Source organism: Allobosea sp. P4_H5, assembly GCF_056400825.1.
Window position 1 is genome coordinate 1 of sequence record NZ_JBFUKM010000021.1, and the last position, 43733, is coordinate 43733.

Genomic DNA, 43733 nt, shown 5'->3' on the forward strand with positions numbered 1-43733 from the left:
CTTCTTCGGGTCGGTGACGACGGGGGTGAGCAGATGCGGAATGCCGTCATAGACCGAGAGCTCGAGCATCTTGGGATCGACCATGATCAAGCGGCACTCCTCCGGCTTCAGCCGGTAGAGGATCGACAGGATCATGGTGTTGATCGCGACCGACTTGCCCGAGCCGGTGGTGCCGGCGACGAGCAGATGCGGCATGCGGGCAAGGTCGGCGATCACCGGCTCGCCGCCGATGGTCTTGCCGAGGCACAGCGCCAGCTTGTGCTTGGTGCCCTCGAAATCCTGGCTCGCCAGCAGTTCGCGCAGGAAGACGGTCTCGCGCTTGGCGTTGGGCAGTTCGATGCCGATCGCGTTCTTGCCCTGCACCACCGCAACGCGCGCCGACACCGCGCTCATCGAGCGCGCAATGTCGTCGGCCAACGAGATCACGCGGGAGCTCTTGGTCCCAGGAGCAGGCTCAAGCTCGTACAACGTCACAACCGGGCCGGGGCGAACCTGGCTGATCTCGCCGCGCACGCCGAAATCCTCGAGCACGCCTTCCAGCAAGGTGGCGTTCTGCTCGAGAGCGTCGGTGGAGACGGTATTCGCCGGGACCTTCTTGGGTTCGGCGAGATAGGTCAGCGGCGGCAGCTCGAAGCCCTCGCAGTCAAGCAGCGAGGGTTGCGCCTCGCGCGACAGGCGCTTGCCCGGCTTGGGCGCCCGCACCGGCGCGGCGACGCGCGGCGCATTGAGATCGCGCACGTCCTGCGCCTCGAAGGGCTCGTCATCGTCATCGTAAGCCGGCCGGGCGCTCGGCGCGGCCTTTGCGGCAGCGGGGCGCACGAGCTCAGGGGCGACGACAGGGGACCGGTAGGCCTCCGGATCGCCGGTGAAGTTCGGTTCGCGGCGGACCCGGCCGGTCTGGGCCGGAACGGGCATCGCGCCCGCGCTGGCTGAGGCCGGTTGCGGCGGGCGCGGCAGGCGGCGCAGGATCGCGGCCTTCAGTGCTATGGCGCCATGGGCGACCCAGCCGATCAGGATGACCGAGAACCCGGGCTCGTCGTCGCGACGCTCCTCGCCATCGGCGAAGGGCGCATCGTCGTCCTGGTCGAGTTCGGGATCCTCGTCGGTGACGAAGCCGAAGCCGGCAGCGGCGGTGACGGAGAGGATGGCGATGCCGGCGAAGACGAAGGCGACGAGGCTGCCGAGCGCGGTGCCGCCGAGGCCGACGATGTTGCGGGTGCCTTGCAGCAGCGCGTCGCCGATCACGCCGCCCATGCCGGTCGGCAACGGCCAGCGCGGCGTCGCCGGCAGGGCGCTCGCGACCGCGGCGCTCGAGACGATGCCGACGACCCAGAGCACGAGCTTGAGGGCGCTGCGATCGAAGAGGTGGAAGCGAATCAGCCGGAGCGACCAGAGCAGCGGCGGCAACAGCAGCGCGATGACGCCAAGGCCGAGCAGCTGCATGGCGAGATCGGCGATCATCGCGCCGGGCCGGCCGAGCAGGTTGTGCACGGTGCCGCGCGTGGCGTTGTTGAGGCTGGGATCGTCGACCGACCAGGTGGCGAGGGCGACGGCGACAGCCACCATCAGCGCGAGCATCGCCATGCCGCCGATCTCGGCGGCGCGGCGCGACAGGAACTCGCGCACCGGATCGGGCAGGCGGTCGATCAGCGATGAGGAGCGTCGGATCGTGCGCATCGGGCCGTGTCTGCGGGCATCAGGAAGGCGGCGAAGGCCACCTGTCGAACCGGCAGGTTAGGAAGGTCCGGTTAAGGCCCGCTTAACCTTGCACTGCCGCCGCGGACTGTCAGCAGTCCGAGGAACGATTGGGCTGGCCAAGGCATTTTTCCGAGCAGCAACCGCAAGGAGGGCGAGATGGCCGATGGCGACGACAGGATCGCAAGAATTGCCCGGATCTGGCGCGGCCGCACCGCACCGGAAAAGGCCGATGCCTATGCCGAGTACCTGCTGGAGGTCGGCGTCCGGCCGCTGGCGAAGAAGGCGCTCGGCGCGCAGATGTTCCGCGAGGATCGGGAGACCGAGAGCGAGTTCGTGACGATCTCCTATTGGGAGAGCGTCGAGGCGATGTCGCGCTTCGCCGGGCCCGATCCGCGCAGGATCCATCACCTCGAACGCGATGCCGAATTCCTGATCGAACTGCCGGAAGCGGTGCAGATACTGGAGATCGTGTTGGGCCGCGCCGAGAGCCGCGACTGAGCGACCCAACGAAAAACCCCGGCGGTGTCCCGCCGGGGCGATGATGCGCGAGGAGTAAACCCCTGGTTCAGTCGTGATATGCGCGCTCGCCATGCTCGGCGATGTCGAGGCCCTCGCGCTCCTGGTCGGCGGGGACACGCAGCCCGATGATCACATCGACGACCTTGTAGAGGATTGCCGAGCCGACGCCGCTGAAGACGAGCGTGAACAGCACCGCCTTGAGCTGGGCCATGAAGGCCGTGCCGAACTCGTAGGTCGCGGCGACCAGCTCGCCGGGCTTGGTCGAATAGTCGGGGATGCCGGCGCCGCCGAGCGCCTGGTTGACCAGGATGCCCGTGGCCAGCGCGCCGATGATACCGCCGATGCAGTGGATGCCGAACACGTCGAGCGAGTCGTCGTAGCCGAGCGCATTCTTCACGGTCGAGCAGAAGACGAAGCAGACCGCGCCGGCGACAAGGCCGAGCAAGATCGAGCCCATCGGGCCGGCAAAGCCCGCGGCCGGGGTGACGGCGACGAGGCCGGCGACCGCGCCCGAGACCATGCCGAGCATGGAGGGCTTGCCCTTGACCGCCCATTCGACGAACAGCCAGGCGACCGCCGCCGCAGCAGTGGCGACGAAGGTGTTGATCATGGCGAGCGCGGCGGTGCCGTTGGCTTCGAGATTGGAGCCGGCGTTGAAGCCGAACCAGCCGACCCAGAGGAGAGCGGCGCCGATCAGCGTCATGGTCAGCGAATGCGGGGCCATCAGCTCCTTGCCGAAGCCGATGCGCTTGCCAATCAGGACGCAGCCGACGAGGCCCGCGATACCGGCATTGATGTGCACCACGGTGCCGCCGGCGAAGTCGAGCGCGCCCCATTTGAACAGCATGCCGGCATCGGCATTGACCGCGTCGAGCGCCGCCTGAGCCGCGGCCTTGCCGTCCGTGCCGGCCTCGGCCAGCGCCTTGGCGGCATTGCCGACCGCATCAGGCCCACCCCAGTACCAGACCATGTGGGCCATCGGGAAATAGATGAAGCTGACCCAGAGCACGATGAAGAGCAGCAGCGCCGAGAACTTCATGCGCTCGGCGAAGGCGCCGACGATGAGGGCCGGCGTGATGCAGGCGAAGGTCATCTGGAAGGCGATGTAGACATATTCCGGGATGACGACGCCGTTGGAGAAGGTCGCAGCGGTCGAGTTGCCGTCGACGCCGCGCAGGAAGGCCTTGGAGAAGCCGCCGACGAAGTCGTTGAGGCCGCCGCCATTGGTGAAGGCGAGCGAGTAGCCGAAGATGATCCACATCAGGCTGACGATGCAGACGATGGCGAAGACCTGGGTCAGCACCGAGAGCATGTTCTTGGACCGGACGAGGCCGCCATAGAACAGGGCCAGGCCGGGCACGGTCATGAGCAGGACGAGGATCGTCGAGCTCATCATGAAGGCGGTGTCGCCCTTGTTGGGCACGGGGGCGGGCGGTGCGGCCGGGGTTTGCGCCAGCGCGGCGCCGGCCATCGCGGCGAAGGCCAGCCCGACCAGCCCGGCCCGGTTAAGGGTCTTGTTGTTCATCGAAAAGCTCCTGGGATGGTCGGGGATCAGAGGGCGTCGCCGTCGGTCTCGCCGGTGCGGATGCGCACGGCCTTCTCGATCGACGAGACGAAGATCTTGCCGTCGCCGATCTGGCCAGTACGGGCGGCGGCGGTGATGGCCTCGATCACCTTGCCGACGAGATCGTCGGTGACCGCGACCTCGATCTTGATCTTCGGCAGGAAGCTCACGGCGTATTCGGCGCCGCGATAGATTTCGGTATGGCCCTTCTGGCGGCCATAGCCCTTCACTTCGGTCACGGTCAGCCCGTGCACGCCGATGGCGGTGAGCGCGTCGCGCACCTCCTCCAGCTTGAACGGCTTGATGACGGCCATCACGATCTTCATGGCTGGGTTATCCCCCGCTTGTGCGCCGCCGGACCGCGGTCCAAACGACGTCGTTGCGCCTCTCGCGCCCTTTCGAGCCAGGCGCGTCGGAGGAGACCTTTCAAGGCCCGTGCCAACCGGCGGATGTGGCGCATGAGCGGGCAATGCCGCGATTCCGCCATGATCAGGCGGCTTTCAGCGCGCTGAACTGATCAATAATTAGGCAGATGCCGTGAAAGCAGGCGGCGGTCGCTCAGGCGCGATCGGGACGCGGCCGGATCAGGCCTTCCTGGGCGACCGAGGCGACGAGATGTCCCTGTCGGTCGAAGATCAGCCCGCGCGAGAAGCCGCGCGCGCCCGAGGCCGAAGGGCTGTCCTGGGCGTAGAGCAGCCAGTCGTCGGCCTGGAAGGGGCGGTGGAACCACATGGCATGGTCGAGGCTGGCGCTCTGGACACGCCGGTCGAAGACGCTGGTGCCGTGGGCGATCAGGCTGGAATCGAGCAGCATCAGGTCGGAGGCATAGGCGAGCACGCTCTGGTGCAGCGCCGGTTCATCGGGCAGTTTCTGCGACGCCCTGACCCAGACATTGAATTTCGGCTCCCGCGGCCCATCCGCCGCGTAGCGGCTCATCTCGACGGGGCGGATCTCGATCGGCCGCTCGCGCCGGTAATAGGCGCGCACCGCCTCGGGCATATGCGGCAGCACGTCGCGTTCCATGCCGTCACGACCGGGAAGCTCCTCCGGCATCGGCACGGCGGGCATCGGCATCTGATGATCGTAGCCGGGTTCGGCGATCTGGAAGGAGACCGACATGGCGAAGATCGCCGCGTCCTTCTGCAGTGCCAGCACGCGCCGTGTCGAGAAGGAGCCGCCATCACGCAGGCGTTCGACCTCGTAGACGATCGGGATCGCCGGATCGCCCGGCAACATGAAATAAGCGTGCAGTGAATGCGGTTGCCGCTCCTCGACGGTCTTGCAGGCGGCATAAAGCGCCTGGCCGATCACCTGGCCGCCAAAGACGCGGGTCCAGCCATTGTCGGGGCTGCGACCCTGGAACCGGTTGTGTCCGAGCGGTTCGAGATCGAAGATCGAGAGCAGGGTGTTGGCGGCTGATGTCATCGGCAGGAACCGGCACGGCCCGGGCTTGCAGCCCCGGCCGGCTATGGGCAAGACGAGAAAGCATCAGCAACGAGCGACTCGGCCGCGTCAAGCGGCGCGATGCGAGGAAGGCGACAGTGCAGAGACCCGAGAATGCGAGCCAACGCATCGTCATCGCCGGCGGCGGCGTCGCCGGGCTGACGCTGGCGGTCGCGCTGAAGCAGGCGCTGGGCGAGAGCTTTGACGTGATCGTCGCCGATCCGACGCTGGCAGGCCCGCCGCGCGCCGACGATCGCGCCTATGCGGTCGCGGCGGCGGCACGCAACATGCTGGAGGCGCTCGGCATCTGGCGTCTGGCGGAAGCCACCGCGACGGCGATGACCGAGATGGTCATCACCGACAGCCGCACGCCGGATCTGGTGCGGCCGGTCTTCCTGACCTTCGACGGCGAGATCGAACCCGGCCAGCCCTTCGCCCATATGGTCGAGAATGGCGCGCTGATGGCGGCACTGCTTCAGGTCGCGCGCGCCAATGGCGTCGAATTGCGGCCCGAGGGCGTCCGTTCCGGGACGGTGGACGATGACGGGCTGATTGGAGTCGTCTTCACCGGTGGCGAAACCCTTGATGCCGCTATACTGGTCGCGGCCGACGGTGCCCGCTCGAAACTGCGCGAGCAGGCCGGCATCGGCTGGGTTGGCTGGTCCTATCCGCAATCGGGTATCGTCGCGACGATCGGCCATGAGCGGCCGCATGACGGGCGGGCGGTCGAGCACTTCCTGCCGTCGGGTCCTTTCGCCATCCTGCCTTTGGCCGATGGCGGCAAGCTCGGCCATCGCTCGTCGATCGTCTGGACCGAGCGGAGCGAGAATGTCCCGGCCTTGCTGGCGCTGGACGAGAGCGACCTCCTGCTCGAGGTCGAGCGCCGTTTCGGCCTCGAGCTCGGCGAGATCGCCGTTGAGAGCCGGCCGGGCGCCTATCCGCTTTCTTTCGGCGTGGCGCGCCGTTTCGTCGGCGACAGGCTGGCGCTGCTCGGCGACGCCGCCCATGTCATCCACCCGATCGCCGGCCAGGGCCTCAATCTCGGGCTGAAGGACGTCGCGGCCCTGGCGGAGGCGATCGTCGATGCGGCCCGGCTCGGCCTCGATGTCGGCGGTTCCGAGGTGCTCGAAGCCTATGAGAAGGGCCGGCGCTTCGACACGGTCGCGATGGGTGTCGTCACCGACGGCCTCAACCGATTGTTCTCGAACGATTCGACTCCGTTACGATTGGCGCGCGACCTCGGCCTCGGCCTGGTCGAGCGCATGCCGCGGCTGAAGCGCTTTTTCATCCGTGAGGCGGCCGGACTGGCCGGGCCGACGCCGCGGCTGCTCAAGGGCGAGATGCTGTAGGACCCAGGAATCCTTCTCCCCTCGGGGGAGAAGGTGTCTGCGAAGCAGACGGATGAGGGCGGTATGACTGGGTAAGACGCGGGCAGGTAGCGCTTGTCCTTCCCTCATCCGTCAGCGCTTCGCGCTGCCACCTTCTCCCCCGAGGGGAGAAGGGAGGGTACTACCGGCACTACCCCTCCAGCTGGCGCGCCTCTTCCGGCAGCATGATCGGGATGCCGTCGCGGATCGGATAGGCGAGCTTGGCGGCGCGGCTGATCAGCTCCTGGCGTGCGGCGTCGTATTCCAGCGTCGCCTTGCTGACCGGGCAGACGAGGATCTCCAGCAGCTTCGGGTCGATCCGGGTCGCGGCCGTGCCGTCCTCTTCGGGATTCATCGTCACAGTCTCTCCTCAGGTCGCCGCGCACTGCTCGGGCCGCGGCGACCAATGTCCTGATAGCCGGCCTCAGCGGCGCGGCAGATCGGCCAGCATTCCGGCCGCCACCATCAGCTTTGGCAGGGAGAGGCCCGACATGGCAATGGCCGAGACGGTGGCGCGAGTGCGCTCGGCATCGGCGCCGCGCTCCGCCAGCCAGTCCTTCAGCGCGTCCGGGCCGGAGTTGCCGGTCGCGATCTCCTGCGTCAGCCCGGCATGGCCATCGGTCAGGGTCTCGACCGCGCGCTGGCGGGCGAGGCGCTCGTAATCGTCGGTCGCCGGGACGGCTGCGGCAGCTGATCTTAGCGTCGAGAAGCCGAAGACCGAATCGGTGCCGAAATGAATCCGGGCGACCTCGACGATATCGCGCTTGGTCCGGCTGGCGATGTCGACGATGTCGGTCGCCTCGGCAAGCCAGGGCAGGCTGGCGACGCGGATCGCCAGCGCTTCCGGCACGCCCTCGGCCGTCAGTGCGGCGATGCGAGCATTGCGCGCCTGGGCGGCCGCTTCGGGCAGCAATTCGCCGAGTGCGCGCTCCAGCGCCGCAACGCCCTTGGCATAATGCGCCACGGTCTGCTCGATTGCGCCGGGCTTGGCGACGCCGCGGCGGAGGAACCAGCGCATCCGGTCGACGACCAGCTCCTGCGCGGCGGCATAGAGCCCGGTCTGGGTCTTGCCCGGCAGCTTGGCGTCGAGCGCGTCGATGGCGCCGTTCAGCGTGATCAGGTCAAAGGCATCGCGGGCGACGGCATAGGCCGCCGCGATCGCCGGTGCCTCGGCGCGGGTCTGGTCGGCCAGCATCGAGACGATGGCCGGGCCACCGCGGTTGATGATGGCGTTGGCGAGCTGGGTCGCGACGATCTCGCGGCGCAGCCTGTGGCCGGCGATCTCCTTGCCATAGCCCTCGCGCAGGGGCTGGGGGAAATAGCGGACGAGCTCGCTCTTCAGATAGGGGTCGTCGGGAATCGCCGATTCGAGCAGCGCGTCGTGCAGGGCGAGCTTGGCATAGGCGATAAGCACGGCGAGCTCAGGCCGGGTCAGGCCCTCGCCGCGCTTCTCGCGCTCGATCAGCACGGCGTCCGAGGGCAGGTACTCGACGCCGCGGTCGAGTCGGCCGTCCTCCTCCAGCCGAACCATCAGCCGGCGCAGATGCGGGCTCGCCTGGATGCCCTGCGCCTCGGTCAGCGAGAGCGCCAGCGTCTGCAGGTAGTTGTTGCGCAGGACGAGCAGGCCGACCTCGTCGGTCATCTCAGCGAGCAAAGCGTTGCGCTTCTTCTCGGGCAGGCGGCCGTCGCGAACGGGGTCGGCCAGCGCGATCTTGATGTTGACCTCGACGTCGGAGGTGTTGACGCCGGCCGAGTTGTCGATCGCGTCGGTGTTGAGGCGCACGCCGTTGCGGGCCGCCTCGATACGGCCGCGCTGGGTGCTGCCCAGATTAGCGCCCTCGCCGATCACCTTGGCCCGCAGGTCGGAGCCGGTGATGCGGATCGTGTCATTGGCGCGGTCGCCGACCTGGGCGTCGCTCTCGTCGCTGGCGCGGACATAGGTACCGATGCCGCCGAACCAGAGCAGGTCAACCGGCGCCTTCAGGATCGCGGTCATCAATTCGGCCGGGGTGACCTGCGCCTTGTCGAAGCCGATAGCCTGCCGGATCTCGGGCGAGAGCGCGATGCTCTTGGCCTGACGCGAGAAGATGCCGCCGCCCTTCGAGATCAGCGACTTGTCGTAATCGGCCCAGGACGAGCGCGGCAAAGCGAAGATGCKCTGGCGCTCGGCCAGACTCTTGGCTGAATCCGGGTCGGGATCGAGGAAGATGTCGCGATGATCGAAGGCGGCGACGAGCCTGATCGCCGGCGAGAGCAGCATGCCGTTGCCGAAGACGTCGCCGGACATGTCGCCGACGCCGGCCACGGTGAAGGGGGTGGTCTGGATGTCGACGTCGATCTCGCGGAAATGGCGCTTCACCGCTTCCCAGGCGCCGCGGGCGGTGATGCCCATGCCCTTGTGATCGTAACCCTGCGAGCCGCCGGAGGCGAAGGCGTCGCCGAGCCAGTGATGCTTCTCGGCCGAGAGCGCATTGGCGGTGTCGGAGAAGGTCGCCGTGCCCTTGTCGGCGGCGACGACGAGATAGGGATCGTCGCCGTCATGACGGACAGTGTCGGGCGGTGGCAGGATCTTCTCGCCGTCGAGATTGTCGGTGAGCTCAAGCAGGGTGCGAATGAAGATGCGGTAGCTCTCGGTGCCTTCGGCTAGCCAGGCGGCGCGATCGGAGGCCGGCGGCAATTGCTTGGGCACGAAGCCGCCCTTGGCACCGACCGGAACGATGACAGCGTTCTTGACCTGCTGGGCCTTGACCAGCCCGAGCACCTCGGTGCGGAAATCCTGCGGCCGGTCCGACCAGCGCAGGCCACCGCGCGCGACCTTGCCGAAACGCATATGAATGCCCTCGACGCGCGGAGAATAGACGAAGATCTCGTAGAGCGGCCGCGGCAGCGGCATGCCGTCGACCTGGCCGGAGGCGAGCTTGAACGAGATCGTACTGCGCGGATGCCCGTCGGGGCCGATCTGGAAGAAGTTGGTGCGCAGCGTCGCGTCGATCAGGTTGACGAAGCGGCGCAGGATGCGGTCTTCGTCGAGGCTGGTGACGTCGGCGAGCGCGGCTTCGATGCGCTCGCGCTCGGCCTTCATCTGCTCGGCGCGCTTCTTGTCGGAGAGGTGCGGGTCGAACTTGGCGACGAAGAGCTTCACCAATCCGGTGGCGATGCCGGAATGGCGGGTCAGCGCGTCGGCGATGTAGTCCTGCGCATAGGGCGCGCCGACCTGACGCAGATAGCGGCCGAGCGCGCGCAGCAGCGCCGCCTCACGCCAGGCGAGGCCGGCGGCGAGGACGAGCTGGTCGAAGCGGTCGGATTCGGTGAGGCCGCGGAACTGCGCCATCAGCGCCGCCTCGATCGTCGGATCGAGGTTCTCGATGTCGATCTCGCCGCCGCTGGCGCGCTCCAGCGTCATGTCGTGCAACCAGACGCGGCTGTCGGCGCTGCCCCCGCCGTTCTGCTGCGGGGTGATGTTGAAGGTGCGCTCGTTGACGACGCGGAAGCCCATGTTCTCCAGCATCGGCACGCGCTCGGAGAGCGAGATCGCGGCGCCGCGCGAGAACAGCTTGAGGTTGGCTCTGGTCGGCCCGTCGCCGTCGCGGCGGTAGAGATTGACGGCGCGCGGGCGCTCATCCGACAGCTTCTGCAGCATGTCGATGTCGACCAGCGCGTCCTCTGCGGAATAACGCTCGCGATAGGCGGCGCCGAAGGCTTCGGCATAGCGCTCGGCGAGGGAACGGGCGGCGGGGCCGGCCTTCTCAGCGTCGAGCGCGTCCTTGAGGCCGTCGCTCCAGGTGCGGACGATCGCGGCGATGCCGGCTTCCAGCGTGTTGCGGTCGACCTTGGGCGTGCGGCCCTCGTCGCGGCCGATGATGTAGTGGGTGCGGGCGAGCGGGCCTTCCGGATAGGCCGGATAGCCGGCCGAGACGCGGCCCTGGTAGACACGGGCGAGGAATTCGCCGACGCGGCGGCGCACCGTGGTGTCGTAGCGGTCCTTCGGGATGAAGACGAGCGCCGAGACGAAGCGATCGAATTCGTCGGCACGGGCGAGCGCGCGAATACGCGGCCGCTCGGTCAATTGCATGATGTCGAGGGCGAAGCGCTCCAGCGTCTCGACGTCGATCTGGAAAAGCTCGTCGCGCGGGAAGGCGTCGAGCACGTTGTAGAGGGCGCGGCCGGAATAGCTCGACGGGTCGAAGCCGGTGCTCTTGAGCACGCGCGCGACCTTGAGACGCAGATAGGGAATGGCGCGAGCGCTGCCGGTATAGGCGTTCGAAGTGAGCAGGCCGACGATGCGCAATTCGCCGTCGAGCCGGCCGTCGGGCGTGAACAATTTCACACCGACATAGTCGAGATGGACGCGGCGATGGACGCGGCTCTTGACGTTGGCCTTGGTGATGATCAGCGCCTGGGGCTTGGCCAGGAAGGCGCGGATCTCCGGCGTCATCACCACCAGCTCGCGATTCTTGCGCAGGACCCGGACATCCGGGTCGCGCAGGATGCCGAGGCCGGAGGAATCGACGGGGTCGGCGGCGGTGTCGCCACCGGCGAAGCGATAGGCGCGCACGCCGAGCAGGGTGAAATTGTCGCTGGCGATCCATTCGAGGAAGTTCAGGGCCTCGGCGACCTCGTCCTCCGGCAGCGGCGGCGGATTGGCGCGATAGGACTGGATCACCTCGGTGATTCGCCCGCGCATCGCGGCCCAGTCGTCGACGGCTAGGCCGACATCGACATAGACGCGGGCAAGGCCGGCGGCGAGCCGCTCGCGGGCCTCGGCGGTGTCGATCCGGTCGAGATGGATATGGATCAGGCTCTCGCGGCGCGTGCCCTCGACCGCACGGCCCGAGGCCTCGCCGGCCAGCGACTGGAAGGTGCCATCGTCCTTGCGCACCACGGCGAGGATGGGATGGGCGACGAGGCGGGGCTCGTAGCCCTGCTCGGCGAGCTCGGCGAGGGTCGAATCGAGCAGGAACGGCTTGTTGTCGTTGACGACCTCGAGGATGGTGATCTGGCGCTCGCGCCCATCCTCCTTCACGGCCTCGTCGCGGAAGCGCAGATTGGGCTCGCCGGGCTTGCGGTTGCCGGTCAGGTGGGCGTAGGCGGCGTCGGCGGCCCGAGCCAGGAACTCCGGCGGCAGCGCGACGAGATCCTCGGCGACGGTTCGGCCATAGAGCAGCTTGGGGAAGTCTGCGGGCATCGCCGAACCGAGCTCATGGGCAGCTGCCTCGATCGCGGTGACGGCTGCAGCCGTGGCATTCGCTTCGCGCTTGGCCATAGTCTTCTTCCCCCTGCTATTTTGCCGAAGCGATGACATAGCTCACCGGCGGCTGCAACTTTCGTCGCATCGCAGCAGCCAGATTGCACCAATATGGCGCGGACACGGCAGCTTGTGCCCGATCCGCGCGGATATCAGCGTAAGGAATGCAGAGATGACGAAGAAGCATGACAAAGCGATGGTGGGTGAGCAGCCTGCGAAGCAGGACGCGCCGCCCGCCGTGATGGCGCTCTCTCTGCCGCGAGCTGAGCTTTCCGAGCCGATGCAGGCCTATTTCGCCAAATGCGAGGAGAAGCTCGGCTATGTCCCGAACGTCCTTGCCGCCTATTCCCATGACGACGCCAAGCTCCAGGCCTTCGCCACCTTCTACAATGATCTGATGCTGGCGCCGTCCGGCCTGTCGAAGCTGGAGCGCGAAATGATCGCGGTCGCGGTCTCCAGCGTGAACCGCTGCTATTACTGCCTGACGGCGCATGGCCAGGCGGTGCGCCAGCTCTCCGGTGATCCCGTGCTCGGCGAGATGATGGTGATGAACTATCGCGCCGCGCAGCTCTCGCCGCGCCATCGCGCCATGCTCGACTTCTCGGTGAAGCTGACGGAAGAGCCACACAAGATCGAGGAGGAGGATCGGCAGGCCCTGCGAGACGCTGGCTTCGGCGAGCGCGACATCTGGGACATCGGGGCGGTCGCCGCCTTCTTCAACATGTCGAACCGGATCGCCTCGGCTGTCGATATGCGGCCCAATCCCGAATATCACGGCGCGTCGCGGTAAGGATCCCGGCCAAAAGAAAACGGCCGGCGGAAACCGCCAGCCGTGAGTTGGCTTCGACTCGTTGGCCCGGCCCGCCGCAGCGCCGGAGGGGCTGGGGGGCTGACGTGTCCGGAACCGGACAGGCCGGGCCGCCGAAGCAACGAATCGGAGTTGAGCCCCGCAACGGGGCGCTCGCTTGGCGCAAGCGCGGCAAAATCATGGCAATCGCCCTGGTGCCGGAGAAGGGTGGCGGGCCTGTCATCAATCTGTCTTGCGGCACCCTTGCCAGCGCTGGAGGGCGGGCGCATCATCCCTTGCCGGGTAACGGCAGGCGATGAACAGGAGGCGCGATGAGTGAAAGCGAAACTCCGCCAGGTCAGCGAGTGGGCGCTGTCGTCGCCTTTCCGGCAGCTACCGCGCCCTCCTCTGTGACCTTCGATCGCCGTGAGCTGAACGAGCTGCTCAACCTTTATGGCCGCATGGTCGCGGCCGGTGAGTGGCGCGATTACGCCATTGATTTCCTGCGCAACAAGGCACAATTCTCGGTTTTTCGCCGCACGGCCGAGGTCCCACTCTACCGGATCGTCAAGGACCCGTCGCTGGCGCGGCGACAGGGTACCTATTCGGTGGTGACCGCGACCGGGCTGATCCTGAAGCGCGGCGCCGAACTGAGCCGAGTGCTCAAGGTGCTCGACAAGCGGTTGAGCGTGGTGAGCTGAGACCGCCACACATTGGCTGGCCCAAAAAGAAAAACCCCGGCCTTGCGGCCGGGGTTTCGTGTTTTCAGGCTGTTGCCCTGATCACTCCTGCTTGGAGCCGAAGAGCGAGAGCAGCATCTGGAACATGTTGACGAAGTTCAGGTAGAGCGACAGGGCGCCGTTCACCGAGAGCTTCGCGGCCGACTCGGAGTCCATGTCCGAGTACAGGTACATTTCCTTCAGGCGCTGCGTATCCCAGGCGGTCAGGCCGGCGAAGACCAGCACGCCGATCACCGAGATGGCGAAGGAGAGCGCGCTCGAGGCCAGGAAGATGTTGACCACCGAGGCGATCACCAGGCCGATCAGGCCCATGATCAGAAACGAGCCGATGCCCGACAGCGACTTCTTCGTGGTGTAGCCGAACAGGCTGAGGCCGGCGAAGGAGGCCGCGGTGATGAAGAACACCTTGGCGATTGATTCACCGGTGAAGACCACGAAGATCGACGACAGCGAGATGCCCATCACCGCCGCGAAGGCGAAGAACATGGCGCGCGCGGTCGACGAGCTCATGCTCTCGGCCTTGAACGAGAAGAAGAAGATGAAGGCCAGCGGCGCCAGCATCACCACCCACTTCAGCGGGCTGAGGTACAGCGCCTGGCCGAGCGGCGTCAGCGCGGTGACCTTGCCCGAAGGCGAGTAGCCGGCAATCGCCAGCATCGAGATGCCGATCGCCATCAGGCCGGTGATGGCCAGGCCGATGCTCATGTTGTTGTAGACGCCGAGCATGAACGAGCGCAGGCCCTGGTCCATCTCGACGGCGCTGGTCTGCTGGGCGCGGCCGGTGCCCCAGACCTGAGCGTTGCGATCGAAATCGCTCATGGAGAGAGTTCCCCTTGAAACTTTGCCTGGCGGACATCGCCCTTGCGACACCCACCGCCGCGCACCAACGTGGCGACATCACGAAATATGAGGGGGATCGCGCAGGCTTACAAGGGGGCCGAATGGTTAGCGGGGCGCTCGGCATAGAAATTCGTCGCCCAGTCGATGCAACATTACGCTCTGTTCATGTTTATGTCCGACCGGCTTGAGTCAGACCTCATAAATTCCTCAGATGAGAAGCGGGCGCTTTCGACAGTATCTGCAGCGTTCCGATCAATCCGAACACGACGGTGACCACGACGGCTGCAGTCGCAGCGATAATAGCGCCTGTCGGGTCAGGGACGAAATCTATCTTCATCACTTGCGTGACGACCCCCCAGCCCGCGACGGCACCTGCCAGGAGCCCGAACAGGGCAGACACGACACCGATGCCTGCGTATTCGAGGATGTACGACGAAAGTATGAAACGGCGAGTCGCGCCGAGCGTCTTCAGGATCATCGCGTCATAGAGCCGCGCCCTCTGTCCGGCCGCCAGAGCGCCCGCGAGGACCAGCAGGCTCGCGGTGATGGCAAGGCCCGAGGCACCGCGAATCGCGCCGGCGAGCTGGCTGACGATGGTGTTGACCGCCTCCAGCGCGTCCTTAACCCGGACCGCCGTCACGGCCGGGAAGGCGATGGCGAGCTGGCGCATCAGCGCGGCGTCGCTGGCCACAGGCGCCGCGCCCTTGTCGGTGACGGTGGCGAGGTTGGTGTGCGGCGCGCCGGCGAAGGTGTTGGGCGAGAACACCATGACGAAGTTGATACCGAGCGAGCGCCATTCGATGTCACGGAAATTGGCGATGCGCGCGGTGATGTTGCGGCCGAGCACGTTGACGGTCAGCTTGTCGCCGAGCTTGAGGCCGAGCCCTTCGACGGCACGGGCGTCGAAGGAAACCAGCGGCTCGCCGCGATAGTTGTCCGGCCACCACTCGCCCGAGGCGAGCCTGGAGGCCTCGGGCACGGCGGCGGAATAGGTGATGCCACGGTCGCCCTCAAGCACCCAGGCCATCTGCTCGCTCGCCTTGATCTGCTCGGCGGGGACGTCGTTCACGCTGACGATGCGCCCGCGCATCATCGGCACGCGCTCGACATGGGCGTTGGGGCGTTGCTCGGCGAGGAAGCGGTCGAAAGCGGCGGCCTGGGCGTTGGGGATGTCGAGGAAGAAGAAGCTCGGTGCCTTCTGCGGCAGCGATTGAGTCAATTGCCTGGTCAGGCTGACGTCGATGAAGGCGAGCGTCGAGAGCAGGGCGACGCCAAGCCCGAGCGAGAGCACCAAGGAGGGGGTCAGCGCGCCGGGGCGATAGATATTGGCGAGCGCCAGGCGTAGCGCCGGCTGCCGGGGGCGCCCGGCGCGGCGGGCCAGCGCCATCAGCCCCCAGGCGATCAGCCGCAATAGCAGGAAGATACCGGTGGCGGCGCCGATATAGATCAGCGCGATGCGCCGGTCATAGGCGAAGACGAGCGCGACGCCGACGAGGCCGGCAAGCGCGGCCAGGAAAATCGCCCGATAGAACCAGCGCGGCTGGCGCCGATCGGGTTCGATCTGGTCGCGGAACAGCGCCGAGACAGGAACGTCATGGGCGCGACCGAGCGGGATGATGGCGAAGACCAGCGCGGTCAGCAGCCCGTAGAGCGCAGCGATGGCGAGCTCGATCGGGGCGAGCGTCGGCTCGAAGGGCAGCGGCAGGACGTCGGCGAGCATATAGCCAAGCGCAAAAGGCGCGGCGGCGCCGAGCGCGAGCCCGATCGCGATGCCGAAGCCGGCGACGAGCATGACCTCGGTCAGATGGATGGCGACGACCCGGCCGCCGGTCGCGCCGATCGCCTTCAGCGTGGCAAAGTCGAGCCGCTTGGCCTCGACGAAGCGGCGCACCGCATTGGCGACGCCGACGCCACCGACGAGGAGCGCGGTCAGTCCGACCAGGGTCAGGAACTGGGTGAAGCGCTCGATATTGCGTTGGAAATTCGGGGCGGCGTTGGCGCGCGAGCGGACTTCCCAGCCCGCATTCGGCTGTTCGCGGGCGGCGTTGGCCAGGAGGGCATCGAGCGCGGCGTCGGTATTGGCGCCATCGGGCAAGATGACCCGAGCGGTCCAGCGCACCAGGCTGCCGGGCTGCAGCAGCTCGGACGCCCGCAGCGCGTCCTGCGAGAGGATCAGGCGCGGGCCGAAGCCGACGCCGGCGGCGATCTTGTCCGGCTCGGAGGTCAGGCTGGCGCGGAGTTGCACCCGCGCCGAGCCGATCAGCACGGTGTCGCCGGGCTTGAGATCGAGCCGGCCGAACAGGACGGGATCGGCGATGCCGCCATAGGCGCCGTCGCGCAAGGCAAGCAGATCGGCCGCCGGCTGGGCGGGATCGGTGCGTAGTTCGCCGATGCTGGGATAGGAGCCGTCGACGGCCTTGAGCTCGACCAGGGCTGCGCCCTTCTCGCCGGCATTGGCCATGCTGCGCAGGGTCGCGATGGTCGAGACGCGGCCATGGCGGGCGAGGAAGGCGTGTTCCTCGGCGGTCGGCTCGCGATGGATCAGGCTGAAGGCGGCATCGCCACCGAGGATGCGCCGGCCTTCGCGGCCGAGGCCTTCGCTCAGGCCGCGCGAGGCCGAGGACACGGCGGCGATCGCCATGACGCCGAGCGCCAGGCAGGCGATGAAGACGCCGAAGCCACGCAGGCCGCCGCGCAGATCGCGCCAGGCGAGGCGCAAGGCGAGCTTCAGGCCGACGGGGCGGCGCGAGGAGCTCGAAGGGGCGGGCGACGGTTTGACGGGGGCGTGCATCTCAGATCGCCAGCGCCTCGGTGCCGGCTTCGGTCTCGATCCGCCCGGCACGCAGGCGGACGGTGCGGTCGCAGCTGCCGGCGAGCGAGAGATCATGGGTGACCAGCACGAGAGTGGCGCCGCGCTCGCGCCGGAGCGCGAAGATCAGGTCGACGATCGAGCGGCCGGTGCTCTCGTCGAGATTGCCGGTCGGCTCGTCGGCGACGAGGATTGCCGGGTCGGGAGCGACGGCGCGGGCGATGGCGACGCGCTGCTGCTCGCCGCCGGAAAGCTGGGCCGGGTAGTGGTCCATGCGCTCGCCAAGGCCGACATTGCGCAGTTCGGCTGCGGCGCGCTCGAAAGCGTCGTCCGCGCCGGCAAGCTCCAGCGGCAGCGCGACGTTCTCGCGCGCCGTCATGGTCGGGACGAGATGGAAGGACTGGAAGACGATGCCGATATGGCGGCCGCGGAAGAGGGCGAGCGCGTCCTCACCGAGCGCGCCGAGATCCTGGCCAGCGACCTTCACCAGCCCGGAATCGGGCCGCTCCAGCCCGGCCATGGTCATCAGCAGCGTCGACTTGCCGGAGCCGGAGGGGCCGACGAGGCCGGTGGCCTGTCCCTGGGGAATCGCCAGCGAGACGCCCTTGAGGATATGGACGCGGGCGGCGCCGCGCCCCAGACTGAGCTCGACATCGCTCAGTTCAATCACCGCCGGGGTTCCTTCGCTCACCGCCATGTTTCCGCTTTCATCCCATCCGATGTCGCCGCTTCGACTGCCATTTCGAACCGAAGGGATCCGAACCGCCATGCGTCGCGCCGCCAACCGATATGGGCGCTTACTGTCACGAATCCAGCTGTCGCCACGCATTTGGGCGGTGATGCTGCTCGTCTTCGCCAGCCTGGGTTCTTTTTCGATGAACAGCTCCACCTTCGCCCAGACCAAGCCTCTCAAATTGGTCGCGCTCGGCGACAGTTTGAGCGCCGGCTATAATCTGCCCGGCAGCGCCGCCTTCCCGACGGTGCTGGAGAAGATGCTGCGCGACAAGGGGATTTCGGTCGAGATCGCCAATGCCGGCGTCTCCGGCGATACCTCGCAGGGCGGGCTGGAGCGGCTCGACTGGTCGGTGCCCGACGGGACCGATGGCGTCATCCTCGAGCTCGGCGCCAATGACGCCCTGCGCGGGGTCGATCCGGCGCTGACGGAACGATCGCTTGACGCAATCGTGACCGGGCTGAAGGCGCGGGGCATCCCGGTCCTGCTCGCCGGCATGTATGCGCCGCGCAGCAACGGCCCCGATTACGTCGCCCGCTTCGACGCGATCTATCCGAAACTCGCCGAAAAACACGGGCTCATCCTCTATCCCTTCTTTCTGGACGGGATCGCCGGGGACCGGGTATTGAACCAGCCCGACATGCTGCATCCGACGGCTGAGGGCGTGCGCGTCATCGTGCAGCGCATCCTGCCAACGGTGGAGCGGTTCCTCGCCTCCCTGCGCCTGCGCTCCTGAGCCAGGGCGCATCCTGCCATCACCCTCGTCATGCGCGGCGCGCTTCCGGTGCGTCCGCCTCCGGAGCCTTTCGCCATGGACCACCGCCGTCTCGGCCGCACCGATCTCAAGGTCTCGGCGATCTGCCTGGGCACGATGACCTTCGGCCAGCAGAACACGCAGGCCGAGGGCCATGCGCAGATGGACTACGCGCTCGACCAGGGCGTGAATTTTTTCGACACGGCCGAGCTCTATTCGATTCCGCCCAAGCCCGAGACGCAAGGAGCGACCGAGACGATCATCGGCAGCTGGTTCAAGGCACGTGGCAATCGCGACAAGGTGATCCTGGCGTCCAAGATCGTCGGCCGATCGAGCAATGACTGGTTCCGCGACGACAAGGGCCCGACCCGGGTCAACCGCAGGCAGGTCGAGGAAGCCGTCGACAAGAGCCTGAGGCGGCTGCAGACCGACTATATCGATCTCAACCAGATCCATTTCCCCGACCGGCCGATGCAATGGGGCTCGAACCCGACGCGCTTCAACCAGGCCGCGTTCACGAAAGCCGAGGACGAGACACCGTTCGCGGAGCAACTCGACGCCTTCGCTGGTATCGTCAAGGCCGGCAAGATCCGTCATATCGGCCTCTCCAATGAGAGCGCCTGGGGCACGATGAGCTTCCTCGCCGCGGCGAAGGATAGCGATCGGCCCCGTATCCAGTCGATCCAGAACGCCTATAACCTCCTGAACCGCACCTTCGAGACGGCTCTGGCCGAGATCGCCATGCGCGAAGAGGTCGGGCTGCTGCCCTATTCGCCGCTAGGCCAGGGTTATCTCACCGGCAAGTATCTGGATGGCGCCCGGCCCGCCGGGGCGCGCTCGACGCTGTTCGATCGTGGCCAGCGCTACGAGACCGCCGGCGCGGAAGAGGCGATCAAGGCCTATGTCGGTCTCGCCCGCGAGGCCGGGCTCGACCCGGCCCAGATGGCACTGGCCTTCGTGACCTCGCGCTGCTTCGTCACTTCGAACATCATCGGCGCGACCAGCATGGAGCAGCTCAGGACGGCGATCGGCTCCGCTTCGGTGACGATCTCACCGGAGCTGGAAGCGAAGATCGACGCGATCCATCAGCGGTTCGGCAACCCCTGTCCATGACGAGAAAGCAGAGCCGACTTGTGAACGRCCGCTGACGATGCGAGGCTGCCGTCTCGCCAGAGTCACAAATGCTTGGCACTGATTCGTCATGCCTAGGCTGTTCACCGCGCTAGAGATTCCCGCCGAGGTCGCCTCGGTCCTGACGCTGCATCGCGGCGGATTGGTCGGCGCCCGCTGGATCGAGGCCGCCGACTACCACATCACCTTGCGCTTCCTCGGTGATGTCGACCGGCGCATGGCCCATGACGTCGACAGCTTCCTCAACGATATCGGCGGCGAGCCGCTGACGATCACGCTCGACCAGCTCGGCAGCTTCGGCGGCGATCGGCCGCGCGCGGTGTTCGCCCGTGTCCAGCCCTCGCCGAAGCTCAATGAGCTGCAGGCAGAGCTGGAGCGATTGATGCGGCGGCTCGGCCTGCCGGCCGAATCACGCAAGTTCACGCCGCATGTGACGCTGGCGCGCTTGCGGGACGTCTCGCCGGTTGATGTCGCGCACTACCTCGCCCTGCATCCGATCGTGCGGCCGATCAGCTTCACGGTGCGGCGCCTGGCGCTGATGTCGTCGCGCGATTCGATCGGCGGCGGCCCCTATGTGCTGGAGGCGGCCTATCCGCTCGGCCTGCACTATCCGAACCGCCCACTCGGCGCGCTTTCGCAGCGGAGGTAACATTGGGACATGACCGCCCGAAGCGCCTGAGCCCGGAGGCCCGTAAGGAGGCATTGTCGGTCCTGACCGGCTGGACGCTGGTCGAAGGCCGCGAGGCGATGAGCAAGCGCTTCGTCTTCCGTGACTTCAACGAGGCCTTTGGTTGGATGAGCCGGGTGGCGCTGTTCGCCGAGAAGCTCGACCATCACCCGGAATGGTCGAACGTCTACAAGACCGTCGTGGTGACGCTGTCGACCCATGATGCCGGCGGCCTGACCGAGCTCGACGTCAGGCTGGCGCGCGCCATGGACGCGATGGCGAGCTAGCTCCCGGACCCCGCGAAGCGTTGCACCCAGCCTGCCGGCAGGCGCTTGACGATCGCCTTCAGCGTCGGCCGCAGCTGCGGCAGCGCGAGGTCGCAGGCGAGCTGCCCACGCCAGCTCAGCGGCACCGTGAAGTCGCGGACCGGGACGGCTCCGTCGGCGTGCTCGCGCTTGTAGGGGTCGGCGGGCGCCAGGAGATCGAAGATCGCGTTGCCGCGCGCCCTGGCGCTGGCGAAAGCGTGGTGGATCAGCACCCGCCCGAGACCCTCGCGCTCGAAGGCGAGGTCGCTGGCGATGACATGGCCGAAGCTGCGGCCCTTGCAATCGAAGGACAGATCGATTCCGACCGGGCGATCGTCGCAGGTGACGACCGAGAGACGCAGGCCCGTATCCTCGTTCGGTTCGGCGGCCAGGGCGGCGAAGAAGCTCCCGAAGCGCGGGTTCGAGACCGCGGGGGCAACGATGCCATGCTGGGCGAGCGAGTCGCGCTTCATCGCCACTGCCTGCTCGGCCAGCGCTCCCGCCTGGGGACCGGGCTCCTGATGAGCGAAGACGATCTCGCCGCGCTCGGCGAGCCGGCGAAGGCGGCGGCGATAATTCGAGCGATCGCGCGCCGGGTAGGCGAGGCTCGGCCCGTCCGGCGCGACGCGCAAGGCGAGGTCGGCGAACGGCGCTTCCTGGCTCACCACCGGGGCGACCAGCGCCAGCCGGCCGCAATGGGCAAGTGCCGCGTCGGCACGGACAAGCCGCAGCTCAACGAGGTCGATCCCGTGCCGGCGCAAGGCCTCCCACCCGCGCTCCAGCCAGTGCTCGCGTCGTGGGCCGGGCTCGACGAGGACATCGCCGAACTGGGCCACCGGCGCGCCCATCAGGCGCACCAGCTCGAGACCGAGGCGACGCCGGCGCTCAAGCGGCCAGAGCATGACAAGGCGGCCGGACTCGCGACCCACGACCAGGCAGAGGCGATCGCCGGCAGGCAGATAGTGATCGCACCAGTGCCGCAGGAAGGCATGGCGCTGGAAGAGCTGCTGCGGCAGGCCGGCGCGGGCGAAAAGCGCGTCCCATTCGGGCTTCAGGGCGAGGAAAGCGTCGCGGCCGGTCAGGATCTCGACGGAGAAGCTTGCCGCCACCGCGTCGCCGGGCGAGGGCGATCCTTCCGTGTCCCGGCGCATGGACTTGGCGGGCATGCTCATTCCTGGCCGCGGAGGTGATCGATCAGGCGCTTGGCCCCCGCCAGGCGGAACTTCGCGAGATAAGGCGCGAGCAACAGCGGATGCCGGGCGGCGAAGGGCGCATCGTGCTCGACCATGTGACGTATGGCGAGGACCGGCAGGGGAGCCCGCAAGGGCCGGAAATCGCGGTTCCACAAGCCGGGGGCGTCGGAAGCCTCGTACATGAGCCCGATCATCCGGCCGCGCGCGAGCGAATAGACCTTATGCCGCTTCTGGACGCGTTGCAGCATGGCGACGCCGCGTTCGTCGCTGCAGTTCGGGAAGCCGATGATGACCGTGCGGAAATGCACCATGCCGGGCTTGCAGGGGATGGCGTCGAGCGCGCCGAAGCTGCCGCGGATCAGAGCGAAGGCGCGCTCCTCCTCATCAGGGCCGGCGGTGCAGATGGCGAGCCGCGCCGTGTCGATGCGTGCAGCCTGGCGGGTAAAGGGGCAAACGGCGCCGGTGCGGCCGAGATCGGGATGCTCGCGCATCAGATAGCTCTCGACCCAGCCCAAAAGCGTAGCGAGCGCGGCATTCGCCCCGGCATCGGCCGCGATGTCGGCCCGCACCTGCGCGAAGGTCAGCAGCGCATCGCGCGCTTCCGCCATTCTCGCCACCTTGTCCAGCATGAAAAGCCCCGCGGTCTCTGCAACCGGGGATAGCAGGAACGCCTTAGAGAATGGTTGACGAGGTCTTGTCGCAAGCCATCACGGCGTTAGGGTTTAGGAAAGCTTATCGCCGCCAGGCCAACCGCAGGCCGCGAGCGCCGCGTGCATATGCGGTGGCGGCGGGGCGACGATCGTCACCGGTTCGCGCTTCGGATTGAGCGGGATCGAGATGCTTTGTGCATGCAGGTGCAGGCCCGGCCCGATGTCGCGTGGCGCCGTGCCGTAGATTTCGTCACCGTGGATGGGCCCGAAGCTGGCGGCGCAGTGCACACGCAATTGGTGGGTGCGGCCGGTCAGCGGCTCGAGCGCCAGCCAGGCGATGGCCGTGCCGTCGACATGGCCGCGGCCGAGCACGCGGTAGCGTGTCTGCGAAGGCAGGCCTTCCGGGTCTGGTTTCATCCACCAGCCGCGCTCGGGCGAGCGCTTGCCCAGGGGCAGGTCGATCAACCCCGTATCCTCGGCGGGTTCGCCCTCGACGACCGCCCAATAGATTTTCTCGATGCGGCCATCGCGGAAGAGCTGGTTGAGCTGCGCCATGGCGCGCGGGTGCCGGCCGAGCACAAGGCAGCCGGAGGTGTCCTTGTCGAGCCGGTGCGCAGCTTCGGGCCGACGCGGCAGGCCAAAGCGCAGGGCGTCGAGATGGTCGGTCAGCACCGGGATGATGCGGCCTTTCGCCGCCGGGCCGCGATGCACCGGAAGCCCCGCCGGCTTGTCGATGACGAGCATCATCGCGTCGCGATGCAGCAACGCGAAAGGCAGGTCGTCCTGCGAAAGGGCTGGTCGCTCGGGCGTGGTCATGGCATTGCGCTAAACAAGGCCGCGAGGCCATGCAACCTGAAGCGTTGCCGCGCATCGCGGCAGGACGGGCGATGAGCGAGACCGAACCGAAGAAACGCGGCTTCTTCTCGAAGCTGTTCGGGCTGGACCAGCCGGAGCCGCCACGGCCGCCGGAACCGGCGCCTGCTCCCCTGTCCGAGCCGCCGGCCGAGCCCGTGGCCGAGATCGTACCCGAGGCCGAGCCGCAGGCGTTGGTCGCTCCCGAAATCCTGCTCGGCGAGACCGCGCCGGCGCCAGTCACGCCACCGGAGCCGCAGTCTCAGCCCGAACCGGTCCAGCCCAAGCGCAGCTGGTGGCGCCGGCTGCGCGACGGCCTGTCGCGGACCTCTTCGGCGCTGACGACCGGGATCAGCGACCTCTTTACCAAGCGCAAGCTCGACGCTGCGACGCTGGAGGACCTGGAAGACATCCTGATTCAGGCCGATCTCGGTCTCGCGACCTCGGCCCGGATCGCCAAGGCGGTCGGCGAGGGCCGCTATGACAAGCAGATCGAGCCGGAGGAGGTGAAGGCGATCCTGGCCCGCGAGGTCGAGGCGATCCTGACCCCCGTTGCGATGCCGCTTGCGATCGACGCCACCAAAAAGCCGTTCGTGATCCTGATGGTCGGGGTCAACGGCTCGGGCAAGACGACGACGATCGGCAAGCTCGCGGCCAAGTTCCGGGCCGAAGGCAAGTCGGTGATGCTGGCGGCGGGCGACACCTTCCGTGCGGCGGCGATCGAGCAGCTCAAGGTCTGGGGCGAGCGGACGGGCGCGCAAGTTGTTTCCGGTCAGCAGGGCGCCGATTCGGCCGGGCTCGCCTTCGAGGCGCTGCAGAAGGCCAAGGCCGAGGGCACCGACGTGCTGCTGATCGACACCGCCGGGCGGCTGCAGAACAAGACGGGGCTGATGGACGAGCTGGCCAAGGTGGTGCGGGTGATCCGCAAGCTGGATCCGCAGACGCCGCATGCGGCGCTGCTCGTGCTCGACGCCACCGTCGGCCAGAACGCGGTCAGCCAGGTCGAAGCCTTCCGCGAGACCGCCGGCGTCACCGGGCTGGTGATGACCAAGCTCGACGGCACGGCGCGCGGCGGCATCCTCGTCGCGCTGGCGGCGCAGTTCGGCCTGCCCGTGCATTTCATCGGCGTCGGCGAGAGCGTCGACGACCTCGAACCATTCTCGGCGCGTGATTTCGCCCGCGCTGTGGCAGGGCTGGGAGAAGCGGCATGAGTGGGACGGCGGCGAGCCCGAGCGCGGCAAAACCGATCAATCCGCTGCTCAAGCTCGCGCTCGAATTCGGGCCGCTGGCGATCTTCTTCTTCGTCAATTCCTATGGCGACCGCTGGTTCGGCGTTGCCGAGGACCGGCGCATCTTCGTCGCGACCGGCATCTTCATCGCGGCGTCGCTGATCGCGCTGGCGCTGTCGAAGATCGTGATGAACCATCTGCCGCGCATGGCGATCGTCAATGCCGTGGTGGTGACGGTCTTCGGCGGTTTGACGCTGGCGCTCGACGACGCCTTCTTCATCAAGGTCAAGCCGACGATCGTGAACACGCTGTTCGGCTGCATCCTGCTCGGCGGGCTCTATTTCGGCCGCTCGCTGCTGGCGCTGGTGCTCGACAGCGTGCTGCAGCTCGACGAGGAAGGCTGGCGCAAGCTCACCCTGCGCTGGGGCCTGTTCTTCTTCGTGCTGGCGGCGCTGAACGAAGCGGTCTGGCGCACGCAGACGCAGGATTTCTGGGTCGCGTTCAAGGTCTGGGGCGTGATGCCGCTGACCATGATCTTCGCGCTCGCCCAGACGCCATTGATCCTCAAGCACGAGATCAAGCGCGACGGGGCGGCGGAGTAGGCAGGCGCGCGTTATTCTCGGGCGAAGCAAAGCGCTGACCCGAGCATGACGTGCCCGCCTTATTTCGGTGCCAGCCGGATCGCGCCGTCGAGGCGGATCGCGGTGCCGTTCAGCATGTCGTTCTCGACGATGCTCTTGACCAAGGCGGCGTATTCCGAGGCCCGGCCGAGGCGCGAGGGATGCGGCACCGAGACGGCGAGCGAGGCGCGCGCCTCGTCCGGCAGGCCGGCGAACATCGGCGTTTCGAACAGGCCGGGCATGATCGTGACGATGCGAATGCCGACACCGGCGAGATCGCGCGCGACCGGCAGGGTCAGGCCGACCACGCCGGCCTTGGAGGCGGCATAGGCGGCCTGGCCGATCTGGCCGTCCTCGGCGGCGACGGACGCCGTGCAGACGAAGACGCCACGGCTGCCATCCTCGGTGATCGGGTCGAGCGCGGCGAGCGCCACCGCCGATTTGGCGATCAGGCGGAAGGTGCCGGTCAGGTTGATCGCGACCGCCTTCTCGAAAGTGGCGAGGTCGTGGGCGATGAGCTCGCCGGTGTCGCGCTTCTTCGAGACGACGCGGCGGCCGGGGGCGATGCCGGCGCAGTTGACGACGATGCGGGCGACGCCATGGGCGGCGCGCGCCTTCTGCAGGGCGGCGTCGACGGATTCTTCGCTGGTGACGTCGCAAGCGCAGAACAGGCCGCCGATCTCCTTGGCGATGGTCTCGCCGCGCTCGGCGTTGAGGTCGAACAGCGCGACCTTGACGCCATGGCTGGCGAGCATGCGCGCCGTGCCCTCGCCGAGGCCGGAGGCGCCGCCGGTGACGATGGCGGCTATGGAGGAGTCGAGTTTCATGGCGTCCCTCGCGTCTTTTGACATTGCTGCATGGGGTTTAGAGGCGGGATGCTCGGCATCCAAGAGGGTTCGACGTGCGATTCTGAGTCGGTCCCTTGTGCAGCCCTTCATGCAGGGCCACATTTTTGCGTCGACGGCGGGCTAGAGATTTGGCGCGCCAAGGGAGAGAGGAATGAGCGACAGCTTCGGCTTCGGCCAGCGTTTCACCCCCGACGAGATGGCGTCGATCCGCAAGAGCCTGCGTGACGAGGCCCGTTTCGGGTCGGAATTCATCGGCCGGCTGAAGCGGGTGGCGAAGCGCATCCCCTTCGCCGAGGACCTGCTCGCCGCCTGGGTGTGCACGCGCGATCCCTCGACGCCGCGGCGGGTCAAGCTGACGCTGCTGGCGGCGCTCGGCTATTTCGTGCTGCCGCTCGATGCGATCCCCGATGTGATGCCGCTGCTCGGCTTCACCGACGATGCCGCGGTAATCGCCGCTGCGCTCGCCGCTGTCGCCGGCTCGATCACGCCACAACATCGCGACAAGGCCAGGGAGATGCTGGCCGATCTCTGACGTTTACGGCGTCAGCACGACCTTGCCCTGGACTTTTCGGCCGGCGATCAGCGCCAGCGCTTCCGCCGCTTGCTCGAGCGAAAAAGCGCCATGGACATGGGCGCGGATTTTTCCCTCGGCGGCCCAGGCCAGGAGGCGCTCCATATTGGCGCGGTGGCCGGCTGGATCGCGCCGGACGAAGTCGCCCCAGAACACGCCGCGCAGGTCGCAGCCCTTCAGCAGCAAGAGGTTGAGCGGGATCTTCGGGATCTCGCCACCGGCAAAGCCGACGACGAGATAGCGTCCGCCCCAGCCCATCGACCGAAGCGCCGGTTCGGCGAGTTCGCCGCCGACCGTGTCGTAGAGCGCATCGAGACCATTGGGAATAAGACGCCGCAAGCCAGCCCGAAGGTCGTCTGCGGCATAGTCCAGCCCCTCCTGCGCGCCGTGCTCGCGGGCGAGCGCGAGCTTGTCCGGCGAGGAAGCGCAGGCGATCACCCTCGCGCCGAGCAGCGCGCCGATCTCGACCGCGGCAAGGCCGGCGCCGCCGGCGGCGCCGAGGATGGCGAGGGTCTCGCCCGGCTTGATATCGCCGCGCTGGATCAACCCGTGCATGGCGGTGCCATAGGTGACGAAAAGGCCGGCGGCCTGGTGATCGCTCAGCTTGTCGGGAATCCGGATCGCCGCCTCAGTCGGAACGACGACGATCTCGCGGGCCGCGCCATGGCCGAGCCAGGCGGCGATGCGCTCGCCGACCTGCCAATTCGTGACGCCGTCGCCGATGGCGCTGATCACGCCGGCGCATTCGGCTGAGGGCGAGAAGGGCAGCGGCGGCTTCACCTGATAGCGGCCCTGGATCACCAGTGTGTCGAAGAAGTTGAGCGCCGCGGCCTTGACCCGGATCGCGATCTCGCCAGGGCCTGGTGCCGGTTCGGGCAAGTCGCGGATCACGAGGGTCTCGGCTGGTCCGAGGGCTTCGCACAGCAGCGCCTTCATCGATCCTTCATCCCGTCTGGCCGTTTCTCTCGCATCTGCACAAGGCTGGCACAGCTCGAAGCCGAACGGAACCGGGCGCGAGCCCTCCCTAAACTATTGAAGCAGAAGGCCTCGTTCGGCCGGTGCGCCCGCAGCGGACGTTCGCATTTTCGCCAGGATCGTGACATTCTATCCGTCGCGTTGCGTCAATCCGGATCGCCGATCCTGCGCATTCTCCATTCGGCGTTAACGTTTTTGTTGGTTACTGGCGGTCCATGATTCGCATTTCGGCTCCCTCTTCCGCCCGCCGCCCGGCCTTGGCCGCTGCCTTGCTCGGCTTGGCGGCCCTGACCTTTGTGGCCACCCCGGTGCAGGCCCAGCGCGCCGGCAGCAAGCCGGCGCCGGCCAAGACGGCTGCGGCCGGAGGGCAGGGCCAGGCGCTGCTGCTCGAAACCGCCGGCAAATGGCAGGCCTTCTCCTCGCAGCAGGGCCGCACGAAGATCTGCTACGCTTTGTCCAAGGCCGAAACCCGCATCCCTGCCAATCTGAAGGATGTCGAGGGCCTGCTGTTCATCTCGAGCCGCCCCGGCGAGGGCGTGCGCAACGAGATCAGCCTCGTCATGAATTTCGACCTCAAGGAAGATGTCGAGCACCAGGCGATCATCGGCGCTGAACGCTTCGCGCTGGTCGCCAAGGGCCAGAACGTCTGGTTGAAGAATCCGGCCGAGGAAGGCCGCATGCTCGATGCGCTGCGCAAAGGGGCGGGCCTCGAGATCAAGGGCACCTCGAAGCGCGGCAATGCAACCAGCGACAAGTATTCGCTCGCCGGCATCTCGCAGATCGTCAAGCGGGCCGAGGACGCCTGCAAATAGGCCGATTTCGCGATAGGCCGCTCTCGTGCTATGAGGCGGCCAATTCCGGGCGAGATCGCCCGTCGCGAGCCGAGTTCCGATGAATCTCTCTGTTGCTGAAGCCGCCCTTCCGGCGGCCGAACCTGTTATGCGGCGGCCTTCATTGGCCGGGCGCACGCGCGCCGGCCTCGATGCGGCGCTGGCCGAGATCGGCATTCCCGAGAAGGAGCGGCGCATGCGCGTCGGCCAGCTCTGGAACTGGATCTACCATTTTGGCGTCCGCGACTTCGCGGAGATGACGACGATCGGCAAGGGCTTGCGCGCTCAGCTCGCCGAGCATTTCACGCTCGACCTGCCGGAAGTCACAGCCGAGCAGGTCTCCAGCGACGGCACCCGCAAATGGCTGCTGCGCATGGCGCCGACCGGTCCGCGCGACCGCGGCGCCGAGATCGAATGCGTCTACATTCCCGAGGTCGATCGCGGCACGCTCTGCGTCTCCAGCCAGGTCGGCTGCACGCTGACCTGCACCTTCTGCCATACCGGCACGCAGCGGCTCGTCCGCAACCTGACGACCGAGGAAATCGTCACGCAGTTGATGGTCGCACGCGACCGGCTCGGCGATTTCCCTAACCGCAGCGCGCCTGACGGCGCCTTCGTTCCCAATGATGGCGGGCGCTTCGTCTCGAACATCGTCTTCATGGGCATGGGTGAGCCGCTCTACAATTTCGATGGCGTGCGCGATGCGATCGGCGTGATCACCGACGATCAGGGCCTGTCGCTCGGCCGCCGCCGCATCACCGTCTCGACCTCGGGCGTGGTGCCGCAGATCGGCCCGCTCGGCGACGAGATGGGCACGATGCTGGCGATCTCGCTGCATGCCGTGCGCGACGAGCTGCGCAACGAATTGGTGCCGCTCAACAAGAAGTACCCGATCAAGGATCTGCTCGACGCCTGCCGGAACTATCCCGGCCTGTCGAACGCCAAACGGATCACCTTCGAGTACGTCATGCTCAAGGGCGTCAACGACTCAGACGCCGAGGCGCGCGAGCTGGTGCGCCTGCTCAAGGGCATCCCGGCCAAGATCAACCTGATCCCGTTCAACCCTTGGCCCGGCACGCGCTATGAATGCTCGGACTGGGAGCGGATCGAGCGCTTCTCCGAGATCGTGTTCAAGGCCGGCTACGCCTCGCCGGTGCGCACGCCGCGCGGGCGCGACATCCTCGCCGCCTGCGGCCAGCTCAAGAGCGAGACCGAGAAGCTCTCGGCCCGGGCCCGGCTGATGCTGGAGCAAGGCGAAGCCGACGCCGCGACGGCCGCGCACTAAGAGCCTCCAACCAAACCTGGACCTATCTGGATGGGTCTTGGAGGAGTCGAATGCCAGGAGGAACGCGCAGCCGATATCCTTCGATATCGGCAAGTCGGTCCGACGCCGCAGGCGGCCCTCCAAGGCCCACCTCTGGCGCCGGGAATTCGCCCGCCCGCGGCGTCGCGTCGCTTGCCGATACCAACGGTATCGGCTTCACGCCGCTCCTGGCGGAGCGGACGAATTGCCGGCGTCCAGATAGGTCCAGGTTTTGTTGGAGGCTCTAAGATGCTGCGCTGGCTGCTGCTGATCCCGTTCGCGCTGCTGTTCGCGATCGGCTCGGGCCTGGTCGCGTTGCTGATCGCCGGCGTCGCCTCGCCAGATCTCGGCCTGCTGATTGGCGGCGGCTTCGACCGCTTGTTGTCGGCGCTGTTCGATCAGGCCGAGCGCGGCTTCGATCCCGGCCCGACGGCGCAAGCGGCGTTCGCGCTGCTCGGCCGGCTCGGCTTCGCCATCCTGGTGCTGCCGGTGGTGCTGGTCGCAATCGCGTCCGAGCTCTTCCGATTCCGCAGCGGGCTGATCCAGAGCGGCCTCACCGGCCTTTTGGCGGCGGTCCTGCCGCTCGCCATGCTGGGCATGACCAGGACGCCGAGCGCCGGCGAGATGCAGGTCGTGTCGGCGCTCTTCCTGGTCGGGGCCGCCACCGGCTTCGTCTACTGGCTGATCGCCGGGCGCGGGGCGGGCGGCGAAAAGGCCGACCGCCCCGATCTGCCGCAGCAGGGCTGACTTAGAGCCCGAGCACCTTGCGCAGTTCCGTGCGGGCTGCAGTGTATTCGGTACGGAAATCCGGCTGTTCCATGATCCGGGCGGCAATGRCGCTGCCGGCGATGCGGCCGGCCTCGATGTCGGCGCGGAAATGGATGCCGCCGACGATGCGGTTCTCGCCATAGGCCCAGGCGCGCGCCATGATTTCTGTCCGCTTCTCCGGCACCATGTTCGACAGCACGATGCCCATCAGCGTGCCGACGGTGGTGTGGCCGGATGGGTAGGCGCCCGAATTCGACAGCTTGACCACCGGCTTGACGAGTGGGCTGTACTGATGCGGGCGCGGGCGCTTCCAGCTGTCCTTGGCCGGGTCGACGACGGCGCCTTCGGTCGCGACGACGCGGTCGAAGAAGGCCGAGAAGGCCGGCAGTGCCTCCGACTTGAAGGCCGGGCCCATCACCTCCGAGAAGCGCCAGACATCCTCCACCACATCGGCCTGCGCCTGCGCTTCCATCTGCGGCGTGCGGGTGACCTGGATGGTCAGCACCTCGGCGAGCTCGGCCTTGGTCTGGGCGGAGTCATTGGCCGGCGGCGGCTTCAGCAGGGTCAAAAGGTCGATGGTTTCGGCGGTGGCGAAGGGCTTGCCCTCGCCGGCCCAGGCCGGGGCGACGAGAAGAAGCGCTGCGGTCAGCAGCGCGGAGGCGGTGATGCGCATGGCGGTGATCCCTAGGGGTGGGGCCGGCACCCAGCGCCCGTCCTATGACAGGCTGATGAAGCTCAATCGCCGATCGCCACGCCCTCACGCCGCCCGTCGGCGCCGCCGAGATAGCCTTCCGGCGTCTTGACGATCGCCTGGATGCCCGAGGTCATCTCGATCAAGCGGACCTCATGGCCCTTGGCCTCAAGCGCAGTTTTCCAGGCTTCCGCCTCGCTGCTCTTCTCCAGCTCGGTCGGGCCGTTGCGGTTGCCGAAATTGGCGAGGTCGACGGCGCGCTGCGGGTCCATCTTCCAGTCGAGCAGGGCGACGAGCGTCTTGGCGACATAGCCGATGATCTGGCTGCCGCCAGGCGAGCCGGTGACGGCATAGAGCCGGCCGAAGGCGTCGAAGACGATGGTCGGGGCCATCGAGGACCGTGGCCGCTTGCCGGGCTCGACCCGGTTGGCGACCGGCTTGCCGTCCTCCGATGGCGCAAACGAGAAATCGGTCAGCTCGTTGTTGAGCAGGAAGCCGCCCTTGGTCATGAGGCGCGAGCCGAAACCGTCCTCGATGGTCGTCGTCATCGAGACGGCATTGCCGGCAGCGTCGATCACGGAGATATGGCTGGTGCCGTTCTCGACACCCTCGGACGGCGCGAACAGGAAGGCGCGCTTGTTCGGCGGGGTGCCGGCGCTGGCCTTGCCCATCGCCTTGTCCGGGCTGATCAGCCTGGCGCGCTCGCGGATATAATCCTCGTCGATCAGGCCATTGGTCGGGACGCTGACGAAAGCGGGATCGCCGAGATAGAGCGCCCGGTCGGCGAAGGCGAGCTTGCCGGCTTCGGCAAACCAGTGCGCGGCTTCGGCGCCCGTGCCGAGACGGGCGATGTCCTTGGTCTCCAGCATGCCCAAAATCTGCTGCACGGCGACGGCGCCCGAGCTCGGCGGCCCCATGCCGCAGAGCGTATAGGCGCGGTAGCGGCCGCAGAGCGGCGCGCGCTCCTCGACCTTGTAGGCAGCAAGGTCGTCGAGCGTGATGTCGCCGGGATTGCTCGCGTGACCGGTCACCGTCGCGACGATGTCTTCGGCGATCGCACCCTCATAGAAGGCGTCGGCGCCGCGCCCGGCGATGGCGCGCAAGGTCGCAGCGAAGGCCGGGTTCTTCAGGATGGTGCCGACCGGCTTGGGCTTGCCGTCCGCCTCGTAGAAATAGGCGGCGGCGCGAGCGTCCTTGCCGAGGTTCATTTCCTGGGTGAGGAGGCCGTTGAGGCGCGGCGAGATGGCAAAGCCCTCATCRGCCAGCCTGATCGCCGGGGCGAAGACCTCGGCCCAGGGCAGCTTGCCCCAGCGCTTATGGGCTTCTTCGAGCAGCCGGACCGTGCCGGGCACGCCGACCGAGCGGCCGCCGACCACGGCGTCGACGAATTTCATCGGCTTGCCGTCGGCGCCGAGGAAACGCTCCGGCCTTGCCGCCTTCGGTGCGGTCTCGCGGCCGTCGAGCGTGGTCATCTGGCGGCCAGCCTCATCCCAATAGACGAAGAAGGCGCCGCCGCCGATGCCGGAGCTCTGCGGCTCGACCAGATTGAGCACGAGCTGGATCGCGATCGCGGCATCGGTGGCGCTGCCGCCGGCCCGCAGCATCTCGCGCCCGGCCGCGGCGGCGAGCGGATTGGCGGCGGCGGCCATATAGCGCTGCGCCGTGCCGAGCGTCTTGGCGGTGCGGCCGGTCGCAGCTTCCGGCGCGGGCGCCATGGTCTGGGCCGGGGCTACGGCTACAGCGGCGAGCCAGAGGCCGAGAGCGATGATCGAGCGGGTACCGAATGCGGACGATGTATGCGGCATGGTCCTGTCCTCTTCGATTGCCGTGCAGACTAGCGTGCTTCCCGGTTTGCGCGCCATGCTTGCGGCGCTGGTTTGATCTGCCGGGCGGCGCGGCTATGGTCGGCCTCCGATTTGCTCTGCCTAAGCCGAAGGGGTTCGTCATGGTGCTCACGCAGTCTCCGGCAATTCGCCGTCCCCTCGTCATGCTGCTGATCGGGCTGTTCGGCCTGGTTCTGGCGGGCTGCGGCTACAACAACGTGCCGACGCTGGAGGAAAAGGCCAAGGCGTCCTGGGGCGAGGTGCAGAACCAGTATCAGCGCCGGGCCGACCTGATCCCCAATCTGGTCGAGACGGTGAAGGGCTATGCCCAGCAGGAGCGCGAGGTCCTGACTCAGGTGATCGAGGCGCGCGCCAAGGCGACGCAGGTCAAGGTCGATGCCTCGACCATCACCGACCCCGCCAAGTTCAAGGAATACCAGGACGCGCAGAACCAGCTCAGCGGCGCGCTTGGGCGCCTGATGGTGACGGTCGAGCGCTATCCCGAGCTCAAGTCGAACCAGAACTTCCTGGCATTGCAGTCGCAGCTCGAAGGCACCGAGAACCGCGTCGCGGTCGCCAGGCGCGACTACATCCAGGCGGTGCAGGCCTTCAATACGGAGATCCGGACCTTCCCGGGCGTGATCTGGGCCCGCCTGTTCTGGGGCGCCAAGCCGATGGAGAGCTTCTCGGCGACGGCAGGAGCCGAACGGCCGCCGGCGGTGAAGTTCTGATTGTCGCTGTCCCGTGAGCTCTGCCGACCGTGATCAGGCGCGGGGAACCCCTCTCCCGCATCGAAGTCGGGTTTACCCGACTTCGATCACTTTGAGTGCTGATCTCGGGCAGGCCCGAGATCAGTGGAGAGGGGCAGGGTTGAGGGACAGCCCTTTCCCGATGAGGAGCAGCGGCGTGGTTGTGCTTCCTGCGGAAGCGGCAGGCCCTCATCCGGCGCTCCGCGCCACCTTCTCCCATCCGGGAGAAGGAAAGATGTCCGCTCGCCCGGTCATTGCGGCATGGCTTTCGCTACTCCTCTTCCTGCTTTTCCCCCTTCTCGCTGCCGCAGCTGAGCCCAATTACCCAGCCCTCGCCGGCCGCATCGTCGACAACTCGAACCTCCTGAATGCCGAGGCCTTCAGCCGGATCGAGCAGAAGCTCCGGGCACATGAGGAGAAGACCAGCGACCAGGTCGTGGTCGCGACCCTGCCCTCGCTGCAGGGTTATCCGATCGAGGAGTTCGCCAACGGCCTGTTCCGAGCCTGGAAGCTCGGCGACAAGGCCAAGAACAACGGCGTGCTGCTCATCGTCGCGCCGAATGAGCGCAAGGTGCGCATCGAAGTCGGCTATGGGCTGGAAGGGGCGCTGACCGACGCGCTCTCGAAGGTGATCATCACCACGGCGGTCGCGCCCAAGTTCAAGAACGGCGATTTTGCGGGGGGCATCGAGGGCGGYGTCGATGCGATCCTCTCGATCCTGGCGGGCGATGCCGAGGAATGGCAGCGGCGCGCCCAGATCCGCAGCGACGAATCCTCCTGGGTCGAGATCGCCGCGGTGATTTTCGTCATGATCATGGTGTTCATCCTGATCGTGAGCTTCATGCGCGAGCTCGGCCGCTCCTCCGGCGGAGCGCGCCGGCACCGGACGCGGGACGGGCGCTGGATCGTCCTGCCGCCCTCCGGCGGCTCGGGCTGGAGCGGCAACTCCTCCTCGGGCGGCTGGGGTTCGGGTTGGGGAGGCGGTTCGAGCTCGGGCGGTTTCTCGGGTGGCGGCGGCTCGTCCGGCGGTGGCGGAGCTTCAGGGGACTGGTGAGATGCTGAATTCCGATGATCGCGACGCCATCGCCGAGGCCGTGCGCGAGGCCGAGCGGCAGACCTCCGGCGAGATCGTCGTCGTCGTCGACCGGGCTGCCGGCAGCCATGTCGCGGTGCCGCTGGTGCTGGCGCTGGCGCTCTCCCTGTTCGTGCCCTGGCCGTTCCTGCTGCTGACGACGTTGAGCGCGGCGAGCATCTTCCTGACCCAGTTGATCGCCGCGGCGCTGCTGCTCGCGACGCTGCTCTGGTATGGACGCGGCGGGCGCTTCGTGCCCGGTTTCGTCAAGCGCCGGCAGGCGCATGAGACGGCGCTGCGCGAGTTCACGGCGCGCGGGCTGACGCTGACGCAGGGGCGCACCGGCGTGCTGCTCTATATCGCCGTGCAGGAGCGCTATGCCGAGGTGGTCGCCGATGCCGGGATCTCGGCCAAGGTCGATGACGAGGCCTGGCAGAAGATCGTCGAGCCCTTGCTGGCGGCTGCGGCGCAAGATGCTTTGCGCGAGGGTCTGATCGTGGCGGTGCGCGATGTCGGCGCCGTGCTCGCTGCCCATGCGCCACCGGCAGCCGACGATGTCGACGAGCTGCCGAACAAGGTGGTGATTCTGTAGCGAATTACTTCGCCGGACCGCGTGCGGCGCCGAGGATGGCGCTCTGGCGGGCGTAGAGATCGCCCTGGACCAGCACGACGTAAGAATCGGCCTTCGCGACGGAGCGGACGGTCTCCAGCGGCACGCTCAGGGTCGCACTCGCACCGTTCCATTCGCCGATCCGACTGATACCGCGCACGACATTGGCATAGGTCACGGTCTTGCCGCTGTTCTCGCCGCGTTCGATCGGAACACTCGCGGTTCGGCTGACCTGCAGCAGCCAGACAACGGCTGGTTTCTCGCTGGCGAAAGGCGCTTGGCCCAAGCCGACACGCAGCGCGCCATCCGCCTCGGAAAGGTCGACCTTGACCGGGAAGCCGTCCTTGCCCTGCTCCTGGACGAGCTTGTCGATGCCGCCCTTGTCGGAGCCGACGATATGGGCAGCGCCGTTGACCACGGCCTGGGGTGTGTAGATCTGGCCGTCGCCGCGCGCCTTGGCGTAAAGCTTCTGGCGCTTGCTGAAGGCCTCCTGGCCGAGCGTGTCCTTCCAGCCGAGATAGTCCCAGTAGGTCACCGGCAGGGTCAGGGTGATCAGCTTTGGGTCCTTGGCGAGCTCGGTGAAGAGCGCGTCCGCCGCGGGGCAGGACGAGCAGCCCTGGCTGGTGAAAAGCTCGACCACCGCCTGCGGTCGCACCGCCGGCTGCTGGGCATGCGCCGGGGCACCTGCGAGGAGCAGGAGAGCAACGGCAGCAGCGATGTTGCTGATGTGGCGGACCATCATTCGAACTCGACGCCTGTATAGAAGCAGGCGGTTACCAAAAGCGCTACTCTCCACTCAATTGGAAATCACGTTGCCTTGAAAACAGGCTTCTGCGGCGCCTGATCGCGAAAACGTGCCAGGGCCTCGGCGCTGATCAGGTTCGGGCGCCAGCGCCGATGCATCCAGAGCCACTGCTCAGGATATTCCCGGACCCAGCCATCAACCACGGCGGTCATCATCGCTATCGCGCCGGTAACGTCGATCTCGCCATTGGCATCGCGCGGCAGGTCGAGCGGCGGCGTCAACTCGATGCGGAAGCGCCGGTTCGGCAGGCGGATGACGCGCACGCCATGGACCGGGCATTCGAAGCGACGGGCGAATTTGCCGAGGATTGGGTTGGTCAGCGCCGGCCGGCCGAGGAAAGGCACGACCACGCCGCGGGTGAAATGCTGGTCGATCAGCATGCCGAGATGGCCGCCATTCTCGAGCACGCCCTGCATGGCGAAGGCGGCGCCCTGCTTGGCGGCGGCGAGCCCGCCCATCGCGCCGGAGCGGATCTCGTGGACAACCGCGGCGATGGCCGGATCGTTCGGCGCGCGGAAGACGGCGGTGGTGTCGAGATCGTAGGTCGCCGCGCAGATCGCCGGCAGTTCCCAGTTGGCGAGATGTGTCGAGAAGATCAGGCCGGGCCTGTCGTCGTCCTTCAGCGCGATGAAATGCTCGATGCCGACGACCTCGATCCGGCCGTTCGGATCGGGATTGTGGTAGTCATAGTCGAACAGCGTCTTGAGATGGGCATATTCGGCGACGGTGCGGCCGAGATTCTCCCAGCCACCGCGGACGATACGCCGTGCCTCGGCATCGGCGATACCCGGGAAGGCGGCGCGGACATTGGCATAGGCGACGCGGTTGACGGGGATCAGCGGGCTGACGCTGCGCATGAGCCAGCCGCCGAAATCGGAGGCGCGCTCCGGCCCGAGTGCGCGCAGGAAGGCGTAGACCGCGCGGATGAGCCCGATCATCAGCGCAGCGCCGATGCGCGTCGCAAATTGCTTCAGCTGCCTCAAAATCCCAGCCCGGTCCGTCGGCGCAGTGTCCGGGCCGGACCTCGCCATTGCGGCGCGACTTGCGGGATTGTGGCCGGCGCGTCAAGTCGCGCCGGCTCAAAGGGTCGCTCAGAGCGTGACCATGACCTTGCCGAAGACCTTGCGGCCTTCGATCCGGGCGAGGCCCTGCTCGAACTGCGCCAGCGGGAAGACCGAATCGATCACCGGCTTCATGCCTGCAGCCATCTTCTCCAGCGATTGCGCGATGTTCTCGATCCGGCAGCCAAAGGAGCCGGTGATGCGGTATTGCTGCTGGAAGAGCTGCATCAGGTTCATCGTCGTCGAGGCGCCCGAGGTCGCGCCGCAGGTGACGAGGCGGCCACCGCGCTTCAGGCAGAGCAGCGAGCCGTTCCAGGTGTCGGCGCCGACATGCTCGAAGACGACGTCGACGCCCTTGCGCTTGGTCAGCTGGCGGACCTCGCCCTCGAAGCGCTCGGTCTTGTAGTTGACGACGAAATCGGCGCCCAGCGCCTTGGCCTTCGCGCCCTTCTCGTCGTCGCCGACGGTGGTGTAGACGGTGCAGCCGATCGCCTTGGCCATCAGGATCGCCGCGGTGCCGATGCCGGAGCCACCGGCATGGACCAGCACCGACTCGCCCGGCTCCAGCTTCGCATTGTCAAACAACATGTGCTGGACCGTGCCGAAGCCGATCGGCGCGCAGGCGGCGTCCTCGAAGGAGACGCCTTTCGGCGCCTTGATCACCAGGCGTTCGGGCCGGTTGATCAATTCGCGGGCGAAGCCGTCGATATGGAAGCCCATGATGCCGGCGACGTTCTCGCAGAGATTGTCGCGACCCTCGCGGCAGGCCTTGCAGTGGCCGCAGGTCTCGGCGCCGTACATGGTCACGGTATCGCCCTCGCGGAAGCGCGAGACGCCCTCGCCGACCGCGACGACCTCGCCGGCCGCCTCGACGCCGGCCGCCTGCGGCATCTTGCGCTTGGCGAAGGCCATGCCGCGGAAGCCCCAGAGGTCGAGATAGTTCAGTCCGACAGCGCGCACGCGGATCTGGACCTCGCCGGCGGCCGGCGGCGGCGGCGGCTCGATCTGTTCAAGGCGGAGATCGCGGTCGCCATGGAGCTGGAGCGAGAGCATGGGTCGTGGTCTTTCAGAGCTGGTCCGGCCATTGCCGGGAAGCATGCAGGACAGCGAGGATTTCGACGCGTCCGTCGCGGACGCGATAGGGAAGGATGTAGGGCGTACCCGTCACCACGAATTCGCGAGTGCCGTCAACACGGCCAGGCCGCCCCATACTTGGCTGATCGATCAGTAACCGCGCCTTGGCTTCGATCAGAAGCGCGAGACGTTGTGCTGCCATGGGGCTGTCGGCGGCGGCATAAACGAAGATCTCATCGATCTCGGCGAGAGCCCGCCTCGTCCAGAGAAGCTTCACGCCTTCGTCCGGTACTTCGCGAAGACGGCTTCGACCTCTTCCTCCGTGGCGAATTCGCCACGATCAGCCTCGGCGATACCTTCTTTGATCTGCTCGATCTGCCAAGCATTGAGCTCGACATAGGATTCGATTGCCTTGGCGGCGAGCCAGTTGCGCGAGCGGTCGGTGTCCGCCGCCAGCGCGTCGAGCTTGGCGAGGGTCTCGTCGTCGAGGCGGATGGTGAAAGCGGCGGTCATGCTGGTTCACTCCGGTTCACGCTGAACATAGGCAGTTTGCAGCGCAGCGCCAAGCGCGGTGCGTTTACCATGTTTCACGTGAAGCTTTGGAGCACGCCCTTAGCGGTGCACGCCGAGATGGGCGGTCAGGCCGCCATCGATCGGCAGGACCGTGCCGGTGATGTAGGCGGCAGGCGGGCTCATCAGGAAAGCGGCGAGACCAGCGACCTCCTCCGGCCTGGCGAAGCGGCCGGCCGGGATCTGGCTTTCCATCTTGTCGCGATAGGCGGCGTAGGGCGCCATCATGTCGGTGTCGACGAAGCCTGGCGCGATCACGTTGACGGTGACGCCGCGCTTGCCGGTCTCGACCGCGAGCGTCCTGGCATAGGAGATCAGCGCGCCCTTGGAGGCGGCATAGGCGGCATTGCCGGGATTGCCGCGCAGCGCCGCGACAGAGCCGATCGCGACGATGCGGCCGGCCTTGGCCCGGATCATGCCGCGCATCAGGCTCTTGGCGAGACGGGTGAAGGCCCAGAAATTGACCTGCATCGCCGCTTCCGCCTTGTCCTGCACCAGCATGGCGGCGAGCGTGTCATAGGGCTGGCCGGCATTGTGGACGAGGCCGAACCAGGCCTCGCCCTCGCACTGCTCGCAGAAAGCGTCGAGCGCGGCCTTGTCGGAGAGATCGAGCGGCAGAGCGCGCACAATGCGGCCGGGCGCGGCCTCCGCGATCTCGGCGGCAAGGGCCTGCGCCTGCTCGCCGGAGGAGCGATAGGTGAAGTCGACATCGTGGCCATCGGCCACGAGCGCCCGCACGATCGCGGCGCCGACGCCCTTGGCGCCGCCGGTGACGAGAACCCTGGTCATGCTGCGTTCGGCCCCGCCGTCAGGACGAGGCAGGTGTTCTGGCCGCCGAAGCCGAAGGAGTTCGACAGAACGGTACGGACCTTGGCGTCGCGGGCCTCGTTCGGAATGACGTCGAGCGCGATCGCCGGATCGGGCGTGCTGTAGTTGATCGTCGGCGGTATCCGGCCATTGGCGATGGTCATGAGCGAGATCACCGCCTCGACCGCACCGGCCGCGGTCAGCGTATGGCCGAGCATCGACTTGTTCGAGGAGATCGGGAGATTCGCCATGCGCTCGCCGAAGACGGCGGAGCAGCTCATCGCCTCCATCTTGTCGTTCTCCGGCGTCGAGGTGCCGTGCGCGTTGATGTAGTCGACATCATCAGGGGTGAGGCCTGCGTCGGCGAGCGCGTCCTGCATGGCGAGGATCGCCGGCTTGCCGTCCGGGCTCGAGCGGGTACGGTGGAAGCCGTCACCGCGCTCGCCGCAGCCGGCGACGATGCCGAGGATGGTGGCGCCGCGCGCCAGGGCGTGGTCGTAATCCTCCAGCACCAGCGCGCCGGCGCCCTCGCCCATGACGAAACCGTCACGGTTCTTGGAAAACGGCTTGGCGGAGGCCTCCGGCGGGTCGTTCTGGGTCGAGAGGGCCGAGAGCAGCGAGAAGCGGATCAGCGCCTCGGCATGGACCGAGCCGTCGGTGCCGATGCAGAGCGCGGCCTCGGTCTCGCCTCGACGGATCGCCTCGACGCCCATCTGGATCGCGGTCGCGCCCGAGGAGCAGGCGGTCGAGAGCGAAATCGGCGAACCCTTGGTGCCGAATTTCTCGGCGATGTGCTCGGCGACGCCGCCGAACAGGAAGAGCTCGTGCATCGCCTGGTGCTTGTGGCGGGCGGCGACGCGCAGGAGCGCGTCGTAATCAGGATCGCCCTCGACGGCCTGCGCCAGTTCCTGCTTCTGCGGCCATTCCATCTCGACCGGCGGCACCGCCATGAAGAGTTCGCCCGGGAAATCACCGGCGGCGCCGAGACCGCTCTGCACCACCGCTTCCTCGGCGGCGAGGGTGGCGAGCTTCTCGGAGAGTTCGGGGGCGGCAAAGGAGCCGTCGAACAGGAAGTCGACGGTCGCGGCGATGGTGGTGCGCAGGCCTTCCGTCGGGAAGCGCTCGATCCGGTGGATGCCGGAGCGGCCCGCGGTCAGGGCCTCCCAATTGGCGTCCTTGCCCTGGCCGAGCGAGGTGACGATGCCGAGGCCGGTGACGGCGACGATCGGCCGGCCCTGGCTGTCGCGATGGTTTGCACCCATGACGCCTCTCCTTAAGCCTTGACCAGACGGGCGGCGCCTTCGCCGCGCCAATGTGCGGCGCCGGTGACGATCGCCTCATTTGCCGCGCCGGTCGAGAGCGCGGACGCGGCGAGCGCGACCGAGACCGGGAAGGCCGCTTCGATGGAATGGCCGACGAGGTCGCCGGTGGCGATGCGGCGCGCCTTCGGGGCGGCCTTGGCGATGGCAGCGGCTTCTTCGTCGGTGATTTCGGCGCAGCCGGTCGCAGCCGAGATCGCCAGCGCGTCGGCGCCGATCGGGCCGAAGCCGGCGAGCAGTTCGTCGAGCGCCTTGGCGACCGAGCCGGGCTGGCGGCGGCTGCGATGAGCGCCGGCATGGCTGAGGCGCGCATGCGCCCTGGCGCCGCGCGCCGCGGCGCGCTCGGCCGATTCGAGCACGAGGAAGGCGCTGGCGCTGCCGGTGATCATGCCGGGCGCCTCGCTGCGAGCGAAGACCGGTGCGAAATCGGCAGAGCGCAGGAAGCCGCCGAGCTCGAACAGCAGCAGCATGTCGCGGCGCTCGGCGTTGTAGGCGCCGCCGACGAGGATGATGTCGGCCTGGCGGGCCGCGATCCGGGCCTGGGCGGTACGGATCGCGTCGACGCCGGCCTGCTCCTCGCCCATCAGCGTGCGCGAGGCGCCGGTGATCCCGTGGACGATGCCAATATTGCCGGCGAGCAGGTTGGAAAGCTGGGCCAGGAACAAGGTTGGCCTGAGATCACCCATCAGCCGTTCGTTGAGGAAGGCGCCGGGCTGGTTGGCGTTGCGCAGGCCGGCCAGCACGGCGGCGTCGACAGCATGGTCGCGTTCGCCGCCGCCGGCGGCGACGATGACCTGGAGCTGGCTCTTGGCTTCGGCATCGTCCTTCAGCCCGGCATCGTCGAGGGCAAGGCCGGCGGCATAGACGCCGAGGCGCTGCCAGGGCTCCATCTGGCGCTGGTCGGACTTCTTGGGGATCTGCTTGTCGAGCTCGAGTGGCTTCAGCGGATGCAGCGGGTAAGGCGCGAAGCTCCGGGTATCGACAGCGGGAGCGGCATTGGAGGCGAGCGCCTGCGCGTGCGCCTCGATGCCCTCGCCGAGGCTGGAGGCGAGGCCGATGCCGGTGATGACGACGTCGCGGACCATGTCAGGCTGCCTCCGGGGAGAGGCCGATGGCGGTGATGCGGCTTTGCATCAATGTGCGCATATCGGCGGGGAAGGGCATCAGGCGGAAGCGCAGTTCAGCATCGCAGATCGGCTTGCCGGCAATGGCGATCTTCGCCTTCGTCGCGGCGTAGCCGGAGCCCTCGTGGACGAGTTCGGCGCTGACGTCGAGCACTGCGTTCGGTTCGACGAACGTGCGGAAGCGCGCCTTGTCAACCATCATCAGGAAAGGCATCTGCGTCAGGCCGTTGAGCCCGAGCAGAAGATAGCCGGAGGCCTGCGCCATGGTTTCGGTGAGCAGGACGCCGGGAACGAGCGGGTGGCCGGGGAAATGGCCCTCGAAGACCGGGCTTGCCGCCGGAACGGTCGAGCGGGTCAGGATCCGCTTCGCCGCCGGATCGAAACTCTCGACCTTGTCGATCATGTCGAAATATTCGAGGCGCATGCGGTTTCAACCCGTCTCGCCGCGATCGGGGTCAGGCCCCGCTTGCGGCGTCTTAACGTCCAGCGATGGCCCCGGCGGGCCGGGATGCGCTCAGGCGGCCTTGGCGGCGACGAGGTCGTCGATACGCTTGCACAGGTTCTCGAGCACGAAATACTGCTCGGCCGGCGCTTTGCCCTCGTTGACCTCCTGGGTCCACTGCTCCAGCGGCAGCTTGATGCCGAAGGCCTTGTCGATCGCGAAGGCGATGTCGAGGAAGGCGAGGGAGTCGATGCCGAGATCTTCGATCGCGTGGCTTTGGGGTGTGATCTTCTCGCGAGGAATGTCGCAAGTTTCCGAAATGATGCCGGCGACCGTCTCGAACGTGGCGGACATGCGGGTGCTCCCGTCGTGGATGATGATGGCGGATGGCGTCCGGGCGCGTTCGCCCCGCGCCTGCCCCAAGCCCCCCGCCGAGGATGGCTGTGACCGCCCCCTTACACCTGCGTGCAGGATAGGACAACCGTCACGACCAAAGAGAGACGCCCGGCTTTTGGCCGGGCGTCCAGTATTATCTTCGCCGAGCCTTAAGCGGCGATGCCGCGCAGCACGTAGTGCAGGATGCCGGCGTTCTTGAAGTAGTCGAGCTCGTCCAGCGTATCGATACGGCAGAGGATCGGAACCTTCTTCACCTTGCCGTCGGCATAGGTGATCTCGGCTTCGAGCGTCTGGCGCGGCTTGACGGTGGCCAAGCCCTTGATCGTCACGCTCTCGTCGCCCTTGAGGCCGAGCGAGGCCCAGCTGGTGCCGTCCTGCAGCGTGAACGGCACGACGCCCATGCCGACGAGGTTGGAGCGGTGGATGCGCTCGAAGCTCTGAGCGATCACCGCCTTGACGCCGAGCAGGTTGGTGCCCTTGGCGGCCCAGTCACGCGAGGAGCCGTTGCCGTATTCGACGCCGRCAAAGATCACCAGCGGCACCTTCTCGGCCTGGTAGCGCATCGCCGCATCGTAGATCGGCAGCTCTTCCTTGCTGGGATAGTGGATGGTGTAGCCGCCTTCGCGCCCGTTCTGGCCCATCATGTGGTTGCGGATGCGGATATTGGCGAAGGTGCCGCGCATCATCACCTCATGATTGCCGCGACGCGTGCCGTACTGGTTGAAGTCGGCGACGGCGACGCCATGCTC

At 67.4% G+C, this 43733-nt stretch carries 43 protein-coding genes and 1 pseudogene; 17 read left to right on the top strand and 27 right to left on the bottom strand.

The window, feature by feature from the left end; all coding sequences use genetic code 11:
• Positions 1 to 1677, bottom strand: a 1677-nt coding sequence (locus tag AC1DS0_RS29295) for a DNA translocase FtsK (RefSeq protein ID WP_476817735.1), incomplete at its 3' end; no start/stop codon positions are given.
• Between the two features lie 177 nt (positions 1678 to 1854).
• Between AC1DS0_RS29295 and AC1DS0_RS29300 the strand changes: the two genes are divergently transcribed.
• The gene (locus AC1DS0_RS29300) at positions 1855 to 2196 is read left to right on the top strand and encodes an antibiotic biosynthesis monooxygenase family protein (protein ID WP_476817736.1); all 342 of its coding nucleotides are present in this window, start codon (positions 1855 to 1857) and stop codon (positions 2194 to 2196) included.
• Between the two features lie 67 nt (positions 2197 to 2263).
• On the opposite strand, the gene AC1DS0_RS29305 is transcribed toward AC1DS0_RS29300, so the two are convergent.
• The 3 genes from AC1DS0_RS29305 to tesB all read right to left on the bottom strand — a co-directional run bounded on the left by AC1DS0_RS29305 (position 2264) and on the right by tesB (position 5206).
• Entirely contained in the window at positions 2264 to 3742 is a 1479-nt protein-coding gene (locus tag AC1DS0_RS29305; protein WP_476817737.1) for an ammonium transporter, read from the bottom strand.
• 26 nt (positions 3743 to 3768) lie between these two features.
• Positions 3769 to 4107, bottom strand: coding sequence for a P-II family nitrogen regulator (locus AC1DS0_RS29310; RefSeq protein ID WP_091842997.1), 339 nt, complete (start codon positions 4105 to 4107; stop codon positions 3769 to 3771).
• 232 nt (positions 4108 to 4339) lie between these two features.
• Positions 4340 to 5206 carry an acyl-CoA thioesterase II gene (gene tesB, locus AC1DS0_RS29315; RefSeq protein WP_476817738.1) on the bottom strand — a complete coding sequence of 289 codons (867 nt, stop codon included), beginning with the start codon at positions 5204 to 5206 and terminating at the stop codon, positions 4340 to 4342.
• 116 nt (positions 5207 to 5322) lie between these two features.
• Between tesB and AC1DS0_RS29320 the strand changes: the two genes are divergently transcribed.
• A complete protein-coding gene (locus tag AC1DS0_RS29320) occupies positions 5323 to 6573 on the top strand; it encodes a ubiquinone biosynthesis hydroxylase (RefSeq protein WP_476817739.1) in 1251 nt (416 codons plus the stop codon).
• Positions 6574 to 6742: 169 nt separating this feature from the next.
• On the opposite strand, the gene AC1DS0_RS29325 is transcribed toward AC1DS0_RS29320, so the two are convergent.
• On the bottom strand, positions 6743 to 6946 hold the full coding sequence (locus AC1DS0_RS29325) for a Trm112 family protein (RefSeq protein ID WP_476817771.1): 204 nt from the start codon (positions 6944 to 6946) through the stop codon (positions 6743 to 6745).
• A 69-nt stretch (positions 6947 to 7015) separates the two neighbouring features.
• Positions 7016 to 11854: an NAD-glutamate dehydrogenase gene (locus AC1DS0_RS29330; RefSeq protein WP_476817740.1), complete on the bottom strand. Its 4839-nt coding sequence runs from the start codon at positions 11852 to 11854 to the stop codon at positions 7016 to 7018.
• A 178-nt stretch (positions 11855 to 12032) separates the two neighbouring features.
• Between AC1DS0_RS29330 and AC1DS0_RS29335 the strand changes: the two genes are divergently transcribed.
• Both AC1DS0_RS29335 and AC1DS0_RS29340 read left to right on the top strand, forming a co-directional pair.
• Positions 12033 to 12626, top strand: coding sequence for a peroxidase-related enzyme (locus AC1DS0_RS29335; RefSeq protein WP_476817772.1), 594 nt, complete (start codon positions 12033 to 12035; stop codon positions 12624 to 12626).
• A 329-nt stretch (positions 12627 to 12955) separates the two neighbouring features.
• On the top strand, positions 12956 to 13324 hold the full coding sequence (locus tag AC1DS0_RS29340) for a DUF2794 domain-containing protein (RefSeq protein WP_476817741.1): 369 nt from the start codon (positions 12956 to 12958) through the stop codon (positions 13322 to 13324).
• 81 nt (positions 13325 to 13405) lie between these two features.
• Here the strand turns inward: AC1DS0_RS29340 and AC1DS0_RS29345 are convergent, their stop codons facing one another.
• From AC1DS0_RS29345 to AC1DS0_RS29355, 3 genes are all read right to left on the bottom strand, one after another.
• Positions 13406 to 14182, bottom strand: coding sequence for a Bax inhibitor-1/YccA family protein (locus AC1DS0_RS29345; protein WP_476817742.1), 777 nt, complete (start codon positions 14180 to 14182; stop codon positions 13406 to 13408).
• A gap of 217 nt (positions 14183 to 14399) precedes the next feature.
• Positions 14400 to 16994: an ABC transporter permease gene (locus AC1DS0_RS29350; RefSeq protein ID WP_476817743.1), complete on the bottom strand. Its 2595-nt coding sequence runs from the start codon at positions 16992 to 16994 to the stop codon at positions 14400 to 14402.
• Between the two features lies 1 nt (position 16995).
• Positions 16996 to 17703 carry an ABC transporter ATP-binding protein gene (locus tag AC1DS0_RS29355; protein WP_476817744.1) on the bottom strand — a complete coding sequence of 236 codons (708 nt, stop codon included), beginning with the start codon at positions 17701 to 17703 and terminating at the stop codon, positions 16996 to 16998.
• A 184-nt stretch (positions 17704 to 17887) separates the two neighbouring features.
• Between AC1DS0_RS29355 and AC1DS0_RS29360 the strand changes: the two genes are divergently transcribed.
• From AC1DS0_RS29360 to AC1DS0_RS29375, 4 genes are all read left to right on the top strand, one after another.
• A complete protein-coding gene (locus AC1DS0_RS29360; protein WP_476817773.1) occupies positions 17888 to 18481 on the top strand; it encodes an arylesterase in 594 nt (197 codons plus the stop codon).
• 75 nt (positions 18482 to 18556) lie between these two features.
• Positions 18557 to 19612: an aldo/keto reductase gene (locus AC1DS0_RS29365; RefSeq protein WP_476817745.1), complete on the top strand. Its 1056-nt coding sequence runs from the start codon at positions 18557 to 18559 to the stop codon at positions 19610 to 19612.
• An 88-nt stretch (positions 19613 to 19700) separates the two neighbouring features.
• Positions 19701 to 20279 carry an RNA 2',3'-cyclic phosphodiesterase gene (gene thpR, locus AC1DS0_RS29370; RefSeq protein WP_476817746.1) on the top strand — a complete coding sequence of 193 codons (579 nt, stop codon included), beginning with the start codon at positions 19701 to 19703 and terminating at the stop codon, positions 20277 to 20279.
• Between the two features lie 2 nt (positions 20280 to 20281).
• On the top strand, positions 20282 to 20584 hold the full coding sequence (locus AC1DS0_RS29375) for a 4a-hydroxytetrahydrobiopterin dehydratase (protein ID WP_476817747.1): 303 nt from the start codon (positions 20282 to 20284) through the stop codon (positions 20582 to 20584).
• Here AC1DS0_RS29375 and AC1DS0_RS29380 read toward each other — a convergent pair.
• From AC1DS0_RS29380 to AC1DS0_RS29390, 3 genes are all read right to left on the bottom strand, one after another.
• Positions 20581 to 21768, bottom strand: a complete 1188-nt coding sequence (locus AC1DS0_RS29380; RefSeq protein ID WP_476817748.1) for a GNAT family N-acetyltransferase — start codon at positions 21766 to 21768, stop codon at positions 20581 to 20583. The two genes, AC1DS0_RS29375 and AC1DS0_RS29380, sit on opposite strands and share 4 nt — an antisense overlap.
• Positions 21769 to 21770: 2 nt before the next feature.
• On the bottom strand, positions 21771 to 22424 hold the full coding sequence (locus AC1DS0_RS29385; RefSeq protein ID WP_476817749.1) for a DUF6875 domain-containing protein: 654 nt from the start codon (positions 22422 to 22424) through the stop codon (positions 21771 to 21773).
• A gap of 93 nt (positions 22425 to 22517) precedes the next feature.
• On the bottom strand, positions 22518 to 23261 hold the full coding sequence (locus tag AC1DS0_RS29390; RefSeq protein WP_476817750.1) for an RluA family pseudouridine synthase: 744 nt from the start codon (positions 23259 to 23261) through the stop codon (positions 22518 to 22520).
• Between AC1DS0_RS29390 and ftsY the strand changes: the two genes are divergently transcribed.
• A complete protein-coding gene (gene ftsY, locus AC1DS0_RS29395; RefSeq protein ID WP_476817774.1) occupies positions 23240 to 24508 on the top strand; it encodes a signal recognition particle-docking protein FtsY in 1269 nt (422 codons plus the stop codon). The two genes, AC1DS0_RS29390 and ftsY, sit on opposite strands and share 22 nt — an antisense overlap.
• Positions 24505 to 25128 carry a septation protein A gene (locus AC1DS0_RS29400; protein WP_476817751.1) on the top strand — a complete coding sequence of 208 codons (624 nt, stop codon included), beginning with the start codon at positions 24505 to 24507 and terminating at the stop codon, positions 25126 to 25128. The genes ftsY and AC1DS0_RS29400 overlap by 4 nt, the downstream gene beginning before the upstream one ends.
• Before the next feature lie 59 nt (positions 25129 to 25187).
• Here the strand turns inward: AC1DS0_RS29400 and AC1DS0_RS29405 are convergent, their stop codons facing one another.
• Positions 25188 to 25973 (bottom strand): SDR family NAD(P)-dependent oxidoreductase, encoded by a 786-nt coding sequence (locus AC1DS0_RS29405; protein ID WP_476817752.1) that lies wholly within the window; start codon positions 25971 to 25973, stop codon positions 25188 to 25190.
• A gap of 172 nt (positions 25974 to 26145) precedes the next feature.
• Between AC1DS0_RS29405 and AC1DS0_RS29410 the strand changes: the two genes are divergently transcribed.
• Positions 26146 to 26526 (top strand): YkvA family protein, encoded by a 381-nt coding sequence (locus AC1DS0_RS29410; RefSeq protein ID WP_476817753.1) that lies wholly within the window; start codon positions 26146 to 26148, stop codon positions 26524 to 26526.
• Between the two features lie 3 nt (positions 26527 to 26529).
• Here the strand turns inward: AC1DS0_RS29410 and AC1DS0_RS29415 are convergent, their stop codons facing one another.
• Positions 26530 to 27501, bottom strand: coding sequence for an NADPH:quinone oxidoreductase family protein (locus tag AC1DS0_RS29415; RefSeq protein WP_476817754.1), 972 nt, complete (start codon positions 27499 to 27501; stop codon positions 26530 to 26532).
• Positions 27502 to 27797: 296 nt separating this feature from the next.
• Between AC1DS0_RS29415 and AC1DS0_RS29420 the strand changes: the two genes are divergently transcribed.
• The 3 genes from AC1DS0_RS29420 (at position 27798) to AC1DS0_RS29430 (ending at position 30420) form a co-directional block, all read left to right on the top strand.
• Positions 27798 to 28352, top strand: coding sequence for an invasion associated locus B family protein (locus tag AC1DS0_RS29420; RefSeq protein WP_476817755.1), 555 nt, complete (start codon positions 27798 to 27800; stop codon positions 28350 to 28352).
• A 79-nt stretch (positions 28353 to 28431) separates the two neighbouring features.
• Entirely contained in the window at positions 28432 to 29655 is a 1224-nt protein-coding gene (rlmN, locus tag AC1DS0_RS29425) for a dual-specificity RNA methyltransferase RlmN (RefSeq protein WP_476817756.1), read from the top strand.
• 267 nt (positions 29656 to 29922) lie between these two features.
• Positions 29923 to 30420, top strand: coding sequence for a hypothetical protein (locus AC1DS0_RS29430; protein WP_476817757.1), 498 nt, complete (start codon positions 29923 to 29925; stop codon positions 30418 to 30420).
• A gap of 1 nt (position 30421) precedes the next feature.
• On the opposite strand, the gene AC1DS0_RS29435 is transcribed toward AC1DS0_RS29430, so the two are convergent.
• Entirely contained in the window at positions 30422 to 31114 is a 693-nt protein-coding gene (locus AC1DS0_RS29435; RefSeq protein ID WP_476817758.1) for an acid phosphatase, read from the bottom strand.
• 62 nt (positions 31115 to 31176) lie between these two features.
• Complete coding sequence (gene ggt / locus AC1DS0_RS29440) at positions 31177 to 32937, bottom strand: gamma-glutamyltransferase (RefSeq protein WP_476817759.1); 1761 nt, start codon at positions 32935 to 32937, stop codon at positions 31177 to 31179.
• 182 nt (positions 32938 to 33119) lie between these two features.
• Between ggt and AC1DS0_RS29445 the strand changes: the two genes are divergently transcribed.
• From AC1DS0_RS29445 to AC1DS0_RS29455, 3 genes are all read left to right on the top strand, one after another.
• Positions 33120 to 33686, top strand: a complete 567-nt coding sequence (locus tag AC1DS0_RS29445) for a LemA family protein (protein ID WP_244544077.1) — start codon at positions 33120 to 33122, stop codon at positions 33684 to 33686.
• 253 nt (positions 33687 to 33939) lie between these two features.
• Positions 33940 to 34758 carry a TPM domain-containing protein gene (locus AC1DS0_RS29450; protein WP_476817760.1) on the top strand — a complete coding sequence of 273 codons (819 nt, stop codon included), beginning with the start codon at positions 33940 to 33942 and terminating at the stop codon, positions 34756 to 34758.
• Position 34759: 1 nt separating this feature from the next.
• The gene (locus AC1DS0_RS29455; protein WP_476817761.1) at positions 34760 to 35368 is read left to right on the top strand and encodes a TPM domain-containing protein; all 609 of its coding nucleotides are present in this window, start codon (positions 34760 to 34762) and stop codon (positions 35366 to 35368) included.
• Between the two features lie 4 nt (positions 35369 to 35372).
• Here the strand turns inward: AC1DS0_RS29455 and AC1DS0_RS29460 are convergent, their stop codons facing one another.
• The 11 genes and pseudogenes from AC1DS0_RS29460 to AC1DS0_RS29510 all read right to left on the bottom strand — a co-directional run.
• The gene (locus tag AC1DS0_RS29460) at positions 35373 to 36125 is read right to left on the bottom strand and encodes a DUF1223 domain-containing protein (protein ID WP_476817762.1); all 753 of its coding nucleotides are present in this window, start codon (positions 36123 to 36125) and stop codon (positions 35373 to 35375) included.
• Between the two features lie 68 nt (positions 36126 to 36193).
• Complete coding sequence (locus AC1DS0_RS29465; RefSeq protein ID WP_476817763.1) at positions 36194 to 37222, bottom strand: lipid A biosynthesis lauroyl acyltransferase; 1029 nt, start codon at positions 37220 to 37222, stop codon at positions 36194 to 36196.
• A gap of 60 nt (positions 37223 to 37282) precedes the next feature.
• On the bottom strand, positions 37283 to 38305 hold the full coding sequence (locus AC1DS0_RS29470; protein WP_476817764.1) for a zinc-binding dehydrogenase: 1023 nt from the start codon (positions 38303 to 38305) through the stop codon (positions 37283 to 37285).
• Positions 38306 to 38318: 13 nt separating this feature from the next.
• The gene (locus AC1DS0_RS29475) at positions 38319 to 38603 is read right to left on the bottom strand and encodes a type II toxin-antitoxin system RelE/ParE family toxin (protein WP_476817765.1); all 285 of its coding nucleotides are present in this window, start codon (positions 38601 to 38603) and stop codon (positions 38319 to 38321) included.
• Positions 38600 to 38839, bottom strand: coding sequence for a CopG family ribbon-helix-helix protein (locus AC1DS0_RS29480; RefSeq protein ID WP_476817766.1), 240 nt, complete (start codon positions 38837 to 38839; stop codon positions 38600 to 38602). The genes AC1DS0_RS29475 and AC1DS0_RS29480 overlap by 4 nt, the downstream gene beginning before the upstream one ends.
• A gap of 99 nt (positions 38840 to 38938) precedes the next feature.
• Positions 38939 to 39685 (bottom strand): SDR family oxidoreductase, encoded by a 747-nt coding sequence (locus AC1DS0_RS29485; RefSeq protein WP_476817767.1) that lies wholly within the window; start codon positions 39683 to 39685, stop codon positions 38939 to 38941.
• Positions 39682 to 40965, bottom strand: coding sequence for a beta-ketoacyl-ACP synthase (locus AC1DS0_RS29490; RefSeq protein ID WP_476817768.1), 1284 nt, complete (start codon positions 40963 to 40965; stop codon positions 39682 to 39684). Before AC1DS0_RS29490 ends, AC1DS0_RS29485 begins: the two co-directional genes overlap by 4 nt.
• Before the next feature lie 11 nt (positions 40966 to 40976).
• The gene (locus AC1DS0_RS29495) at positions 40977 to 42107 is read right to left on the bottom strand and encodes a beta-ketoacyl-ACP synthase (RefSeq protein WP_476817769.1); all 1131 of its coding nucleotides are present in this window, start codon (positions 42105 to 42107) and stop codon (positions 40977 to 40979) included.
• A gap of 1 nt (position 42108) precedes the next feature.
• Positions 42109 to 42570 carry a 3-hydroxyacyl-ACP dehydratase FabZ family protein gene (locus AC1DS0_RS29500; RefSeq protein WP_476817770.1) on the bottom strand — a complete coding sequence of 154 codons (462 nt, stop codon included), beginning with the start codon at positions 42568 to 42570 and terminating at the stop codon, positions 42109 to 42111.
• A gap of 90 nt (positions 42571 to 42660) precedes the next feature.
• Positions 42661 to 42942 (bottom strand): acyl carrier protein, encoded by a 282-nt coding sequence (locus tag AC1DS0_RS29505; RefSeq protein WP_057191987.1) that lies wholly within the window; start codon positions 42940 to 42942, stop codon positions 42661 to 42663.
• A 191-nt stretch (positions 42943 to 43133) separates the two neighbouring features.
• Positions 43134 to 43733, bottom strand: a pseudogene (locus AC1DS0_RS29510) (aconitate hydratase); the annotation flags it as partial.

What these genes read in the sequence shown, in the direction of transcription:
- AC1DS0_RS29300 (WP_476817736.1), top strand. Translation starts at nt 1,855, where the DNA reads ATGGCCGATGGCGACGACAGGATCGCAAGAATTGCCCGGATCTGGCGC.
- AC1DS0_RS29305 (WP_476817737.1), bottom strand. Translation starts at nt 3,742, where the DNA reads ATGAACAACAAGACCCTTAACCGGGCCGGGCTGGTCGGGCTGGCCTTC.
- AC1DS0_RS29310 (WP_091842997.1), bottom strand. Translation starts at nt 4,107, where the DNA reads ATGAAGATCGTGATGGCCGTCATCAAGCCGTTCAAGCTGGAGGAGGTG.
- tesB (WP_476817738.1), bottom strand. Translation starts at nt 5,206, where the DNA reads ATGACATCAGCCGCCAACACCCTGCTCTCGATCTTCGATCTCGAACCG.
- AC1DS0_RS29325 (WP_476817771.1), bottom strand. Translation starts at nt 6,946, where the DNA reads ATGAATCCCGAAGAGGACGGCACGGCCGCGACCCGGATCGACCCGAAG.
- AC1DS0_RS29335 (WP_476817772.1), top strand. Translation starts at nt 12,033, where the DNA reads ATGGTGGGTGAGCAGCCTGCGAAGCAGGACGCGCCGCCCGCCGTGATG.
- AC1DS0_RS29340 (WP_476817741.1), top strand. Translation starts at nt 12,956, where the DNA reads ATGAGTGAAAGCGAAACTCCGCCAGGTCAGCGAGTGGGCGCTGTCGTC.
- AC1DS0_RS29345 (WP_476817742.1), bottom strand. Translation starts at nt 14,182, where the DNA reads ATGAGCGATTTCGATCGCAACGCTCAGGTCTGGGGCACCGGCCGCGCC.
- AC1DS0_RS29350 (WP_476817743.1), bottom strand. Translation starts at nt 16,994, where the DNA reads ATGCACGCCCCCGTCAAACCGTCGCCCGCCCCTTCGAGCTCCTCGCGC.
- AC1DS0_RS29360 (WP_476817773.1), top strand. Translation starts at nt 17,888, where the DNA reads ATGAACAGCTCCACCTTCGCCCAGACCAAGCCTCTCAAATTGGTCGCG.
- AC1DS0_RS29365 (WP_476817745.1), top strand. Translation starts at nt 18,557, where the DNA reads ATGGACCACCGCCGTCTCGGCCGCACCGATCTCAAGGTCTCGGCGATC.
- thpR (WP_476817746.1), top strand. Translation starts at nt 19,701, where the DNA reads ATGCCTAGGCTGTTCACCGCGCTAGAGATTCCCGCCGAGGTCGCCTCG.
- AC1DS0_RS29380 (WP_476817748.1), bottom strand. Translation starts at nt 21,768, where the DNA reads ATGCCCGCCAAGTCCATGCGCCGGGACACGGAAGGATCGCCCTCGCCC.
- AC1DS0_RS29385 (WP_476817749.1), bottom strand. Translation starts at nt 22,424, where the DNA reads ATGCTGGACAAGGTGGCGAGAATGGCGGAAGCGCGCGATGCGCTGCTG.
- AC1DS0_RS29390 (WP_476817750.1), bottom strand. Translation starts at nt 23,261, where the DNA reads ATGACCACGCCCGAGCGACCAGCCCTTTCGCAGGACGACCTGCCTTTC.
- AC1DS0_RS29400 (WP_476817751.1), top strand. Translation starts at nt 24,505, where the DNA reads ATGAGTGGGACGGCGGCGAGCCCGAGCGCGGCAAAACCGATCAATCCG.
- AC1DS0_RS29405 (WP_476817752.1), bottom strand. Translation starts at nt 25,973, where the DNA reads ATGAAACTCGACTCCTCCATAGCCGCCATCGTCACCGGCGGCGCCTCC.
- AC1DS0_RS29410 (WP_476817753.1), top strand. Translation starts at nt 26,146, where the DNA reads ATGAGCGACAGCTTCGGCTTCGGCCAGCGTTTCACCCCCGACGAGATG.
- AC1DS0_RS29415 (WP_476817754.1), bottom strand. Translation starts at nt 27,501, where the DNA reads ATGAAGGCGCTGCTGTGCGAAGCCCTCGGACCAGCCGAGACCCTCGTG.
- rlmN (WP_476817756.1), top strand. Translation starts at nt 28,432, where the DNA reads ATGAATCTCTCTGTTGCTGAAGCCGCCCTTCCGGCGGCCGAACCTGTT.
- AC1DS0_RS29430 (WP_476817757.1), top strand. Translation starts at nt 29,923, where the DNA reads ATGCTGCGCTGGCTGCTGCTGATCCCGTTCGCGCTGCTGTTCGCGATC.
- AC1DS0_RS29445 (WP_244544077.1), top strand. Translation starts at nt 33,120, where the DNA reads ATGCTGCTGATCGGGCTGTTCGGCCTGGTTCTGGCGGGCTGCGGCTAC.
- AC1DS0_RS29455 (WP_476817761.1), top strand. Translation starts at nt 34,760, where the DNA reads ATGCTGAATTCCGATGATCGCGACGCCATCGCCGAGGCCGTGCGCGAG.
- AC1DS0_RS29460 (WP_476817762.1), bottom strand. Translation starts at nt 36,125, where the DNA reads ATGGTCCGCCACATCAGCAACATCGCTGCTGCCGTTGCTCTCCTGCTC.
- AC1DS0_RS29465 (WP_476817763.1), bottom strand. Translation starts at nt 37,222, where the DNA reads ATGGCGAGGTCCGGCCCGGACACTGCGCCGACGGACCGGGCTGGGATT.
- AC1DS0_RS29470 (WP_476817764.1), bottom strand. Translation starts at nt 38,305, where the DNA reads ATGCTCTCGCTCCAGCTCCATGGCGACCGCGATCTCCGCCTTGAACAG.
- AC1DS0_RS29480 (WP_476817766.1), bottom strand. Translation starts at nt 38,839, where the DNA reads ATGACCGCCGCTTTCACCATCCGCCTCGACGACGAGACCCTCGCCAAG.
- AC1DS0_RS29485 (WP_476817767.1), bottom strand. Translation starts at nt 39,685, where the DNA reads ATGACCAGGGTTCTCGTCACCGGCGGCGCCAAGGGCGTCGGCGCCGCG.
- AC1DS0_RS29490 (WP_476817768.1), bottom strand. Translation starts at nt 40,965, where the DNA reads ATGGGTGCAAACCATCGCGACAGCCAGGGCCGGCCGATCGTCGCCGTC.
- AC1DS0_RS29495 (WP_476817769.1), bottom strand. Translation starts at nt 42,107, where the DNA reads ATGGTCCGCGACGTCGTCATCACCGGCATCGGCCTCGCCTCCAGCCTC.
- AC1DS0_RS29500 (WP_476817770.1), bottom strand. Translation starts at nt 42,570, where the DNA reads ATGCGCCTCGAATATTTCGACATGATCGACAAGGTCGAGAGTTTCGAT.
- AC1DS0_RS29505 (WP_057191987.1), bottom strand. Translation starts at nt 42,942, where the DNA reads ATGTCCGCCACGTTCGAGACGGTCGCCGGCATCATTTCGGAAACTTGC.